The organism is Lentzea sp. NPDC055074, from assembly GCF_053608005.1.
This window is the reverse complement of record NZ_JBSGUQ010000023.1, coordinates 1-56749: the sequence shown is the minus strand read 5'-3', so window position 1 is coordinate 56749 and position 56749 is coordinate 1. Positions and strand designations below refer to the sequence as shown.

Below are 56749 nucleotides of genomic sequence, written 5' to 3'. Positions count from 1 at the left end.
CGTCAGGTGGTCGCCGATCCGGTAGCGCAGCACGATCGGCCGCACCGGCACACCGGCGTCGAGCGCGGCCTGGAACAGCGCCGGCTTGTAGTGCCCGGACGCGAGCCCGCACCACGTCGTGCCCTCGGCGTGGATGCCGACCGCGCTGCCGTTGCGCAACGTCGTGGCGAGCTCGTTCACCGTCCGCGGCAGCGCGCGGAGGTTCTCGCGGTCGAGGTAGACGGTGCCCGCCGCGGTGATGATCGGGCCGAGCACCGGCCAGCTCTTGATGTCCTTCTTGGCGACGAGCTTGATCGGCTGCACCGAGTCGATCGCGAGCTCGTCGAGCCACGACACGTGGTTGCTCGCGACGAGCACCCCGCGCTTCGGGATCTCCTGAAACCTCCTTGCGCCGTGGACCTCCAGCTTCACCCCGAACGCCCGCAGAACGGCGTGGAACCACAGGCGCACAACGCTTTCGCGCTGCTTGCCCGGCAGCAGCAGCGCGAGCGCGATCCACGCGCCGCACAGGATCGCCGTGACGGCCGTGAAGGCCCGCCAGGCCTGCCGGAACCCGCTCACCTGCTGCGGTGTGCTGCCGACGCACCCGTCACCGCAGGGCGAGGCGGGCATCCAGGCGTGACTCATGGTGTCTCCCCCAGGAAGAACTTCAGGTACCGCTGGTCCATGTGGTCCATGCCGAGCAGGATGAAGAGGTCCGCGACGCCGAAGTCCGCGTCGAGCGCCGGCCGGCCGCAGATCTTGGCGCCGAGCCGCAGATATCCCTTGAGCAGCGGCGGCAGCACGGTCTTGTCCGGCCGCGCGACGGCATCGACGTCCCACGGGTTGTGCGGCGTGACGCGGTACCGCTCGGGTGCGTAGTGCTTGGCGTGCACGGTGTCCCACACACCGGCCGCGAGGCTCCCGCCGTCCTGCAACGGGATCGAGGCGCACCCGACGAGCCACTTGTGGCCGCTCAGCAACATGTACCGCGCGATACCGGCCCACACGAGGCTGACGACGGCACCGTTGCGGTGGTCGGGGTGCACGCACGAGCGCCCGGTCTCGACCGTCGAGCTCCGGATCTCGTCGAGGTTGGAGAGGTCGAACTCGCCGTCGCCGTAAAGCCTTCCGGCTTCCCTGGCCCGCTCCGGCGGCAGCATCCGGTAGCCGCCGACGATCTCGCCGGTCCGGTCGTCGCGCACCACGAGGTGGTCGCAGTACTGGTCGAACTCGTCGACGTCGTGGCCGGGCACGCCGGTGTGCAGCGTCGCCCCCATCTCACCGGCGAACACCTCGTACCGCAGTCTCTGAGCGGCGACGACCTCCGCGCTGTCACGGGCGACGAGGAGGGAGTAGCGGGGTGCGTTCCCGTCCTGCTGGGCGGGGGTGCTGACAAGCAGTTCCGGCTGCGTCATGCGAACCAGGGTGAAGCCGGGTCGGCGAATCGCAGCAGGTCGGAACGATGACGCCTCAGTGGCAGGTGGGTGAACCCCCGGAGACGCGAAAAGCCCCTCCTCGCGGAGGGGCTTCGCGGGTCGTGGGACTCAGCACCACTTCGGCTGGTTGTACTCCGCGATGCCCTTGAGCCGGTTGTACTCGAAGGACCGCGTCTCGCCGAACGGGATGCTCTTGCAGTCCGGGTCGAAGCCGCGCGAGACGTCGATGCTCGCCTTGCGCTTGGTCGCGTGGCAGTTCAGCAGCGTGACGATGCCGCTGCCGCCGAAGTTCGCGTCCTTCTCGCCCATGAAGTAGAGCTTCTGCTGCCGTCCGGTGCACGGGCGGTCGGCACTGGCCGGCGCGGCGGCGAGGGTCATGAAACCGGCGGCCATCGTCAGGCCGAGCACCACGGACGCCACTCGCTTGATCTGTCGCATGCGAACTCCTCACTAGGTCGAATGAGGACAGACTTCGCCAAAGCCCTGACAAATCACTGACGACACTTAGCATCGCGAAAAGGACAAAGCGACTTCACCGGACGAACACCTGCAACTCACCGCGCCGCGCCATGCGATCAAGGTGCCGCACCAGGTGGAGTTCCTTGCGCACCAACCGTTCGCGGACATCTGCGTCGAGGACGGCCAACGGGTCGTCGAGGACCCTGTCACGCTCCACGTGCACCGTGTCGGTGGAGTAGGTCCGGCAGTCCGGGCACCACCTGAGCAGGAAGGTCCGCTCGTAGCGGCTGGAGCCGGGAGGGTAGAACCGGCGGAGGAAGTCGCGGATCTCTCCGGGGCAGCCGCTCTGCTCGCCGCCGTCAGGCGAGGTGTGCAGCCGCTGGACTTTCCTTCACTGGTGCTGAAGCCAGAAACGTTCTTCGGTCATGGCAACGACTCCACGGCTACAGGGGCGCGTTCGGGTTGTGGATGTAGGCGGAGAGCCGCTTCAGGGTCACCGGCCGCCCGCAACGGAACGAGATGCTCGTGGTGTCGCCGTGCACCTGGACTTCGAGTGCGTCCTCGGCGACGGGCGTCATCCGCAGGTTCGCGACGTTGGTCCAGCCGAAGTCGTGCACCACCAGTTCGCGCACACCAACGAAGGCGAGTTCGACCTGCACCCGGTTGCAGTTCTGCGACCACTCGGGTTTCGGGCGGTCCGCGTAGGTGGCGAAGTTGAACCTCAGATGGATCCGCGGTCCCTCGCGGTCCAGGCGGACGTCGAAGAGGTCGATGTCGTCGAGCGTCGGCGGAGCCGAGTACACCTCGTCGACGATCCGCCGGTGCCACACGTGGTCGAGCCAGCTGGTCATGCTTCCCCCAGACGAACGGCAGTGGGGCCGCCTCGCGAACGAGACGGCCCCACTGTCAGAACTGAACGCTCAGCCCTTGCGCTTCTTGACGTCCTCGGTCAGCTGCGGCGCGACGTTGAACAGGTCGCCCACCACACCGAAGTCGGCGATCTCGAAGATCGGCGCCTCGGGGTCCTTGTTGACCGCGACGATCGTCTTCGAGGTCTGCATTCCCGCCCGGTGCTGGATGGCACCGGAGATGCCCAGCGCCACGTACAGCTGCGGCGAGACCGTCTTGCCGGTCTGGCCCACCTGGAACTGGTGCGGGTAGTAGCCGGAGTCGACGGCGGCGCGCGAGGCACCGACGGCGGCACCGAGCGAGTCGGCGAGCTCCTCGACGACGGAGAACTTCTCGGCCGAGCCGACGCCGCGGCCACCGGAGACGACGACCGAGGCCTCGGTCAGCTCCGGGCGGTCGCCGCCGACGACGGCCTCACGCGAGGTGATGCGGGCGGACTTGGCGGTGTCCACGGAGATGGAGACCGACTCGTCCAGGGTGGCGTCCGCGGCGGACTCCTCGGCCTCGACGCCGCCGGGGCGGACGGTGATGACCGGGGTGCCCTTGCTGACCTTCGCCTTGACGACGAACGCGCCACCGAAGATGGACTGCACGCCGGTGCCGTCGGCTTCGACGTCCACGACGTCGACGAGCCAGCCGGAGTCGATGCGCACGGCGAGACGACCCGCGACCTCCTTGCCCTCGATCGTCGCGGAGACGAGCACCGCGGACGCGTTCGGGACGAGCGCGGCCAGCGCGTCGACCTTCGGGGTCGTGAGGAAGCCGGCGGCGTCGTCGGACTCGACCGCGTAGACCTTCGCGGCGCCGTACTTGCCGAGCGACTCGCGGATCTTCGACGCGGTGCCGGGTGCGCCCACGACCACTGCGGCCGGGGTGCCCAGACGGCGCGCGGCCGTCAGCAGCTCGTAGCTGACCTTCTTGACCTCGCCGTCGACGTGGTCGACCAGTACCAGTACTTCAGACATGATTTCCCCTCCCTCAGATGAGCTTCTGGCCGACGAGGAACTCGGCGATCTTGGACCCGCCGTCGCCACCGTCCTCGACGCGCTGACCCGCGCTGCGCGGCGGCTTCGGGGAAGCCTCCAGCACCTGGGTCCACGCACCGGACAGGCCGACCTCGGACGCGTCGATGCCCAGGTCCGCCACGGTGAGCGTGGAAACGGGCTTCTTCTTCGCGGCCATGATGCCCTTGAAGGACGGGTAACGCGGCTCGTTGATCTTCTCGGTCACGGAGACCACGGCCGGCAGCGACGCCTCGAGGAACGCGACGCCCTCGTCGGTCTCGCGCTCACCCTTGATCGTCGTGCCCTCGACCGTGACCTTGCGCAGCTGAGTGACCTGCGGAAGGCCGAGCAGCTCGGCGAGGATGGCCGGAACAGCGCCCGCGCGGCCGTCGGTGGCCTCGTTGCCCGCGATGACCAGGTCGACGTTCTCGACCGTGCCGATCGCCTTCGCGAGGACCTTCGCCGTCGCCAGCGAGTCCGAACCGTGCAGCGCCTCGTCGTTGACGTGGATCGCCTTGTCCGCACCCATCGACAGCGCCTTGCGAATGGCGTCGGTGGCGCGGTCGGGACCCATCGCGATCACGGTGACCTCGCCACCGTGGGCTTCCTGCAGCTGCAGGGCCTCTTCGACGGCGCGCTCGTTGATCTCGTCGAGCACGGCATCCGCGGACTCGCGGTCAAGGGTGTGGTCGGCGTCGGTGAGCTTGCGCTCGGACCAGGTGTCAGGCACCTGCTTGACCAGGACAACAATGTTCATAGGTCCTCTTCGACCTCCTGCGGACGGGCGGCGACGCTTACGCAGAGGACTGTAGAACTGCGCCGCCGGGTGTTCACGACCCTGCCATCACCCGGATGTTACCCGCCAGTAGCACCCCTGCAAACAGGAGCAAGCACCCCGCTAGCGTGACAGTTATCACCCGTTAACGCCACCATTTGAGACCTACCCCATTCGAGGTACTAGGCTGCGCTGACATGTACCGGCGAGTAGCGATCGTGACAGACTCCACCGCTTGTCTCCCGGCTCAGCTGACTGATCAACTCGGTATCGAAGTGGTGCAGATCCAGGTCCGGATCGGCGACCACACCGACGACGAGTCCCGCATCCCGGTTCCCGAGCTGGTCTCGGCCATGCGTTCCAACGTGCCCGTGGCGACGATCCCACCCGATCCCGGCGCGTTCTTCTGGACGTACAACGAGCTGGCCGCGCAGGGCGTCCGCTCGATCGTGTCCGTGCACGTGTCGAGCCGCCAGTCCGCGACCGTGGAGGCGGCCCGCGAGGCCGCCGCGAAGGTCCGGGTTCCGGTGCACGTCGTCGACACGCACACCTGCGGGATGAGCATCGGCTACGCCGTCCAGGCCGCCGCCAAGGTGGCCGAGGCGGGCGGCAGCGTGGAGAAGGTGCTCGCGACCGCGCAGCGTCGTTTCGACAGGTCCACCGAGCTGATCTACGTCGACACCCTCGAGTACCTGCGCCGCGGCGGCCGCATCGGTGCCGCCGCCGCACTGGTCGGCGGTGTGCTGTCGATGAAGCCGCTGCTGACCATGGCCGACGGCCAGATCACGCCGCTGGACAAGGTGATCGGCGCCGACCGCGCGCTCAACCGGATGATCGACATCGCGATCAGGCGCGCGGGCACCGACACCGTGGACGTCGCCGTCGAGCACTTCGACGCCGAGGAGAAGGCCTCACGGCTCCTGCGCACGTTGCGGCGCAAGGTCCCGAACGTCCGCCAGTTCATGTTGACGCAGGTGAGCTCGGCCATCGGGGCCCACGTCGGACCAGGTGCGCTGGGCATCACCGTTTCGCCGGTCTGATGTCCGGGAACTCTGGGAACGGTTTCGTCCGTTGAACTGGACGTAACGGACACCTGGAGGACCGATGCCCGGTTTCATGGACAAGATCACCAGGTTCCTGCGCAGCCCGCAGGGCCACAAGCTGCAGATGAAGGCAAGGCAGATGGCGCAGGACCCGCGCAAGCGCGCGCAGGCTGAGCAGCTCCTGCGCAAGTTCCGCGGCAAGAAGCACTAGTCCTTGCTGAACAACGCGTTGAGGTCGCCGTAAGCGATGCCGCCCTCGACGCTGTCGTACGTCCCCTTGGTCAGCATCTCCTCCGCTGCCCGCCTGGCGACGGCATAGGCGGCCTCGGCGACCGCAGAACCGAGGCTGACCCGTGCCACGCCCGCCTTCGCGAACTCGGCGACGGCGGGCGCGCCGGGCCCCACCAGAACGTTCAGCGGCGCGGCGATGTTCTTCGCCAGCTCCGCGACCGTGCCGATGTCGGTCACGCCCGGCACGAAGATGCCGCTGGCACCGGCTTCGACGAACTTCGCGGCCCGCGCCACAGTGCGCTCGAGCCGAGTCTCCGGATCACCAACGCCCCGCAGGAACGTGTCGATGCGCGCGTTGATGTACAGCTCCGGCGCAGCCTCATGAGCCGCCGCGTACCGCTCGGCCTGCTCGGCGACGTCGCGCTGCCCGGCTCCCAGCCCGTCCTCGATGTTGACGCCGGACGCCCCCACCTCCGCGACGGCACGCACCGTCTCGGCCACTTCTCCGGCCGTGGCGCCGAACCCGGTCTCGATGTCCGCGCTCACCGGGATGCCCACGGCCACAACGATCCTGGCGACCAGGTCGACGGCACGGTCCCGCGCGATGTGGTCACCGTCGGCGGCGCCGAGGCTCCACGCCACCCCCGCGCTGGTGGTGGCCACGGCTTTCGCGCCGGCGGCCTCGACGACGAGGGCGGACGCGACGTCCCAGGCGTTGGGGAGGGCCAGCGGGCCGGGGCGGTGGAGGGCGTGGAAGAGCTCGGTGCGGTCCGCGGCGTAAGTCATGATCGATTGATATCAGCAGGTGCCGACAGTTTTCCGGCGGATTTCGGACAGGAACCGATGACTTTCCGACATCGCCCCTCAACCGCTCGTCAGTTGCTGCCCGCCTTGCGGCGCACCTCTTCGAAAGTGCGCAGGTAGCGCTGCCGGAAGTCCTCGCGTTCCACCCACGTCGTGTGCTCGACGGGCTGGGGGGAGGCGGGCGGCGGCAGGACGGGAGTGTCAGTGCTCGCCGCTACGGTTGGTTCGGGGGCTTCGGGTTCCCCCAAGGGGGGATCGAGGTCCCCATCCCAATCGTATCCCGCAGCACCGACAGTGCCAGGTTCCGAAGCGGCTTCGGGTTCGACGACGGGCTCGGGCTCGGCGAGTGCCGTCGGCTCGGCAACCGGCTCAGGCTTCGCGACCGGCTCGGGCATCGCGACCGGCTCAGGCATCGCCTTTGACTTCGCGACCGGCTCGGCCTTCGCGACCGGTTCAGGCTTCGAAACCGGCTCCGGCTTCGCGACCAGCTCAGGCTTCGCCCTTGGCTTCGCGACCGCAGGCTGCGCCAGCACCGCCAGCGCCGGCTCCAGCTGCCGCAGTCCCATCACCGGGTTGCGGTGGATCGGCCTCGTGTCGTAGTCGTCGTCCACCGGCTCGACCGCCAGAGGCTTGGACACCCACGTCCGCGTGTCCGACAGAGCCGGTACCTCGGGCGCGGAAGCGTCGCCCGACGCGGCCTCCTCCTTGCGCCGCACCAGCACGTACATCAGGGCCGCCCCCAACGTGAAGGACAGCATGCACAGCCCGAAGACGATCCCGACTGCCCCTGCCATGGCGAAGGCTCCTAGTTGACGAGGACGTCGATCTGGGGTCCGAAGTCCGAGGGCGGGCCCCAGGTGGGGTCCACGATCACGCGGGTGGCGACGACCTTGTCCACGCCCTGCTCGGCGAGGTACTGGCGCAGCAGGCCCGCTCGTTCCATCGCGAGGACGTCGCAGCGGTGCGACGCCGTCTCGCCGTTCCACGCGTGCGCGATCAGCGTCACCGAGCCGGTGGCGTTGCGCAGCACGCTGGCGAGCGACCGGCGCACCTCCTCGCCGCGGCCCACCAGGGAGGCGGTGCCGGGCGCGAAGGTGATGCCCTTGACGGCGTGCGAGGTGAACAGCTCCCGCACCGCCTGCTGGGCGACGGTCGCCGGCAACAGGACCGGGGCGGGCGGTTCCATGCGCAGCGGTGCCACGAAGTCGGAGACCGGGACCGGGCCCGCGAGCACGGCCGGTACCGCCGGGGACGACGACAACGCCGTCTCCAGTTCGTCGCCGTAGACGGAGAAACCGAAGGCGGTCACCGAGGCAGGGACCATCAACGCGCCTACGAGAAGAGGGACCCAGCGCTTCACGAGGCGGCCACCTGTTCCGGGATGTGCAGCGGCGCGACGCGGTCGGCGGCCGCGGACAGCGCGGCGCGGGCGGCGGACAGTTGCGAGTGGACGACGCGCTTGAGCTCGTGCAGTTCGTCGGTGCGGTCGGCCACCTCGGCCAGACGGCGTTGCGCCTCGCGGCAGGCCATCTTCACGACGAACTCCGACCGCGCCCTGGCAAGCGCCTCCTGCTCCTGCAGGTGTTGGGCGGCCTCGTTGCGGCGGCGGGTCATCGTGAGCTCGAAGAACTGCTGGGCCTTCTCGCGCTTGCGTTCGGAGTCCGCCTCCAGCGAGTTGCACTGGAGAGCGGTCTCGCGCAGCAGCATGTCCGCGTCGGTCTGGGCCTGCTCGACGGCCTCGGCGCACTCGCGCTCCACCTCGTCGGCGCGCTGGCGGTGCTGCGCCTCGAGGTCCGTGCAGCGGCGTTCCATCTCCAGCTCGCGCCGTTCCATCGCGGCGGCGCGGGTGGCGCAGTCCTGACGGGACGCGTACAGCTCGGACTCGGCCTCCGCGCGCATGGCGGCGGACTCGCGTTCGGCACCGGCGCGCAGCGCGGCCATCTCGACCTCGGTGCGCTCGCGCAGATCAGTGCACTCGCGTTCGGTCTGCAGGCGCATCTCCGCCGTCTCGTCCTCGGCGAGGCGGAGCATGCGGTGCATCCGTTCGGTGGCGCTGGCGTGCGAACCGGACGTCGTCTCGAGGCGCTCGATCCTGGCTCGCGCCTCCTCCAGGTCCTGGCGCGTCATTTCCAGCAGCTTGCGCAAATCGGCCGCCTGCGCCAGTGCCTCGGCCCGGTCGAGACTCGTGAAGCGCAGCTGCTCCTCGAGATTCTCGATGTGCTCGATGACCTGACGTCGATGAAAACCTCGGTACACAACGTCGAAACCGGCGTGCAGCGGAACTAGTTCCTGCTCTTTTGCACCCATGGTCACCTACTCACTCAACCGGGCTGAAGATTGTGCGAGCTTACCCACGGCAGGTGGGGGCAACCAGCGTCGAAAGTGGACGGACGGCCATGATGGAACGGATGGAATAATGCCTCCTTGCTGCACAAACAGGCCGTCCCTAGATCAACACCAAACAACGTCCAGTCACCCGATTGTGTCAACTGGGGTGCCATTCCGGGGTGTTCACTCCGTGCGTTCGCCGTGCACGGAAAGCAACCACCCGGGCCTAGATCACACGAATTGCCTTCCATCGGTCGTGGCTACTTCGATCACCCTTCGTTAACCTTCTCGTTCGTGTCCTCACGAGTAGCCGTCGTCACCGACTCGACCGCGTCACTCCCGGCCCGTCTGGCGGACCGGTTCAACATCATCACGGTCCCGATGCAGCTCAAGATCGGGTCGGAGCTGATCGACGAGGCGTACGTGCCGACCGACAGGCTGCTGCAGGCGATGGAGGCGCAGATCCCCATCACGACGCAGCCGCCGGCGCCGGACGCGTTCTTCTGGGCCTACCAGGACGCGTGGGCCAAGGGCGCCGAGACGATCATCTCGGTGCACGTGACGCCGAAGCTCTCCCCCGCGACGGACGCGGCCAAGGTGGCCGCGGCGAAATCGCGCGTGCCGGTGTTCATCGTGGACTCGCACTCGTCGGGCATGACGCTCGGCTTCGCGGCGCTCGCGGCGGCGCGGATCGTGCAGAGCGGCGGCAACGTCCAGAACGCGCGCGGTGTCGCCGAGCAGCGCGGCCGGGACGCGAACGTGCTCATCTACGTCGACACCCTGCACTACCTGCGCCAGGCCGGACGGGTCAGCGCGGCGGCGAAGCTCTTCGGCGACGCGCTCTCGGTGAAGCCGCTGCTCACGGTCGTGAACGGCGAGGTGGAGCCGTTCGACAAGGTCGTCGGCCGCGACCGGGCACTGGCGAAGCTCGCGGACAAGGCCGTGGCGCTCGCCTACGGCCGCAACGTGGACCTCGCGGTCGAGCACTTCGCGGCCGAGAAGGACGGCCACGAGCTGCTCCAGATGCTGCAGAAGCGGATCCCGCACGCCCGCGACGTCGTCCTGACGCAGGTCAGCGCGGCGATCGGCGCGAACGTGGGACCGGGCGCGCTGGCCGTCACGATCTCGCCGTTCCAGTAACCGTTCCGGCGGGAGGTCGCGGCCTCAGAGGTCAGCGACCTCCTCGGCGAGGAGCAGCCCGGGATCGAACCCCATGGGCGTGAGGTGCCCGGCGAGCTCGAGCGAGAGCACGCCCTGCAGGCGCGTCCAGAACGAGAGCGCGCGGTGGATCGTCGGCGACGACGCCGGGATCGAACCCGCCCACCCGCGGTCCATGCCCAGGAAGACCTCGAACGGGGTCTGCGGCTGGTCGTCCGGCGAGCCGCCGCAGACCTCCAGCAGCACCGTCAGGATCTCGTCCGAGATCGCGGTGATGTCGTCGGGCGCGTGGTAGCCGGGCACGGGCGTGCCGTAGATCAACAGGTACCGGTGCGGGTCGCTGAGCGCCCACTCCCTGATCACCGCGGCGAGCGCCACGACGGTGGTGCCGGCCTCGTGGGCGGCGCGGACGGTGTCGGCGAGGCTGCGGTAGGCGTCCCGGATGAGAGCGGTGATCAGCTCGTCGCGCCCGGCGAAGTACCGGTAGAGCGCGGGCCCGCTCATGCCCATCTCCTTGGCGATGGCGTTGAGCGACAACGCTGTCACGCCGTTGGCCGCGATCTGCTGCCACGCGTGCTTCTTGACCTCGTCACGCACCTGGGCGCGGTAGCGCTCACGAGGGTTCCGCACCGGATCCGCGTCCGTCGTCGTCATGGTTAGACCCTCTCACATTCGTTATTGACAGTCACGCCTGCTTCGGCTTAGCTTCTGCATGTCACCGAAGTTATAGCCTCTAACCAAAGCTACTGCCACTAACAAACCGAAGGGGAAGTCCCATGACCCGCACGCGCACCGCCCTCGCCGCCCTCTCGCTCGGCGCCGGCCTGCTCGCCGTCTCCGCGTGCCAGAGCACGCCGTCCGGCGCTCCCGCCCCGAGCAGCGGCACCGCCGCGCCGGACTCGGTGACCTGCGAGGGCCAGGGCATCAACCCCGCGGCCCAGCTGCACCACCGGACCGAGACGCGGATCAACGCGCCGCTGAGCACGGTCTGGGAGGTGCAGACCGACGTGGAGGGCTGGCCCGCCTGGCAGAAGGCCGTCACCGGCGTGAAGAAGCTGGACCAGGGCGAGCTGCGGGCCGGTTCGCGGTTCGAGTGGACCACCCCCGCGCCCGCGACCGCGGCCACGCCCGCCACCACGTTGACCATCACCTCGACCGTCCTCGGCGTGAAGACGGGCGAGTGCGTGCGCTGGAGCGGGCCCGCCGTCGGTCAGGGCCTGGGCATCGACGAGGGCGTCCACGTCTGGACCTTCACCGAGGTCGACGGCGGTGTCCTGGTCCGCACCGAGGAGAGCTGGACCGGCGGCCAGCTGGAGGCCGACCCCGCCACCGCGATCAAGGTCCTCGCCCCCGGCCTCGACTTCTGGCTGGCCGACCTCAAGGCCGCCGCCGAGGCCCGCCCGGCCAAGAACTGACTTTCAGCACTGATCTTCAGCGCTGATCTTCGGCACTGATCTTCGGCACTGCCAAGAGAACCCACGTCCGAGCAGAAACCAAGAGGAGAAGACCATGTCCACGACCACCACGAAGAACACCGCGCACCCGTCGAAGCCCGTCCTGGCCGCGGCCTGGGCCGTGCCCGTCATGGTGATCGGCAAGTTCGGCCTGCTGTCCGGGATCCCGATCGCCGTCGTGCTCGTCGCGAGTCTGCGCAAGGGCAGGTCCAGGGCGTTGCGCTGGTGGTCGGGAGCGCTGACGCTGGCCTACGCGACGCCGTTGACGATGTGGCTGGCCGGGCCGAGCGAGGCGCCGAGCCTGTCCAAGTACATGGACTCGACGACGACCGCGGTCCTCGCCGCGGCCGGGGTCGCCACCGCCATCGCGCACCAGGTAGTTCGCAGGCGGACTACTCACAAGTAACCTGGCGGGCGTGACCCTCCCCCTGACCGGCGAACGCACGGTGCCCGGTATCGCGGAAGAGAACTACTGGTTCCGGCGGCACGAGGCGGCGTATCTGCACCTCATCGGCCACTGCGCGGACGCCGTCGTGCTGGAGGCGGGCTGCGGCGAGGGCTACGGCGCGCAGCTGATCCGCACGGTGGCGCGCCGGGTGATCGCCCTCGACTACGACGAGCTGACCTCGCGGCACGTGGCGCGCGCGTACCCGCAGCTCGACGTGCTGCGCGGGAACCTGGCCACCCTGCCGTTGCGCGACGCCAGTGTCGACGTGGTGGCGAACCTGCAGGTCATCGAGCACCTGTGGGACCAGGAGGGGTTCCTCGCGGAGTGCCTGCGGGTGCTGCGTCCCGGTGGGAAGCTCATCGTGACGACGCCCAACCGGATCACGTTCTCGCCCGGCCAGGACACCCCGCTGAACCCGTTCCACACCAGGGAACTCGCACCGTCCGAACTGGACGAGATGCTGCGCGGCGCTGGTTTCCGCGTTGACGAACTGACGGGACTGCGTCACGGACGGAGACTTGACACGATCCTGAACGGACAGATCATCAACGCACAGGTCGAAGTCGCCCTGTCCGGTGCGCCGTGGCCGGCCGAGCTCAAGGAGGCTGTGGAGTCGGTGATGGTGGAGGACTTCGACATCACCCCTGACGACATGGACGCCTGCCTCGACCTCGTGGCCGTGGCGGTGCGCCCGTGACCCGGAGCAAGTCGCCGAAGGCGTCCGAGGGCACGTTCTGCCTGGTCCTGCACAGCCATCTGCCCTGGCTCGCGCACCACGGCGCGTGGCCGGTCGGCGAGGAGTGGCTCTACCAGGCGTGGGCGCACTCGTACCTGCCCCTCGTGGACATGCTGCGCCGGTTCGCCGACGAGGGCCGTGAGGACGTCCTGACGCTCGGCGTCACCCCGGTCCTGGCCGCACAGCTGGACGACCCGTACTGCCTGCGGGGCATGCACGACTGGCTCGGCAACTGGCACCTGCGCTCGCACTTCGCCGGGGAACGGCTGCCCGAGCTGTCCACCTACGAGCACCGCGCGTCCTCCTGGGCTCTCGACAGGTTCGAAAGCCAGTGGCGGCACGGGTTCTCGCCGGTCCTGAGGTCCCTTGTGGACTCCTCGACGATCGAACTGCTCGGCGGTCCGGCCACGCACCCGTTCCAGCCGTTGCTGGACCCGAAGGTGCGGGCCTTCTCGCTGCGGGCCGGACTGGACGACACCGCGTTGCGCCTCGGCCGTGCGCCGGAGGGGATCTGGGCGCCGGAGTGCGGCTACTCCCCCGGCATGGAGGCGGGGTACGCGGCGGCGGGCGTGCGACGGTTCATGGTCGACGGGCCCGCGCTGCACGGCGACACGTCGTCCGCGCACCCAGTCGGATCGTCGGACGTGCTGGCGTTCGGGCGTGATCTCGAGGTCTCGTACCGCGTGTGGTCGCCGAAGGTCGGCTATCCGGGCGATGCCGCGTACCGGGATTTTCACACCTACGACCACCCGACGGGCCTCAAACCGTCGCGTGTGACGGGCAAGAACGTGGCGCCGGAGGACAAGCGGCCGTACGACCCGTTGCTGGCGCGCGAGGCTCTCGACCGGCACGTGGCCGATTTCGTGGAGACGGTCGTGCGGCGGTTGCGCGCGATCGACGGCGGGCTCGTCGTGGCGGCCTACGACACCGAGCTGTACGGGCATTGGTGGCACGAGGGTCCGTTGTGGCTGGAGGCGGTGCTGCGCGCGTTGCCGGAGGCGGGCGTGCGCGTGACGACGTTGCGCGGCGCCGTCGAGGCGGGGCACGTGGGTGCGCCGGTCGAGCTGCCGGCGTCGTCGTGGGGCAGCGGCAAGGACTGGCGCGTGTGGGACGGCGCGCAGGTGTCGGACATCGTCTCGTTGAACGAGTCGGTGCAGAAAGAGCTGCTGGGACTGGACTTCTCCGCCGAGACGCGGAACCCGGTGCTGGACCAGGCGGTGCGCGAGGCGCTGCTGGCGTTGTCGAGCGACTGGGCCTTCATGGTCACGAAGGACTCGGCCGCCGACTACGCCCGCTACCGCGCGAAGATTCACAGCGACCGCTTCAGCGAGCTCGCGGCGTTGGCACGGAACGGTCGTGGACAGGCGAGGGCGGCGGAGCTCCGCGCGGCGGACGGCCCGTTCGGGCATCTGGACGCGCGAGGAATGGGGTAACGGGATGCGCGTGCTGATGTTGTCGTGGGAGTACCCGCCGGTGGTCGTCGGCGGGCTGGGCAGGCACGTCCACGCGCTCGCGACACAGCTGGCCGCGCAGGGGCACGAGGTCGTCGTGCTGTGCCGGCAGCCCTCCGGCACCGACGCGATCACGCACCCGACCACCGATCTGGTGAGCGAGGGCGTGCGGCTGGTCCGCGTGGCCGAGGACCCCGCGCACTTCGTGTTCGAGAAGGACCTCCTGGCCTGGACGCTCGCGATGGGCCACGCGATGACGCGTGCCGGGCTGGCGTTGGGCCCGTGGCGTCCGGACGTCGTGCACGCGCACGACTGGCTCGTCACGCATCCGGCCGTGGCGCTCGCCGAAGCGTTCGGCGTGCCGCTGGTCGCCACGATCCACGCGACCGAGGCCGGTCGGCACTCCGGCTGGCTGTCGCACCCGCTGAACCAGCAGGTGCACTCGGTCGAGTGGTGGCTGGCGAACCGCGCCGACTCGCTGATCACCTGCTCGTCGGCGATGCGCGGCGAGGTCGGGCATCTGTTCGAAGTGGACACCGCCGACGTCTCCGTGCTGCACAACGGCATCGAGCCCGGCGGCTGGAAGGTGCGCGCCAAGGACGTCGGCGCGGCCCGGCGCACCTACTCGCCGCACGGTGACCCGCTGCTGCTGTTCTTCGGCCGGATCGAGTGGGAGAAGGGCATCCAGGACCTGATCGCCGCGCTCCCCCGGATCCGCCGCTTCCACCGCGGCACGCGCGTCGTCGTGGCCGGTGGCGGTTCGCAGACCGAGTGGCTGCAGGACCAGGCGCGCAAACACCGCGTGCTGCGGGCCGTGGAGTTCGTCGGCCACCTCTCCGACCGTTCTCTGGCGGCGTTGCTCACCGCGGCCGACGCCGTCGTGCTCCCGTCCCGCTACGAGCCTTTCGGCATCGTGGCCCTGGAAGCCGCCGCCGCCGGAACGCCCCTGGTCGCGTCGACCGCGGGCGGACTCGGCGAGGTCGTGCTGGACGGCGTCACCGGACTGTCGTTCGCCCCCGGTGACGTGGACGGCCTCACCCGCGCGGTGCGGGACGTGCTGTCGGACCCGACGTCGGCCGCCACCCGTGCGCGCGCCGCCAAGGCCCGTCTGGTCTCCGACTTCAACTGGGCCACGATCGCCGCCGACACGGCTTCGGTCTACGCCCGGGCTTCGGTGCGCGAGCCACGGGTCCTGGGCCGCCCCAAGATCGCGACGGGAAATCTGTTCACCTAGGTCCGCTACAGTCCCGGTCCCGTTAACAACAGGTGACCGAGGACTGAATGACTTACCAACGCTTCGTGGCTCTCGGGGACAGCTGCACCGAGGGCCTGGACGACCTGCTCCCCGACGGCCGGTACCGGGGCTGGGCGGACCGCGTCGCGTCCGCACTGGACGCGCCGGGCTTCCGCTACGCCAACCTCGGCGTGCGCGGCCGCCGCCTCGACCAGATGCTCGTGGAGCAGGTCCCGTCCGCCCGTGCGCTGGAACCGGACCTCGTCGTGCTCTTCGGCGGTGGCAACGACGTGATGTCCAACGCCACCCTGGAACAGATCGCTTCACGAGCAGACGCGATGGTGCGCGCCGTGACGTCGTTCGCGCCGACCGTCGCCGTCTTCACGTTGAGCGACATCTCGCACCGCATGCCGTTCGGCTGGCGCATGCGCCCTCGCATCGATGCCCTGAACACGGCCGTTCGTGGTGCTGCTGCTCGTTATGGCGCGGTACTGGTCGACGTGGAGGCCGACGAGTGCGTGCACGACTCGCGCTACTTCGGGCCGGACCGCCTGCACCTGTCCTCGTTGGGGCACAGGCGGTTGGCCGGGCACGTGCTGTCGACGCTGGGCATCCCGTCCGATCCGGCGTGGCTGATGCCGCTGGAGGGTGCGGCCGCCTCCGCCTCGATGCTGGACCATTGGCGGTGGTTGCGGGACCAGGTGTTGCCGGTCGCCTACACGCGGACGCGCAACAAGCTGATCGGGCGGCAGCCGGGTGACGGGTTCGTGCCTAAGCGCCCGCAGCTCGCGCCGCTGACCTGGCCGCAGCACGCATCTCGCTGACTCAGGCGGATGCGTCTTCCGCCCGTTTGGTCAAGGCCTCCTTGGCCTTGCGGGCCATGTCCGCGATGTCCGCCCGCCGCTGCGCGTCCGCCTCGTAGTCGGCCCGCCGGTCCCGCACGACCCGGGCCGGCATCCCGACCGCGATCTTGAAGTCCGGGATGTCCCCGCGCACGATCGCGTGCGCACCGAGCACGCACCCCCGTCCGACGCGGGTCCCGCGCAGCACCGTCACCTTGGCGCCGAGCCAGCAGTCCGGCCCGATGCGCACCGGCGACTTCACGATGCCCTGGTCCTTGATCGGCAGCGTGATGTCCTCGACCTTGTGGTCGAAGTCGCAGATGTACACCCAGTCCGCGACCAGCGACGACGCGCCGAGCTCGATGTCGAGGTAGCAGTTGACCGTGTTGTCCTTGCCGAACACGACCTTGTCGCCGATGCGCAGCGACCCCTCGTGGCAGCGGATGGCGTTGCCGTCGCCGATGTGGACCCAGCGGCCGATCTCGAGGCGGCCGAAGCCGGGGCGGGCCATCACCTCGACGCGCTTGCCGAAGAAGACCATGCCGCGCAGCACGACGTGCGGGTTGAGCAGGCGGAACTTCAGCAGCCGCCAGTACCGCACGAGGTACCACGGGGTGTAGGCGCGGTGGCGGAGCATCCAGCGCAGGGAGGCCATCGTGAGGAACCGCGCCTGCATCGGGTCACGGCGTGACCTGCGCCAGCGCGTCCAGACGGGTGCTCCCCACATCGAAGTCATGGACGGCACCTTAACTTCAGGCGGCCGGCCCAGCCGAAACGGTTCTACAGTGGCCCCATGTGGGCGGTCATCGGCGTCTGGGACATCAGTCCCGAAGCGCTCGACGCGCTGCGGGCGCAGGTGCCGCTGATGGCGTCGAGCAAGGTCGGGCGGCCTGGGTTCGTGCACGGCACGTGGACGCTCGACGGGCACATGATCCAGGTCTACGACAACGAGGCGGACGCGCGGCGCTACCACCAGGACATGCTCGACCAGGGCGCGACGGAGCCGCCCGGCGTGCGTTGTGTGGTGTGGGACGTGGCCGAGGTCGGCGCTGAGGCACCCTAGGGGCATGGCGACTTCTCTCTTCATCGACACCGACCCCGGTGTCGACGACGCGTTCGCGATCGCGCTCGCGGCCCGCAGCCCCGAGGTGAAGCTCGAAGGCCTGACCACGGTCTTCGGCAACGTCGGACTGGAGCACACCACGACCAACGCACTGCGGTTGCTCGCGCACCTCGGGCGCACCGACGTGCCGGTGGTCAAGGGCAACGAGGGGCCCGGCGGCGCTGCTGACGTGCACGGGGCCGACGGGCTCGGCGGGCAGGCGCACACGTTGCCGGAGAACGAGAAGGGGCTCTACGGCGACGACATCATCCGGTTCTTCTCCGACGAGCTCATGCCCGACTCGGTCGTCGTGGCGATCGGGCCGCTCACCAACATCGCCGAGGCGCTGGACTGCGGAATCCAGATCCCGAAGCTGATCGTCATGGGCGGTGGGCTGGGGCTCGGCAACATGACCGCGCGCGCCGAGTTCAACTTCTGGGCCGACGCCGAGGCCGCGCAGACGGTGATCAGACGAGGCAACCCGCTGATCGTGCCGCTCAACCTGACGCAGCGGTGCATCGCGGACGTCGAGTTCCTCACGAACATCGACCCGGTGCTCAGCAACCTCACCGGCACCTACCGCGAGTACCTCAAGGCGAACCCGGACCAGAACCACTCGGACCGGCCCGAGGGCATCCTGGTGCACGACGCGGTCGCGGTGGCCGAGGCGATCGTGCCCGGCACGCTCAAGACACGCGCGTACGGACTCGACGTCGACGACGAGGGTGCGCTCGTCGAGGGAAAGCACCAGGTAGAGGTCGCGGAAGACTGCGATTGGCCCGCGCTGAGGGCCTTCATGGAGCAGCGCTTGTCCGTTTGACGACAGGTTCGCGTCGCTCTCTGGGGTTGTGCGGGCACGGTAAGTAGGGTCCGCGACCATGCAGCGAAGAGTCCTCACGACAGCTGCGGTGGCGGTGGCCATGACGTTCGGAGTAGTGGTCCCTGCCTCCGCTCAGCCCCAGGTTCAGGTGGTGCCGGATCCGGCGGCACACGTGAACCCGTTCATCGGCACGACCAACCTCGGGAACACCTTTCCCGGCGCGGTCGTGCCGTTCGGCATGTTCTCCTTCAGCCCGGAGGCCAGTCGCGGCAACACCCTGCGCGCCGCGGCTCCGGGCGGTTACCGGTACGACGCCACGAAGATCCGCGGCTTCAGCCTCACCCACATGTCGGGCACGGGCTGCGCGGGCGGCAGCGGTGACATCCCGATCTTCCCGCACGTTGGGACCGTCACCACGTCGCCGACGACGGACGCGACCGACGCGATCTACGCCAGCGACTTCGCGCACACCGACGAGGTGGCCAAGCCCGGCCGCTACGACGTGACGCTCAAGTCCGGTGCTAAGGCCGAGCTGTCCGCCACCGAACGCACCGGTGCGGCGCGGTTCAGCTTCCCCGCCGACAAGCCGGCGACGGTGCTGATCAACACCTCCAAGTCGCAGGTCGGCAGCAGCGACGCCCAGACCGTGGTCGACAAGGCCAAGCGGACCATCACCGGCTCGGTGACCAGCGGCAACTTCTGCGGGTACATCAACCAGGTCGGCCGCCGCAGCTACTACACGCTGCACTTCGTGGCGGAGTTCGACCAGGACTTCACCGACGTCGGCACGTACCAGGACAACGTTGTCACACCCGGAAGCACGTCCTCCCAGGGCGGCACGACGTACGGGACGAACGGCTGGCCGGTGCTCGGCAAGGGTTCCGGCGCCTACCTCGGGTTCGCGCCCGGCAGCCAGGTCGGCGTCAAGGTCGGCATCTCGTACGTGAGCCTCGACAACGCGAAGGCAAACCTCGAGGCCGAGAACAAGGGTCAGTCCATCGAGGACATGAGGGACAACGCGTACATCGCGTGGCAGAAGCAGCTCAAGCGCATCGAAGTCGGCGGCGGCTCCGATGACGAGCGGACGAAGTTCTACACCGCGCTGTACCACTCGCTGTTGCACCCCAACCTGTTCAGCGACGTCAACGGCGAGTACGCCGGGTTCGACGGCAAGACCCACAAGATCGACAAGAGGCGGCAGAAGGCCCAGTACGGCACGTTCTCCGGCTGGGACATCTACCGCTCGCAACTGCAGCTGCTCACCATGCTCGAACCGCAGATCGGCTCGGACATCGCGCAGTCGCTGCTCAACCAGGCCGAACAGAACAACGGCGTGTGGGACCGCTGGACGCACAACGGCGGTGGCACGCACGTCATGAACGGTGACCCGGCGCCGATCGCGCTCGCGGCCATCTCGGCGTTCGGCGGCGACAAGTACGACCTCAAGTCGTCCCTGAAGTCCTTGGTGAAGGCCGCGACCGTGCCCACGGCGCTGGACCTGAGCAAGGACGGCTGGGCCGTCATGTCGGTCGGGCAGCGGCCGTCGCTCGACAAGTACCTGCAGAACAAGTACATGCCCGCTGTCTCGAACGCCTGGGGTGGCGCCGCGGAGACCCTGGAGATCTCGGCGGCCGACTTCGCGATCAGCCAGCTCGCCGAACGCGCGGGCGAGAAGAAGACCGCGAAGACGTTCGCCGAACGCGCGCAGTGGTGGCAGAACAACTTCGACCCCGTCGCGGACTCCACCGGCGGCTACATCCGCAACCGCAACGCCGACGGCACGTGGGTCAAGGACTTCACGCCCGACACCGGCAACGGGTTCGTCGAGGGCAGCAGCGCCCAGTACACGTGGATGGTCACGCACAACGTCGCCGGGCTCGTCGACTCGCTGGGTGGCCGTGAGCGCGCCACCAAGCGGCTGGACGACTTCTTCCACAACGCCGACGGCAGCTGGGCGTTGACGGGACGCGGTGGCGCGAAGTCCGAACTGGACAACGAGCCGTCGGTGAACGTGCCGTGGCTGTACAACTACACCGGCCAGCCCGCCAAGGCGCAGGAGACGTTGCGGGAGACCATCAACACGCTGTGGAAGAACGCTCCCGGCGGCATTCCCGGCAACGACGACCTCGGCGCCATGTCGTCGTGGTTCGTGTTCACCTCGATGGGCATCTACCCGCAGGTGCCCTCGCGCGCCGAGCTGGTGCTGAGCAGCCCGCTGTTCACCTCGGTGAAGATCAACCGCGGTGGCGGCAAGGACATCACGATCAACGCCCCGCAGGCCAACACGGCCACGAAGTACGTGCAGTCGCTGAAGGTGAACGGCAGGTCCGCCACCAAGACCTGGCTGCCGGAGTCGTTCGTGGAACGCGGCGGCAAGCTGGACTTCGTGCTGGGCAAGACGGCGTCCACGTGGGGCACGGGCGCGAACGACGCCCCGCCGTCGTTCCGCGACGGCGAGAAGCCGATCAAGCACGACCAGCCGTACTTCTTGACGGTCGAACCGCGCCAGCTCGTGGTGGAGCCGGGCAAGACGGTCACGGCGAAGGTCAACTCCGTCAAGCTCTACGACGGCGACCCGAAGGCGACCTACACGATCACCGGACCTGACGCGCTCACGTTCACACCGACGACCGGTGCCGTGCCCTCGGAGTTCACGGTCACGGCCAAACCCGATACACCGCAAGGCTTCTACGACATCACCGTGACGGTGAACGTCGAGGGGGCGAGCAAGCCGGTCGTGCTGCCGCAGATCGTGAAGGTCGCGCCGGCGGGCAGCCTGCTCGCCGCCGTGAACAACGTCGGCGCGTCGGCCGACGCCACCGGCGAGGGCGACTTCGACGGCGGCGGCTACAGCTACTCGCGGGAAGCGCTGGCCACGGCCGGTCTCCCGCCGGGTGGCACGAGCACCGTCGACGGCCTCACGTTCACCTGGCCGTCGTCGCCTCCCAGCCGGCCCGACAACGCGACCGCCGCGAAGCAGACGCTGGCCCTGTCCGGGACCAAGCTCTCCTTCATCGGCTCCGCGGCCAACGGTGCCCGGACGAAGCAGGCGACGGTGACGTTCACGGACGGCACGACGGCGTTGGTGGACATCGGGTTCAGCGACTGGACGCTGGGCGGCGGCGGGGCGGCACCGAGCTTCGGCAACGTGATCGTCGCGAACACGCCGTACCGCAACCAGCTGGGCGGCGGCAACGAGAAGGTCGCCACGCACATCTTCGCGACGAAGACGTACGTGGCTCCGGAGGGCAAGACGCTGGCGAGCGTCGTGCTGCCGGACGACGTCAACATGCACGTCTTCGCTGTGGCACTCGGGTAGTTCTCGCCGGGAGCGGCTCCGTTTCACCAACGGAGCCGCCCCCGCGCGGGGATGATCCCGGAGTGACCGACATCGAGCAGCGACTCGTCGAGGCGGCCCGCGACGGCGAGTGGCTGATGTGCGAAGAGCCCGACAACGTGGTGCGCGCCGGGCTGATCAGGGAGTTGCTGCTCGGCCGCCACGGCGAGCTGGACCCCCTCGGGGTGCGGCTCGACGGTGCGCGTGTCCGAGGCGGTCTGAACCTCGTCCGCGTGAAGTCCTCCGCGGGTCTGGCCTTCAGCGACTGCGTGTTCGACGAGCCGATCGAGGCGCGTTCGGCGAGCCTGCCCCACCTGGCCTTCCACGGAGGTCGCTGCACCGGGATCTCGGCGGACGGCCTCCAGATCAGCGGAAACCTGTTCCTGCGCCGGGGCGTCCAGATCTCCGGGGACCACCCACGCGGCACGGTCCGGCTGCTCGGGGCCCACGTCACGGGTGACCTCGACCTCGAGGGCGCGCAGATCACGAACACGGCCGCCGACGCGCTGAACGCGGCCGGCATCGAGGTCGGCGGTCAGCTCCTGCTGCGCGACGGCGTCCGGATCTCCGGTCGCGGTGCCGACGGCGCGCTCGGCCTCGTGGGAGCCCACGTGGCGTGGAACTTCGACGTGTCGGACACCGAGATCAGCAACGACTCCGGCCCAGCGATGATCATGGACAACGCGGTGGTCGACGGTGACGTCTCGCTGGCGGGCGGCAACCGCCTGTCCGGGCACGGCCGCAGGGGCACGCTCTGCCTCTCCAGCACCAGGATCTCCGGTCACGCCGAGCTGACGGGCACGCGGATCACCAACCCCGCCGGCATCGCGGTCGACGCGCGCGGGCTCCAGGTCGGCGGAAACCTGCTGCTGCGCAACGCTCTCTCCATCACCGGGGACACCGAACACGGCGCGGTCGAACTGGCCAACGCGCAGATCGGCAACGTCCTCGAGCTCACCGACGCGGACATCACGAACACCTCCGGTTCCGCGCTCAACGCGAGCCGCTCCCGCATCGACGCCTTCGCGGTGCTCGGGCACACCGTGCTCACCGCGGGTGGGGACAGCGCCCCGCTCACCCTGTCCGGTGCCCACGTCGCAGGCAGGTTCGGCTGCGCGGACGCGGTCGACCTGAAGGTGGCGGCGGAAACGGCCCCTCTGCTGGACCTGCGCGACATGACGGTCGCGGTGGCCGTGAGGTTGCCGGCGATGTGCCCGGACCGCGGCCGTGGCGCCACGTGTGAGCACAAAGGACTCGTACGCCTGGACAACTTCACGTACGGGCACCTCGCGACGGTGTGGGACTGGGAGCAGTGGCTGCACGTCATCCGTTGCCACACCCCCGCCTACCACGCGTCGGCCTATCAACGGCTGGCTGCGGTCGAACGGGCCGCCGGGCACGACGGCACCGTGCGCCGGATCCTCATGGCCCAGCAGACAGATCTGCGCCGGCGCAGCCCGCAGTCACTGGGCGGTCCGCTGACCCGGTGGTTCCACTGGTTGTGGGGAGTGCTGGCCGGGTACGGCTACCGCGCTCGCCGCACCGCCGCCGCGCTCCTGCTGGTGCTCGTCGTCGCCGGAGCGATCGGCTGGTGTGCCGGGCAGGTGTCCACGCGGCCCGGGCACCTGGTCGCGGAGAGGGTCACCACCGCCGCGGTCGGGGCCGGGACTCCCTGCTCCACGGTGGAACTGGTCGGGCTCGGGCTGGATCGCGGGCTGCCGCTGGCGATGACCGGGATGCGGGCCCGCTGCGACCTCGACACCGCTTCGCGCAAGGGGCAGGCGTTCACGGCGGCGATCTGGCTCGTGCAGCTCGCGGTGTGGGGGCTGGCGACGCTGGCGCTGGCCGGGTACACGAACCTGGTGCGCAAGCCGGGCTGAAGTCGCGACCCATAGGGTTGTGAGGTGTTCACGGTCTCCGAACGCGACCAGTTGCGCCGCGACCTCGTCAACGCCGCCGACGTCGACCCCCGCGTGGTCGGGGCCGCCCTGACCGGGTCCGCCTCGGTCGGCAGGGAGGATCGCTGGTCCGACATCGACTTCGCGCTGTCGGTCGAGCGGGACGTCGACGCGGTGGTAGTCGACTGGACCGCGTTGATGTACGCCTGCGGGGCGGTCGGTCATCTCGACGTGCGGCAGGGGAAGACCCTGTTCCGGGTGTTCCTGATGCGGTCCACGTTGCAGGTGGACATCGCGTTCTGGCACTCGGACGAGTTCGGGGCCACCGGGCCGACGTTCAAGTTGCTGTTCGGAGAGACCAACGAGCTGCCGCAGTCGCAGCAGCCCGACCGCGACCAGCTCGTCGGGCTCGCCTGGCTGCACGCGCTGCACGCGCGATCGTCGATCGCGCGCGGGCGGGTGTGGCAGGCCGTCTACATGATCAACGGGATGCGCGACCACGTGATGTCGTTGTGGTGCCTGCGCGAGGGCGTGAACGCGGTGCAGGGACGAGGGCTCGACGACCTGCCCGGGGCCGGCGCGTTCGCCGGGACGCTGGTGTTGTCCACGCACCCCGACGAGCTGCGGCGGGCGTTCCAGGCGCTGACCGCGCTGCTGCTCGGGGAGATCACCGAGCCGGAACTGCGTGAGGCCGTTCGGGCGCTGTCTCACGGAGCAGCAGGAACGCCGTGAACAGCACGAGCACGGCAGCCGAGCCGTGCACCATGAGCGCGTAGCCCACCGTGCCGCCGTGCGTGATCACGGCGAGGCAGTCGCCGATCGGGATGATCGAGTCCGCCAGGACCACCCAGCCGAGGGCCCGGCGCTGCTTCATGAGAAGCAGGATCAGCGCTGTTAAGGCGTACGCGAGATCCCGGACGCCCTTCACGACGTAGTAGCCGGCCGGGTCGACGATGCCGAACCCGGCCGCGGCACCGTCCCCGTTGAGCAGGTAGCCCAGGCCGAAGTAGAAGCCTGCCGCGACGACGAGCCAACCCATGATCGTGGCCAACCGCATTACGTCCTCCAGTGAAATCTAGCAGTGCTAGCGACAAGAGCGACGCTAACACTAGAGGCGCTCGGATGTCTAGCAGTGCTAGATTCACTGGCGTGACCATCCAGAACCGGCGTGAGCGGGAACGGGCCGAACGCCATCAGCTGATCATCGACACCGCCCGCGACCTGGCCGAGGCGGAGGGCTGGGACGCGGTCACCACGCGCAGGCTCGCCGAGAAGGTCGAGTACAGCCAGCCGGTGCTGTACAGCCACTTCAAGGGCAAGGACGCGATCGTGCGCGCGGTCGCGGTCCAGGGCAGCGGCGAACTGGCCAGGCTGCTGCGCAAAGCCCGCCCCTCGCGTGGGGAGTCACGGCTGCGGGCGACAGCGGAGGCGTACCTGAAGTTCGCGAGGGAGAGGCCCGCGCTCTACGACGCTATGTTCGTGCAGCAGGTCGACCTGCCGTGGGGCACGAGCGAGGTACCGCAGGAGCTGCTCGACGCGTTCGGCGAACTGGTCGCCGCGGTCGAACCCGTCCACGGCGAACGAGACCTGGACGCGCTGACAGAGGTGTTCTGGAGCTCGCTGCACGGCATCGCGACGCTCGTGCAGGGCGGAAGGCTGCGGCCGGACCTCGCCGAGACGCGTCTCGACCTGTTGCTAGGTGCGCTCAGCCTCACACAGGACGAAGACCGGCTTTGAGCCGATCCGCGTCAGCACGACCGTGGCCGAACCGGGCCCGGAGAGCTTGAGGCGTTTGCGCATCGTGTTCGGGTCGACGTCCAGGCCGCGCACCAGGATCTCCAGCCGCCCGATCGAGCGCGTCCTCAGCAACGACTTCAGCGACTTCTCCGTGTAGTGCCCGTGTTCGAGCACGCGGAACGCCCGGATGCCGGGAGGAGGTTCGGAGCCGCTCAGGTACGCGATGCGCTCGTCGAGCTGCCACAACCCGTGGCGCGCCGCGTAATGACGCACCAGGCCGGCCCGCACGACCGCGCCGTCCGGGTCGATGAGCCACTCACCGGGCGCGGCGACGGGACAGTCGTCGGGTTCGGCGTCCGTCAGGGTCCACGACGACGACCCGTGCAGCACCGAGGCCCGGCGCGACACCCCGGGCGTGGCGAGGCCTCGCGTCCACAGACAGGCTTCGCGGACGGCACCGTCCAGCGACACGACCTCGATCTCGTCGGCCCACGGCGCGACGGCGAAGTCGATGCCGGGAGCGCACTTCACCGCGAGGTCCACGCCCGCGTACACCTCGGACAGCTCGTCCAGCGGCGGCACGAAGTCCGAGGGGTTCCACTTGCGACGGCCCGACGAGTCACGACGAGCCGGGTCCGCGGTCACGGCCGAAGCGCGCGACACCGGACGCAGGGCATCGGCCTGGACGACCTGCCCGCCCGGAACGTTGTTGCGCGCCATGGCGAGGCGCACCGGGTCGAGGTCCGAGCCGAGGCAGACCGAGGCCACCTCGCTCAGCGCGAAGAGGTCCGCACCGACCGAACACGTGACGTCGTGGACCGAGCGGCCGGCGAACCGCAGCGCGCGATGCCGGGCCACCGCGGACGCCGTGGCCTGCTGCAGCGCGTCGTCGGTGAAGAGCCAGGACGAAGCGGAGTCCAGTTTGGACACGGCACGACGCCGCAGCAGCACGGTCTCCACGACCGGGGCGAACGACGGGCCGAGGGACCTGCGGGCCGTCTCGACGTCACGCAGCCGTGAGGCGTCCGAAAAAGGCAACGCGTCCACCGAGGCCAGCGCGGCGGTTCCGGCGGCGGAGCGCAGGAACGCCACGTCGGCCGTGGTGAACGCGTACCCCACTTACGAAGACTTCCTACCGGTGATCGACACGTTGTAGAACACCTCGCGCGGCAGCACCTTCGACAGCACGTTCTGGTCGACCCACGAGAGGTTCTGCCAGGTGCGGTAGGCGAACATCGCCCACCCGAAGCCCAGCTTCTCGCGCGGCACGGCGGCCTCGAACGTGCGCACCGGCCAGCCGAACAGGGCCGCGGACAGCTCGTCGGTCACCGCGTGGACGCCGACGGCACCGGCGCGGCGAGCCGTCGCCTCCAGCTGGTCCGGGTCGAACGTGTGCAGGTCGACGACGGCTTCGAGAGCGGCCGCGCGGGAGGACTCGTCGAGCTCCTCCTGCGGACGGCGCCAGTCGCCGAGCACCGGCACGGCCTTGGTGATGTTGGTGGTGAGCCACCACGTCGCCTGGCCGAGCTTGCGGGCGTAGAAGTTGCCGATGTTCGTCGGGTCGCCCGCGAACACGAACTTGCCGCCGGGCTTGAGCACCCGCAGCACCTCGCGCATCGCCGCCTCCACATCGGGGATGTGGTGCAGCACCGCGTGACCGACGACCAGGTCGAACGTGTTGTCGTCGTACGGGATCCGCTCGGCGTCGGCGACGCGGCCGTCGACGTCCAGGCCGAGGTGCTCGGCGTTGCGCAGCGCGACCTCGACCATGCCGGGCGACAGGTCGGTGACCGAGCCCTTCTTGATCACCTCGCCCTGCATGAGGTTCAGCAGGAAGAAACCGGTGCCGCAACCCAGTTCCAGCGCGTGCTCGTACGGGCCGACGTCCCCCGCGGCGGCGCGGAAGCGGTCCGTCGCGTAGGTGATGCAGCGGTCGTCGTAGGAGATCGACCACTTCTCGTCGTACGTGCCCGCTTCCCAGTCGTGGTAGAGCACCTGGGCGAGCTTGGTGTCCTTGTACGCGGCCTCGACCTCTTCGGCCGTCGCGTGCGGGTTCGGTGCCGGATCAGTTGCCACTGAACTTCGCCTTTCCGGGACCGTTCGCGATGAACGACTCCACGCCGTTCTTCTTGTCCTCCGTCGCGAACAGGGCCGCGAAGAGGTGGCTTTCGAGCTTCAGGCCCGACTCCAGGTCGGTGTCGAGGCCACCGTCGACGGCGGCCTTCGTCGCGGCCAGCGCGAGCACGGGCCCGTTGACGAACTGCTTGGCCCACCGCACGGCAGCGGCGTACACGTCGTCGGGCGCGACGACCTCGTCGACCATGCCGATCTCGAGCGCCTCCTGGGCGCCGACGAACCGGCCGGTGTAGAGCAGGTCCTTGGTCTTCGACGGTCCGATCAACCGGGCGAGGCGCTGCGTGCCGCCACCGCCGGGGATCAGGCCGAGCAGGATCTCGGGCTGGCCGACCTTCGCGTTGTCGCCGGCGATGCGGCGGTCGCAGCCGAGCGCGACCTCGAACCCGCCACCGAGCGCGTACCCGGTGATCGCGGCAACGGTCGGCTTGGGCACCGAGGCCAGCGCGCCGAGAGCGTCCGACAGGCCCTTGGCCCGCAGCGTCATCTCGGCGTGGGAGATCTGCGCGAACTCCTTGACGTCCGCGCCGGCCGCGAAGACCTTCTCGCCGCCGTAGACGATGACCGCGTAGACGTCCGAACGCTCCGAGGCCTCCTTCGCGGCGGCCTGGAGCTCGGTCTGCACCTGCCGGTTCAGGGCGTTCATCGGCGGCCGCTCCAGGCGGATCGTCCCGATCCCGTCCGAGACTTCAAGCCTCACGAACTCAGCCACTACAACGCCTCCATCAGTTGTCGCGACGACGGTGTCACGTTACCCGGCAGTAGCCGCGAGTTCGCGCCGGTCGTCCGGTCAACCGCCGGTGCCGGACTCGGCGGAGCCCAATTCGGTGCCGGCGATTGGCCGGACGACCGGCTTCCCGGCGAACTCGCCGCCGTCTGCGGAGCAGCGGCCAAAGACTCAGATCTTCCTGCGGGCGAAGAAGCGGTCTCCCGACTTCTGCAGCTCCAGGTCCTGGCCGAAGGTCTTCGAGAGGTTCTCCTCGGTGAGGGTGTCCTCCAGCAGGCCCTGCGCCACGATCGAGCCCTCGCGCAGCAGCAGCGCGTGCGTGAAACCGGGCGGGATCTCCTCGACGTGGTGCGTGACCAGCACCATCGCGGGCGCGTCCGGGTCGAGGGCCAGCTCCGAGAGCTTCGCGACCAGGTCCTCGCGGCCGCCGAGGTCGAGGCCCGCGGCGGGCTCGTCGAGCAGCAGCATCTCGGGGTCGGTCATCAACGCGCGGGCGATCAGCGTGCGCTTGCGCTCACCCTCGCTCAGGGTGCCGTAGAGGCGGTCGGCGAGGTGCTCCATGCCGAGGGTGCCCAGCAGCTCGCGCGCACGGTCGGTGTCCTGCTCGCCGTACTCCTCGCGCCACCGGCCGAGCACCGCGTACCCGGCGGAGACGACCAGGTCGACGACGGTCTCGTCGGGCGGGATGCGGCCGCCGAGGGCCGCCGAGCAGAGGCCGATCCGGGGCTTGAGCTCCTGGACGTCCGTCTTGCCCAGACGTTCACCCAGGAGGTGGACCTTGCCCTTGGTCGGGTGCAGGTCGGCGCTGGAGAGCCGTAGCAGGGTGGTCTTGCCGGCACCGTTCGGGCCCAGCACCACCCAGCGCTCATCCAGTTCCACGCTCCAGTCGATGTTTCCGACCAGCGTGTTCTTGCCGCGGCGGACCGACACGCCCGCCATGTGCACGACCAGATCTGTCACGTCGACGTCCGCCACGGCTCCATTCTTCCGAACGGCCCCCCACCTACCACTCATCGGGGTGTCCCTCGCGCCGGGTGACGCCGCTGCGCCGCCTGTGTGAACTCTCAAGTTTTATGTCGGTGTCAGATGCCAAGATCGGGGACATGGCTACTCGACCCGAGTCCGAGGTGCTGGCAGGCCGACCGTTCCCACTGGGGGCACACGCCGAGGCAGGCGGTGTCCGCTTCGCGGTGACGTCCCACGTCGCCGACGCGGTCGAGGTCTGCCTCGTCGGCGACGACGGCACCGAGAAACGGGTCGAGCTGACCGAACGGACGTTCGGCGTCTGGCACGGCCTCGTGCCCGGCGTCACGCTCGGCCAGCGCTACGGGTTCCGGGTGCACGGCCCGTACGACGCGGGCCGCGGCCTGCGCTGCAACCCGGCGAAGCTGCTGGTCGACCCGTACGCGCGGCAGATCGAGGGCGGCATCACGAACCTGGAGGCCTCCCTCGGGTACGTCGGCGACCCGATGCACGGGCCGCCGTCCGCGATCGACTCGCTCGGCAGCGTGCCCTTGAGCGTCGTGGCCTCACCGGGCGGCGTGGACACGGGCGTGAAGCCGGACGTGCCGTTCGAGGAGGCCGTCATCTACGAGATGCACGTCAAGGGCTTCACGAAGAACCACCCGGAGATCCCGGAGAAGCTGCGCGGCACGTACCTGGGCCTCGCGCACCCGGCGGCGATCGAGCACCTGACGAGGCTCGGTGTCACCAGCGTCGAACTGCTCCCGGTGCAGGCGTTCCAGGACGAGCCCTCGCTGCTGAGCCGGGGTTCGGGCAACTACTGGGGCTACTCGCCGCTGGGCTACTGCGCGCCGCACGCCGCGTACGCGAGCGAACCGGGCAACGAGATCCAGGAGTTCCGCACGATGGTCGCGGCGCTGCACGCGGCGAACATCGAGGTGCTGATCGACGTCGTCTACAACCACACCTGCGAGGGCGGGCCGGGCGGGCCGACGCTCTGCTTCCGCGGCTACGACGCGCCGGGCTACTACCTGCACGCGGGCGGCGGCAGCACCGTCGACATCACGGGCTGCGGCAACACGCTCGACGCCGGGTCGCCGCAGGTCGTGCGCCTGGTCACGGACTCGCTGCGGTACTGGGCGGACGAGATGGGCGTCGACGGGTTCCGGTTCGACCTCGCCTCGACCATGGGCAGGCCGGGCGGCGGGTTCTTCGACCGGGACAGCGCGCTGCTCACCGCCATCACGACGGACCCGGTGCTGTGCCGCGCCAAGCTGATCGCCGAGCCGTGGGACGCGACGGGCGACGGCTACCGGGTCGGCGACTTCGGCATGCAGTGGGCCGAGTGGAACGGCCGCTACCGCGACACGGTCCGGGACTTCTGGCGCGGCCACACGTCCGTGCGCGACCTCGCGTACCGGCTGTCCGGGTCGAGCGACCTGTACGCGGACGACCTGCGCCGGCCGTGGCAGTCGATCAACTTCATCACCGCGCACGACGGCTTCACGCTGCGGGACATGGTGTCGTACAACGACAAGCACAACGAGGAGAACGGCGAGGACAACCGCGACGGCACGAACGACAACCGGTCGTGGAACTGCGGCGCCGAGGGTGAGACGTCCGACCCGGAGATCCTCGCGCTGCGGGCGAAGCAGGCGCGGAACCTGCTCGCGACGCTGCTGCTGTCGACCGGCACGCCGATGATGACGGCGGGCGACGAGATGTGGCGCACGCAGGGCGGCAACAACAACGCGTACTGCCTCGACAACGAGGTGTCGTGGGTCGACTGGAAGACGAGCGACGCGAGCGAGGCGCTGCTGGGGTTCACGCAGCGGCTGATCGACCTGCGCGCGTCGTCGCCCGCGTTGCGGCAGCCCGAGTTCTTCGAGGGCCGCACGACGCGCAGCGGCAACCCGGACCTGGTGTGGTTCCGGCCGGACGGGCTGGAGATGGCCGAGACGGACTGGTTCGACGAGGGCCGCCGCACGCTCGGCATGTTCATCGACGGTTCGAACTGCCTCTCGCGCACACGCGAGGGTGAGCTCGTGTCCGACGACTCGTGGCTGATGCTGATGCACGCGGGTGCGGAGGCCATCAGCGTCACGCTGCCGCACGAGCGCTACGGGCCGTCGTACGAGCCGTACCTCGACACGACGACGGCCGACGGCTCCCCCGCGAATCCCGGCTCTCTCCCACCGCGCGGGGCGCTCGTCGTGGCGGCTCGCTCGTTGTTGCTGCTCCGCATCCCGCGCTGAGAACTCTTGCTGCCATTTGGCTCTGTGTCAGACGTTCTTCCGCCAAATGGACGCTCTAGCCACACTCAGAGTGCGTCTGGCACCATCACGCTCGTGGTCGTCTACTGCTGGACGGACCGCACGATCGACCTCGTGCTCGTGGCGTCGTGCGGGTGTAGCTCGACGCGACGCACGCGCTGACACAAGCGCCCTGCGTCGCGTCTTGATCGCTACCCCCGTACCGACGCGGCCCTTGGAGCGAGTGCGTGACTTCGACGTATGCACAGCAAGATCAATTCGACCTCCACCCGGCGCTGGACAGCCAGCTGCTGCGTGACGTGATCCACCCGTCGCGCGACCTGTGGACCCCGCGAGAGCTGCGCGACCTCACCTCGTTCGTGGCGAGCGAGCTGACCACGGGGCTGCTCCAGATCCTCGACTACTCGACCGAACACCGCTGGTGGGCGCGGCTGGGGCTGACCGAGGGCGTCGAGCTGTGGCTGCTGTCGTGGCTGCCCGGCCAGGGCACCGAGCCGCACGACCACGGCGGTTCGGCCGGCTCGTTCACCGTGCTGACCGGCAAGCTGCAGGAGGACTACCGCTACCCCGCCGGGCCGATCCGGTCCGCGGTGCGCGACACCGGTGACGCGCTGGGCTTCGGGTCCGGGCGCGCGCACCAGGTGCTGAACCCGTTCGAGGCGCCGGCCGCGACCGTGCACGCCTACTCGCCGCCGCTCGTGCCGACCCGTGAGTACGCGTCGCTGAACGACATCCCCGACTCGATCCCGCCACTGCCCGCGCAACGCCTGCCGCTCGCGCAACTGCGTCAGCTGGCCGACCTGGAGGGCCCGTGAGCAAGCTCGACACCATCCTCGAAGACGCGCGGTCGCACCTGAAGCGGTTGGAACCGCACGAGGTGCTCGCGTTGGAGGACGTCCTCGTCGTGGACATCCGGCCGGCCCACAACCGGCTGGCCGAGGGCGAGATCGAGAACTCCGTCGTGGTCGAGCGGATCGTGCTGGAGTGGCGGCTCGACCCGGCCGGCGACTGGCGGCTGCCGGGCTTCACCGCCGACACGACCGTCGTCGTGGTGTGCAACGAGGGCTACTCGTCGTCGCTCGCGGCCAGGGACCTGCAACGCGTCGGGCTCCCCCACGCGACGGACCTCGTCGGCGGGTACCGGGGCTGGCGCGCCGCCGGGCTGCCGATCCGCGAGGGCGGCTCACAGCCCGTCGTCTGAGGAACCGGTGACACGCCGGTAGCGTCTGTTGACCGTGACTGTTGTGCGCCGTGTCGTGACGGCACTCGTGGTGGCCGGCGCGATCGCCTGGACGTTCCCGGAGGTCCACCTCGGCCTGGCGGGCGCGCTGGCCGGCCTGCTCGTGGAACTGACCTCGGTCCAGGCGGGCCTCGCGCTCGGCGCCGTCCTCTTCGGACTCCGGATCACCCACCTGATCATCGGCATCGGCGGTGAGCTCAAGTCGTGGACGCGGCCGCACCGGCGGATCGTGCTCCGGACCATCCCGGTGCTCGCCACGATCGGGATCACCGGGCGGAAGCCGGGTGTGCGGCGGCGGACCGTCCTCACCGGAGTGTTCGCGATCGCCTTCTGCGCGGCGGTCGCAGCCCTGATCTGGCTCACCGCCGGGTCGTCGTTCGGCAAGGGCATGGTGCTCGCCGCCACCGGCTGCTTCCTGCTGCAGCTCCTGCCGGTCGAGAAGGCCGGCCACACGAGCCTCGGCTGGTACCTCTTCAAGCTGCCGAAGCTGACCGGCAGGCCGCTCAGCGAACTGGAGGCACGGCCACGCGTGATCGCCGGCATGGACGCCTACCAGCGCGGTGACCTGGACGAGGCCGAGCGCATCCACGCCGGGCTGGCACTCGACCACCCCGACCTGCTCGTCGTGGCCGGGCTGAAGGTGGCCACGTCGTGTGCCCGCGAGCAGCACCTCGACGCGCTGCGGACGGCGATCGGGCTGACGAACCGCGAGGACCTGACCACCCGCGAACTGGCGTTCGTCATGGCCACCACCGCCGGGGTCGCCGTGCTGGCGGTCGAGGCGGGCCAGTTCCCGGCGGAGGTCGGGCTGGAGACCGCGCGCAGCATGTTCGACAACGCCTACGAGGCCGGGTACCCGAAGACTCGCGCGAACGGGTCGCTCGCGATCATGGCGTTGCTCGAGGGCGACACCGCCGAAGCCCGCAGGCTCGCGGGCCACTCGGCCGCGTCGAGCGAGGACGCGCACGGCCGGGCGGACGACCTGGTCACGATCGCGCGGGCCTGGATGGCGGACGGTGACAACGCGAAGGCCCGCGAGCTCGTGGCCGAAGCGCACGAGCTCGCGGGCTGGAGTCCGCGGGTGGCGGCGACCCGCGCCCGTCTGGAGATCAGCTGACCTGGGGAAGGTGACCGCGGTCGTTCAGCGGTCGGAGATCGGCCGAGCCAGACGAATCCTCCGCTGCGGATCAGCCGGGGAAACCGGGCGAATCGTTTCCGTTCCCGCCCGAGTTGCCCGCGCCGACGTTGTTACCGCTACCGCCGTTGCTGTTGCCGTTACCGCCGTTGTTGTTGTTCCCGACGTTGTTGCCGTTGCCTCCGATGTTGCCCGATCCGGTGACGTTCCCGTTGCCGGGCGTCCACGGGTTGTGCGACAGCGCGGTGATGGAGATCGGACCCACCAGCTGCGTGTCCAGCACGTCCCGGCTCTGGGTGGGAGCGGCGTGCGCGGTGGACGCGAACAGTCCCATGCCCGCGATAGCGGCACCGAGGACGATTGCTTTCTTGATCATCTGCAGTTTTCCGTTCTTCGAGCAGCGGATCGAGCAATTGCAGGTTAACCACATATCCGGCCCGATAACGAATCGGTCGCACCATTGTGTGCAATTCCGAAAAACGCTAGGACTACGACGAACGGGTGACTGTGCAGCTCATCCCGCTATTCCGCACCGAACGGAATACTACGGAGCGCGCACGGCAAAGGGCCCGTCACCGAGACCGGTGACGGGCCCTTTCCCACCCCGCGAACGGATCAGCTCTGCTGGACCGGCAACGGCAGGCCGGGCAGCGCGGGCAGGCCACCGGGAGGTGCCGGGAGGCCGCACTTGCTCAACAGGTCGGTGACGGTCTTGAGCAACGTCGTCAGCAAACCGGTGAGTTTGCCGACGTCAGGAAGGGCACCACCGGCGGCCCCCAGGACCGTGCCGCCCAGCCCGGCGACGGTCGAGATCAGGTTCATCACCACCGGCAGGCACTGGTCGACCGGGCCGGTGTACTCCACGGCCTTCACCGGGATCGGTACGCCCGGCACGCTCACCGGGGGTGTCGGCAGACAGCCGGAGCTCTGCATCGCTGTCACGAGGCCGAGCATGTCACCGATCAACGGTGTCACGGCACCCACGTTGGGCAGGGGCAGGAGACTGCTGACGGTTTTCGTGAGTTTTCCGGCGAGGTCCGTGACGAGACCTGTGCACGCGGCTGGGAGTTCTGGCGCGGCGGGCGACGCACTGGCAGCCGGGATGGTCGAGGCGGTGAACAGAGCTGCAACGAGCGAGAGTGCGGTAATCGTTTTCTTCACGGCTACCTTCTTCCTCAATGCGCAATTCACTTGGAGCCACCCCGAGAAAAGCATCAGCGAATTCCGGAGCGGTTCATTCCATGCCATGGAGCGTATGCCCGCACACGTACCCCTACCAGCGGAGATCACGAATTCACCCGCTCGAAAAAGTGGTCATTCGTTTGAGGGAAGGGACTGAAGGGGTACACGCCTGGCGCTCACTACGAGCAGTGAACAGGCAACAAGGAAGACGAACACATCAGGGCATCCAGCCCGCCCTTCGAAGGCGAACCGGATGCCCTGAGTCCATCTCGTAAAGCGATCAACTAGCCAGAACGACCCTGCCGAGTTCCGCGGAGGTCGCCAGCAGGCCGTGCCGCGGCAGCACGCGCACCGTGTAGCCGAGCGCTCCGGCGTGCGGTAGCGGCACCTCGGCCTCGTAGTTGCCGTTACCCGCGTAGTTCATGGGCGCGGACACGATGTCCTTGAGCTCGTCGGAGTCGTGCGACACCTTGCCCAGCACGACCTGGACGTCCACTTCGGACGGCTCCAGCCCGGCCAGCTCGACGCGCGCCCGCACGATGACCGGCGCTCCGAGCACCGGCACCGAGGAACCGCTGATCACCAGGTCGCTGTCAAGCACTCGCACCCGCGTCCACGACGCGCGCAGCCGGTGCCGGTACGAGGAGAGCTCCTTGGCGCCCCGGTAGCCCTCGCCGATGACGTTCTGCGCGGACGCGGCGGCCGGCGCGTAGTACGTCTCGACGTACTCGCGGACCATGCGCGAGGCCTGCACGACCGGGCCGAGCGAGGCCAGGGTGTGCCGGACCATCGACATCCAGCGGGTCGGCACGCCGTCCTCGCCGCGGTCGTAGAACAGCGGCGCGACCTGCTGGCCGAGCAGCTCGTACAGCGCGTTGGCCTCCAGGTCGTCCCGGCGGACCGGGTCGTTGACGCCGTCCGCGGTCGGGATGGCCCAGCCGTTGGAGCCGTCGTACAGCTCGTCCCACCAACCGTCGCGAATGGACAGGTTGAGGCCGCCGTTGAGCGCCGCCTTCATGCCGGACGTGCCGCACGCTTCGAGGGGGCGCATCGGGTTGTTCAACCACACGTCGCAGCCCCAGTACAGGTACCGGGCCATGGACATGTCGTAGTCCGGCAGGAACACGATCCGGTGCCGCACGCCCGCCTCGTCGGCGTAGCGCACGATCTGCTGGATCAGCGCCTTGCCTCCGTCGTCGGCCGGGTGCGACTTGCCCGCCACGACGAGCTGCACGGGCCGTTCGGGGTGCAGCAGCAGCGAACGCAGCCGCTCCGGGTCGCGCAGCATCAACGTGAGGCGCTTGTACGTCGGCACGCGCCGTGCGAAGCCCACGGTCAGCACGTTCGGGTCGAACACGCTGTCGGTCCAGCCCAGTTCCAGTGCCGAGGCACCGCGCTGCAGCCACGACTCGCGCACCCGGCGGCGCACCTCGTCGACCAGGCGGCCGCGCAACGTCGACCGCAGCTCCCACAGCCCGGCGTCGGTGACCGGCTCGAACGCGCCGATGCCGAGGCCGTTGCCGGTGTGGCTGTCCGCCTCGGACGCGCCGAGCAGCTTGCTCATCTCGGTCGCGGCCCACGTCGGCCCGTGCACGCCGTTGGTGACCGAGCCGATCGGCACCTCGGTGGCGTCGAAGCCCGGCCAGAGGCCGCGGAACATGTCCCGGCTGACCTCACCGTGCAGTTTGGACACACCGTTCGCGCGCTGGGCGAGCCGCAGCCCCATGTGGGCCATGTTGAACATGCCGGGGTTGTCCTCGGCCCCGAGCGCGAGGATGCGCTGGGTGTTCACGCCCGGAACCAGGTTCTCGGCGCCGAAGTAGTGCTGGACCAGGTCGACCGGGAAGCGGTCGATGCCGGCGGGCACCGGCGTGTGCGTCGTGAAGACCGCACCGGCGCGGGAGGCCGTGAGCGCCTGGTCGAAGTCGAGGCCGTCGTTGGTGATGTACTCGCGGATCCGCTCGAGGCCGAGGAACCCGGCGTGGCCCTCGTTGGTGTGGAAGACCTCGGGCTGCGCGTGGCCGGTGAGCTCGCAGAACGTCCGCACGGCGCGCACGCCGCCGATGCCCGCGAGGATCTCCTGGCGGATGCGGTGGTTCTGGTCGCCGCCGTAGAGCCGGTCGGTGACGCCGCGCAGGTCCTCGTCGTTCTGCTCCACGTCGGAGTCGAGCAGCAACAGCGGGACGCGCCCGACCTGCGCCTTCCAGATCTTCGCGCGCAGCATCCGGTCCCCCGGCATGGCCACGTGCACGAGCAGCGGCAGCCCGGACGGCTCGGTCAGCAGCTCGAGCGGCAGGCCGCGCGGGTCGAGCGTCGGGTAGTGCTCGACCTGCCAGCCGTCGAGCGACAGCGACTGCCGGAAGTACCCGGAGCGGTAGAGCAGGCCGACCGCGATCAGCGGAACGCCCAGGTCGGAGGCCGCCTTGAGGTGGTCTCCGGCGAGGATGCCGAGACCTCCCGAGTAGTTCGGCAGCGCCTCGTGCACGCCGAACTCCATCGAGAAGTAGGCGACGCTCGTGGGCAGCGGTGTGTCGGGCGCCCCGTGCTCACGACGCTGGGTGATCTCGTCCTGGCGGCGCTGGTACCAGCGCGGACCCTGGACGTACCGCTCCAGATCACTCGCGAGCGCGTGGAGCTTGAGCAGGAACTGCTCGTCTCTCGCGAGGTGTTCCAGAATCCCCGCGTCGACGACGGAGAGCAGGCGCAACGGATCGCCACCCACCTCGGACCAGACGCGCGGGTCGATCGAGGCGAAGAGGTCCTGCGTGGGCGGGTGCCACGTCCAGCGCAGGTTGGTGGCGAGCGTGCTCAGCGCGGACAAGGGCTCCGGCAGGCTGGCTCGGACGGTGAACCGGCGAAGTGCTCGCATGACGAGCGAACTTACCTGCCACCCCTGAGTGCCTGACAACGTTCCCGGTCAGACCTGCAACGACTTGCAGAACCGGTCAAGACGCTCGAAGGCTCTGAGCAGCCTCAACCGCTCACTTCACGCGAGCTCGTGATGAGCAGCCTGCCGTCGCGGACCATCAGGTCGAGCCGGTGGCGCACGATCGACACGTCGTGCTCGGCCGCCCCCTGCTCGCGCAGCGTCAGGTCGATCTCGACGGCGTGGCGCCGGTCCTGCACGGTGCTGCTGACCACGGGTTCGCCGTAGATCGCGACGACCTCGTACCGCTTCCAGAACCGGTCGTCGTCGCCCGAGGCCGGCCGGAACTCGGCCGCCCAGTCCTCCCTGGCACCGGCCGCGTCGTGCGGCAGCTTGGCGAAGTGCTGCTTGACGAAGGCGTCCACGTCGGTGGCGGTGAGCTCCGCGACCTGTTGCGTCGTGCTCTGCGGCGTCGGGCCGGCGCCGGTGTCGGTGGCGGCCCGGTCGCGGTTCAGCACGAGCGAGGTGGTCACGACGGCCGCGGCGAACACCACCGCGGCGGCCGCGGCGACCAGGCCCCCGGTCCGGCGGCCCCCGGTGCCGGTGAGGGCGGCCAGCTCCCCGGCGGCCTCGGCGGCGGTCGGCCGGTCCGCCGGCTCGATCGCGAGCAGCCTGGTCAGCAGCGGCGTCAGGGGCCCGGACCGGGTGGGCGGCACGACCTGACCGGTCGAGATCTTGTAGAGCAGGCCGTAGTCGTTCTCGGTCCGCCCGAACGGCGGCTGCCCCTCGGTCATCGCGTAGAGCGTCGCCCCGAGCGAGAACATGTCCGCCGCGGGATCGGGTTCCGCGCCGCGGGCCAGCTCGGGCGCGAGGTAGGCGAGCGTGCCCGACAAGGCACCCGTCCGGGTGACCGACACGTCGCCCGCCGACCGGGAGATCCCGAAGTCCGTGATCTTGACGGTGCCGTTGTGCCCGATCAGGACGTTGCCGGGCTTGACGTCCCGGTGAACGATCCCCGCCTCGTGGGCGGCGGCGAGCGCGGCCACGACCTGCGTGCCGACCCGCACGGCCTCCTCGGGTGGCAGCGCGCCCTGCTCCTTGAGCACCGCCGACAGGCTGCGGGACGGCAGGTACTCCATGACCAGGCACGGCCGGCCGGCCTCGATCACGACGTCGAACACCCCGATGGCGTTCGGGTGGTGCAGCCGGGCGGCGATCCTGCCCTCGCGCATCGCCCGCAGGCAGGCCTCCTCGACCTGTCTCGGCGGCACGTCGGGCAGCAGGAGCTGTTTGATGACGACCTCGCGCTCCAGCAGCCCGTCGCGGGCCCGCCACACGACCCCCATCGCGCCGCTGCCGACGCGTTCGAGCAGTGCGTACCGATCGGCGACTGTCTGCACGGCTGCGCAGGCTACTGGCGGCGAGGGCACCGCAGGGCGGTTCCGCGGTTTTCGAAAGCCGCGCGGCGCCCCGTCAGTTCCTCTCCTCGCCGGTGATCAGCAGCTTCTCGCCCTTGCCCGAGACCGTGAGGACGTGTTCCGCGACCTTCGCCTCGTTCGACTCCTTGTCGGTCAGCTCCAGCGCCGTCGTGACGGTGAACGTGCCGTCGTCGTCGGCCTGGGTGAGCGGGCCCTCCTTGATCACGACCTTGGAGTACCTGCCCCAGAACGCCTTCTCGCCGGCCTCGCTGGGCGCCTGCTTCTGGTCCCAGTCGGCACGGGCTCCGGCGACGTTGCCCGGGAGCTTGCCGTAGTGCTGCTTCACGAACTGGGTGACCTGGGCCGGGGTGAACTTGGTGGCCGGCGGCTTCGAGGTCGTCGTCGGGGTCGGCTTCGACGACGGCGTCTGCTTCTCGGTCGTCTGCGTCGGGGCGTTGGTCGTCGGCTGCTCGTAGGTCTGCTCTTGGGTCTGCGAGGTGGTCTTCTGCGACGACGGGCCGGGGCTCCCCGTCTTGTCCTTGTCGCCGCCCATGTTGGCGATCGCGTAGATGACGCCGCCGACCAGGAGCACGCCGAGGATCGCGGCCGCGATCACGAGACCCCGGTTCTTCTTCTGCTCCGGTTCGGGCGCGTAGTCGTCGTAGTCGTCGTCGTAGGTCGCGGGCAACGGCGCGGGCGGACGGGTGCGGGGTGCCTGCTGGGTCGGCATCGGGCGCGGGGTCTGCGTGCCCGGACCCGCCGCCCCCATCACGGCGGTGCCGGCGGGCGGCGTCATCGGGCGCGGCGGGATCACGCGGGTGACCGGGACCGGGGCGCCGGACGCGATCGCCTTCAGCTCCTCGGCGGCCTGGGCGGCGGTCGGGCGCTGCGACGGCTCGTTCGCCAGCAGCCTCGTCAGCAGGCCCGTGAGCGGGCCCGAGCGCATCGGCGGGCGGGTCTCGCCGCGCGCGACCTTGTAGAGCAGGCCCAGGTCGTTCGTGCTCTTGCCGAACGGCGGCTCGCCCTCGGTCATCGCGTAGATCGTCGCGCCGAGCGAGAACACGTCCGAGGGCGGCGCGGGCTCGGCACCGCGGGCCAGCTCCGGCGCCAGGTACGCGGGCGTGCCGGCGAGCATGCCGGTCTTCGTCACGGCCACATCGCCCAAAGCTCGCGAAATGCCGAAGTCGGTGATCTTCACCGTGCCGTCGCGTCCAATGAGGACGTTGCCGGGCTTGATGTCGCGGTGCACGATGCCGGCGCTGTGGGCGGCGGCCAGCGCGGCGGCGGCCAGCGAGCCGATCCGCGCGGCCTCCATCGGCGCCATGGTGCCGCGGTCCGACAGGATCGACGAGAGGTTGCGGGACGGCAAATACTCCATGACGAGACAGGGCTTGCCGTCGTCCTCGACCACGACGTCGTAGACGGCGATCGCGTTCGGGTGCTGCAGACGTGCGGCGATGCGGCCTTCACGCATGGCGCGCTGCACGGCCTCGTGGAACTCGTTCGACTCGACATCGTTGAGAAGCAGCTGCTTGACCGCAACATCACGGTGCAGGAACTCGTCGCGTGCCCGCCACACGACACCCATGGCACCGGCGCCGAGCTGATCGAGCAGGACGTAGCGACCGCCAAGCTTGTTCACGCGCGCACGGTACCCGTAGCGCGTGCGTAACACGGTGAGTTGTACGCGAAGAGTCCAATGAAGAAGACACCGAATGCCGGGAACGTGGACAGAAGCCCCTGGACACGATCCGCGCTCGAGGTGTGCGATCGACGGTGTCGGGGTACGGATCTAGATGGGGTAACCCGCTGTAGGACGGCTTGATCGAGCAAGGCAGGATTTGACGCATCAAAGAGAAGCGATACGGCGGAAGGGCGCTGCCGATGAGCGGACGGCTCGGTATCGACGACGTGACCCCGGTGGTGTCGGCTGGCAGGTATCCAGCCAAAGCCGTTGTGGGAGAACACATTCCGGTCCAAGCGACGGTGTGGCGCGAGGGGCACGACAAACTCGCGGCGACGGTGAGCTGGCGCGGGCCGAACGACCGAGTCGCCCGTCAGACGCGCATGCACGAGGTCGGGATCGGCCTCGACCGGTGGGGCGCGACGGTGGTTCCGGACCTCGAAGGCGCCTGGACCTTCAGAATCGATGCGTGGAGTGACCCCTGGGCCACCTGGAACCACGCCGTTGAGGTGAAGATCGCGGCGGGCCAGGGGGCCGGTGATCTCGCAAATGACCTTGAAATCGGGGCCTCGCTACTCGATCGAGTGGCAAGGCGACCCGATAGGCGACAAGAGCGAGCACTTCTCACGTCTGCCGCCGAGGCCCTGCGCGACACGGACCGGCCGCTGACCGAGCGCGTCGCCCCCGCCCTCGCCGCCGACGTGCAGAAGGTGATGTTCGAGCACCCCGTGCGCGAGCTGATCACCAAGGGCAAGACCCACAAGATCTGGTGCGACCGCAAGAAGGCCGCCTTCGGGTCCTGGTACGAGTTCTTCCCGCGCAGCACCGGCGGGATCGACGAGACCGGCCAGGCCGTGCACGGCACGTTCGCCACGGCGACCAAGGAGCTCGACCGGGTCGCGGCGATGGGCTTCGACGTCGTCTACTTCCCGCCGATCCACCCCATCGGCCGGGTCAACCGCAAGGGCCCCAACAACACGCTCGTCGCGACACCCGAGGACACGGGATCACCGTGGGCCATCGGCGCGGACGAGGGCGGGCACGACGCGATCCACCCGCAGCTCGGCACGATCGAGGACTTCGACGCGCTCGTCGAACGCGCCAAAGACCTCGGCCTGGAGGTCGCTCTCGACTTCGCGCTGCAGTGCGCGCCCGACCACCCGTGGGTGCTCAAGCACCCGGAGTGGTTCACGCAGCTGCCCGACGGCACGATCGCGTACGCCGAGAACCCGCCCAAGAAGTACCAGGACATCTACCCGATCAACTTCGACCTCGACCCGCAGGGCCTCTACCACGAGGTGCTGCGCGTGGTCCTCTTCTGGGCCGAGCACGGGGTGCGCATCTTCCGGGTCGACAACCCGCACACCAAGCCGCCGGACTTCTGGCAGTGGCTGATCTGGAAGGTGAAGGAGGTCTACCCGGACACGCTGTTCCTGGCGGAGGCCTTCACCCGGCCGGCCCGGCTCTACGGCCTCGCCAAGCTCGGCTTCACCCAGTCCTACACGTACTTCACGTGGCGGACGGGCAAGCAGGAGCTGATCGAGTTCGGTGAGGACGTCCGCGACCACTGGGACGAGGCGCGGCCGAACCTCTTCGTGAACACGCCGGACATCCTGCACGAGTCGCTGCAGCACGGCGGTCCCGGCATGTTCGGGCTCCGCGCGGCCCTCGCGGCCACGCTCTCCCCCACCTGGGGCGTGTACAGCGGCTACGAGCTGTTCGAGCACGAGGCCGTCAAGCCCGGCAGCGAGGAGTACCTCAACTCCGAGAAGTACCAGCTGCGGCCGCGCGACTACGCCCGTGCACTGGCGGACGGACGCAGCCTCGAACCGTGGCTGCGCAAGCTGAACCACATCCGCAAGGCGCATCCGGCGCTGCAGCAGATGCGCACGCTGAAGTTCCAGAACATCGAGAACGACGCGTTGGTCGCCTTCTCCAAGCGCGACCCGGAGTCCGGCGACACGGTCGTGGTCGTCGTCAGCCTCGACCCGCACAACGCGCAGGAGGGGACGCTGTACCTCGACCTGCCCGAGCTCGGGTTCGACTGGCACGAGCGCGTGATCGCGCACGACGAGGTCACCGGCGAGACGTGGGACTGGGGTCAGGCGAACTACGTCCGCCTCGAACCGTGGCGTGCCACCGCGCACGTCGTCAGCCTGCAACGACGTTTTTCCTAGGGCACGCTTCAGCCTGCTCAACCGCACAACCCCCGACGAGGTGGGAACCATGGACGACTCCCGTCCCGACGCTGCGCTCGGGCTGGACGGTGTTCCGCACACCGGCGAAGCCATCGACGAAGACGGCATGCTGGTCGAGCCGCAGGCCGAGGACTACAGGTCCGCGAGGCAGGCCAAACCGAACCCGGACTGGTACAAGGGCGCGGTCTTCTACGAGGTCCTGGTCCGGGCCTTCAGCGACTCCAACGGTGACGGCACGGGCGACCTCAGAGGCCTCGCCTCGCGCCTCGACTACCTGGAGTGGCTGGGCGTCGACTGCCTCTGGCTGCCGCCGTTCTACGCCTCGCCGTTGCGCGACGGCGGGTACGACATCAGCGACTTCCGCGCGGTGCTGCCGGAGTTCGGCACCGTCGAGGACTTCGTGTACCTGCTGGAGGAAGCGCACCGGCGCGGCATCCGGGTGATCACGGACCTGGTGCTCAACCACACCAGCGACGCGCACCCGTGGTTCCAGGAGTCGCGGCAGAACCCGGACGGCCCGTACGGCGACTACTACGTGTGGAGCGACGACGACTCGCGCTACAGCGACGCGCGGATCATCTTCGTCGACACGGAGACGTCGAACTGGACGTACGACCCGGTGCGCGGGCAGTTCTTCTGGCACCGCTTCTTCAGCCACCAGCCGGACCTCAACTACGAGAACCCGGACGTGCAGGAGGCGATGCTCGACACGCTGCGGTTCTGGCTCGACCTCGGCATCGACGGCTTCCGCCTCGACGCCGTGCCGTACCTCTTCGAGGAAGAGGGCACGATCTGCGAGAACCTGCCGCGCACGCACGAGTTCCTCAAGCGGTGCCGCAAGGTCGTCGACGACGAGTTCCCCGGCCGGGTCCTGCTCGCCGAGGCGAACCAGTGGCCGTCCGACGTCGTCGAGTACTTCGGTGACCAGGCCGTCGGCGGCGACGAGTGCCACATGGCGTTCCACTTCCCGCTGATGCCGCGGATCTTCATGGCGGTGCGGCGCGAGTCGCGGTTCCCGATCTCGGAGATCCTGGCGCAGACGCCGTCGATCCCGGAGAACGCCCAGTGGGGCATCTTCCTGCGCAACCACGACGAGCTCACGCTCGAGATGGTCAGCGACGAAGAGCGCGACTACATGTACTCCGAGTACGCCAAGGACCCGCGGATGAAGGCGAACATCGGCATCCGCCGACGGCTCGCCCCGCTGCTGGAGAACGACCGCAACCAGCACGAACTGTTCACCGCGCTGTTGCTCTCGCTGCCCGGATCGCCGGTCCTCTACTACGGCGACGAGATCGGCATGGGCGACAACATCTGGCTGCAGGACCGCGACGCCGTCCGAACGCCGATGCAGTGGACCCCGGACCGCAACGCGGGCTTCTCGAGCTGCGACCCCGGCCGGATCTACCTGCCGGTGATCATGGACCCGGTCTACGGCTACCAGGGCCTCAACGTCGAGGCGCAGCTGAACAGCTCGACGTCGTTGCTCAACTGGACGCGGCACATGATCGAGGTGCGCAAGCAGCACCACGCGTTCGCCGAGGGCGACTTCACCGAGCTCGGTGGCTCGAACCCGAGCGTGCTCGCCTTCAAGCGGCAGTGGAAGCGGCCGGACGGGCGCGAGGACATCGTGCTGTGCATCAACAACCTGTCCCGCTTCCCGCAACCCGTCGAGCTGGACCTCTCCGAGCACCGCGACTACACGCCGACGGAGCTCACCGGAGGTGTCAAATTCCCCGCGATCGGGGAACTCCCGTACCTGCTGACCCTCCCGGGTCACGGTTTCTACTGGTTCCAGCTGGTAGAGGCGGGCGACGACAGCGAGATGAGGTGAATCGCGGCGTGACCGATCCCCACGAGCTCGTCGACAAGCTTGTCGCCTCACTGCCCGATCTGCTCCCGGCCGCACGGTGGTTCGGGGGCAAGGACAAGCCGATCACGGCCGTCCGTCCCCTGAGGACGACGGTGGTGGACGGTGACCTGGTGCACGTGGTGTTCGAGGTGGAACAGCCCGGCCGCACCGAGAACTACCAGGGCGCGCTGAGCCTGAGCACCGGTGAGTGGGACGTGCTGCTCGACCCCGAGCACAACGGGGTCCTGCTCGACCGGATCGCGTCCGGGCACGAGGTCGACGGCATCACGTTCGCGCACGAACCCGGCACGGAGCTGCGGTCGGGCCTGCGCGGACGGCCGATCGGCGTCGAGCAGTCCAACACGTCCCTGATCTACGGCCAGCAGTACATCCTCAAGATCTTCCGCAAGCTCGCGAACGGCGAGAACCGCGACCTGACGATGCACCGCGCGTTGCGCTCGGTCGGCTGCGAGCACATCGCGCTGCCGCTGGGCTCGATCTCCACGGTGCTCGACGACCAGCAGGTCACCCTCGCGATGCTGCAGGAGTTCCTGCCGGACGCGGTCGAGGGCTGGGACATGGCCAAGACCTCGGTGCGCGACCTGATGGCCGAGGCCGACCTGCACGCGTTCGAGGTGGGCGGCGACTTCGCCGGCGAGGCGCAACGCCTGGGCCACGCGGTCGCGAAGGTGCACGCCGACCTGGCCGAGGCACTGGGCACCCGCATCGCCGACGACGACGCGATCTCCCGCGCCATCGAGGGCATGCAACGGCGCCTCGGCGTCGTGCTGGAGTCGGTGCCGGAGCTGGGCCGCCACGAGGAGCCGTTGCGCGCCGCGTTCGAGGAGGCGCGCGAGCACATCGGAGCGATCCCGATCCAGCACATCCACGGCGACCTGCACCTCGGTCAGGTGCTGCGGACCGTGCACGGCTGGCTGCTGATCGACTTCGAGGGCGAGCCGGCGGCGAAGGTCGAGGACCGTCTCGCGCTGCGGTCGCCGTTGCGCGACGTGGCGGGGATGCTGAGGTCGTTCGACTACGCGGCACGGCAGCTGCTCGTCGGTCAGCCCGACGACGACCAGCTCGCCTACCGCGCGATGGAGTGGACCAAGCGCAACCGGGCCGCGTTCTGCGACGGGTACGCCGAGGTGGCGGGCGACCCGCGCGACCACGCGCACCTGCTGCGCGCTTTCGAGCTGGACAAGGCGGTCTACGAGGTCGCTTACGAACACGCCAACAGGCCGGAGTGGTTGACGGTTCCGCTGTCGTCGATCGCCCGGATGACTTCTGGAGGAGAGTAAAGCCGTGAAGGCCGACCTGGACCGACTCCTGTCAGGTGCGCACCACGACCCGCACTCGGTGCTGGGTGTGCACTCCGTCGGCGACCAGGTGATCGCGCGGGCCCTGCGCCCCGGCGCGACGTCGGTCGCGGTGGCGTGGGGTGACAAGCAGGTCGAGCTGCCCCGCATCGCCGACGCGCTGTTCGAGGGCGAGCTGCCCGAGGCGCCCGGCGACTACCGGCTGCTGGTCACGTACAACGGCGGGCCGGCGGTCGAGGTCGACGACCCGTACCGGTGGCTGCCGACCGTGGGCGAGCTGGACCTGCACCTGATCGGCGAGGGCCGGCACGAACGGCTCTGGGACGTCCTCGGGGCGCACGTCCGCTCGTACGAGACGGCGTCCGGTGACGTCACCGGTGTCTCGTTCGCGGTGTGGGCGCCGAACGCCCGCGGTGTGCGCGTGACGGGTGACTTCGACGGCTGGGACGGGCGCGCGAACCCGTTGCGCTCCATGGGTTCCAGCGGTGTGTGGGAGGTCTTCCTGCCGAACGTCGTGGCGGGGTCGCGGTACAAGTTCCGCATCCTCGGCCAGGACGGGATCTGGCACGAGAAGGCCGACCCGATGGCGTTCGCCACGGAGGTGCCGCCGCAGACGGCCTCGGTCGTCACGCGGTCCGAGTACCAGTGGCAGGACGCGGAGTGGGAGGCCCGGCGCGAGGCCACGAACTGGGCGAACGCGCCGATGTCGACCTACGAGGTGCACCTCGGCTCGTGGAAGCCGGGGCTCGGGTACCGCGAGCTGGCGACCGAGCTCGCGGACTACTGCGAGGACATGGGCTTCACGCACATCGAGATGCTGCCGGTGGCCGAGCACCCGTTCGGTGGCTCGTGGGGCTACCAGGTGACGTCGTACTACGCGCCGACCTCGCGGTTCGGGTCGCCGGACGACTTCCGGTACTTCGTCGACACGCTGCACCAGCGCGGCATCGGCGTGCTGGTCGACTGGGTGCCCGCGCACTTCCCGAAGGACGCCTGGGCGCTCGCGAAGTTCGACGGCACGCCTCTGTACGAGCACGCCGACCCGCGCCGCGGTGAGCAGCTCGACTGGGGCACGTACGTCTTCGACTTCGGGCGCAACGAGGTCCGGAACTTCCTGGTGGCGAACGCGCTGTACTGGATCGAGGAGTTCCACCTCGACGGTCTGCGCGTGGACGCCGTCGCGTCGATGCTCTACCTCGACTACTCGCGGCCCGAGGGGCAGTGGCTGCCCAACGAGTTCGGTGGCCGGGAGAACCTCGACGCGGTGCGGTTCCTGCAGGAGCTGAACGCGACGGTCTACAAGCGGCACCCCGGCGTGGTCATGATCGCCGAGGAGTCGACGGCGTGGCCGGGTGTCACGCGGCCGACGCACCTGGGCGGCCTCGGGTTCGGCTTCAAGTGGAACATGGGCTGGATGCACGACTCGCTGCACTACCTGTCGCGCGAGCCGATCCACCGCTCGTTCCACCACAACGAGATGACGTTCTCGCTGGTGTACGCGTGGAGTGAGAACTTCGTGCTGCCGCTCTCGCACGACGAGGTGGTGCACGGCAAGGGCTCGCTGTGGCAGCGGATGCCGGGCGACGACTGGAACAAGGCCGCGGGTGTGCGGTCGCTGCTGGCGTTCATGTGGGCGCATCCGGGCAAGCAGCTGCTGTTCATGGGCGGCGAGTTCGGGCAGCGGCAGGAGTGGTCGGAGTCGCGGTCGCTCGACTGGCACCTCGTCGAGCAGGAGCCGCTGCACCAGGGCATCCAGTCGCTGATGCGGGACCTGAACTCGGTGTACAAGACGGCGGCGGCGCTGTTCAGCCACGACGTCACGCCGGAGGGGTTCCAGTGGATCGACGCGAACGACTCCGCGGGCAACGTGCTGTCGTTCCTGCGGGTCGGTGAGGACGGCTCGACGCTCGCCTGCGTGGCGAACTTCTCGGGCTCGCCGCACCACGACTACCGCGTGGGCCTGCCGTCCGCCGGGCGGTGGAAGGAGCTCGTGAACACCGACGCCGCGCACTACGGCGGGTCGGGCGTGGGCAACCTCGGTGGTGTCGAGGCCGAGGCCAGGCCGTGGCACGGGCGGCCGTACTCAGCGCTCCTGCAGCTGCCGCCCTCCGGTGTGCTGTGGCTGGTGCCGGATCCGGCGACCGAGATCGAGACGCTCTGACCTGTCCGGCAGCGCTCCGTTCCAGTAGAGCGCGCCGGACACCGTCACGGTGACGGGGGTGGTGCGGGCACACGTCCGCACCACCGCTTCGTCGTCCAGGTCGAACGGCGCCGGATCGCCGCAGCCGGTGACCTTCAGGCCGGTGAGCGGTTCGCTGCCGGTGTTGGTGACGGTGACCTTCCACGTCTCCGGGCCGGCTTCGAGCTCCATCCCGTAGGCGGACACCCGGAGGAACACGCAGTCCCAGCGGATCTCCGTGGTCGTGGTGGCGAAGAACTGCACAGTGGCGGCGTCACGCGGTGCGACCACGCCGTAACTGTTCTGGCGCCTCGGTTCCCTGGTAGTCGGCCGGAGCGCGTAGGTCCGTCCGGTCTGGACGCCGGCTCGGTCGAGGAACCGCAGCCCGGTGGCCGTCCCGGGTCCCGGCCGGCGGCTCCCCGCCCACACGGACAGGTCGTAGACACCGCCCGGGACCGCGTCCAGCGTCGAGTGCGCGGTGCCAGGCCCGGTGATCATGCCCACGCGCGGCTCCGGGGCGATGCCCCCGGTGCAACCGGGCATGGTCGGATCGGCCCCCGTCGGAGGGCCCAGAAGCAGCAACAGGGCGCAGAACACATCGCGCACGAAGGGAAATGTAAGTCGATCGGGCGACTCCAGCCCGGTGAACCTGATCAGGCCGCCGCACGTTGCCCCTTGTATGCGCCTGACTTGGACGACAAGGACGCCCCCAGAGCCGGCCGGCAGGCACAATGGTTCCATGCGGCACAAGAGCATCGCGCTGATCGTCGTCACCGCCCTGCTTGCCGCAGGGTGCACAGCCCAGATCCCGGGGCGTCCCCGTGCCGCCAAGGTGGTGAAGAAAGAGGCGTCGACCACCACCATCCAGGTGCGCGGGACGGACAACGGGCCGATCGACAAGCTCGCCGCCACCGCGCTGACGGACATCGACGAGTTCTGGAAGGACTCGTCCCAGCAGACCTTCGGCAAGGCCTGGAAGCCGCTGAGCGGCGGTTACTTCTCGGTCGACACGGCCGACGCGGGCGCGAAGCCGCCGCCGTGCACCCAGAAGGCCTCCGACGTGGAGGGCAACGCGTTCTACTGCCCGGCCGCCGACGCCATCGCGTGGGACCGGGCGTCGCTGCTGCCGGTGCTGCAGGACCGCTTCGGCGAGGCGGCCGTGGTCGTCGTCCTCGCGCACGAGGTCGGCCACGCCGTGCAGAACCGCATGGGCATCACGCCCGAGGCCGAGCGCCGCGAGCCGGAGAAGTACCCGACGATCCTCACCGAGGCCCAGGCCGACTGCTTCGCGGGCGCGTTCATCCGCAACGTGGCGGACGGCAAGTCGGAGCGCCTCGACATCAACGCGGACGCCCTGGACAAGGCCCTGGGCGCGCTGATCACGTTCCGCGACCCGGTCGGCACCTCGCCGGAGGACGAGCAGGCGCACGGCAGCGCGTTCGACCGCGTGGCGGCGTTCCAGGACGGCTACGAGCAGGGCACGAAGTTCTGCGCGCAGATGTCGGTGCAGAACCGCCAGTTCACGCAGCGCGCGTTCACCAGCGTCAAGGACCGCGCGAACGGCGGCAACCTGCCGTTCGACGACATGCTCGAGGCCGTCACGCCCGACCTCGACGGCTTCTTCAAGAACCTCGCGACGACCGCGGGCAAGACCTGGCCGTCGCCGCGCGCCGAGGCGTCCCAGACCGAGCCGGACTGCTCCGGTGACCAGGGCCCGGTCGCGTACTGCCCGGCGGACAAGACGATCAAGATCGACACGAAGGACGAGCTTCCCGCCCTGCACAAGGACGAGGGCGACTACGCGACGGGCACGCTGATCGCCACCAGGTACGCGATGGCCGAGCTCGCCGTGCTGGGCAAGCCGATCGAGGGCGAGGGCGCCTCCGCGGCGGCGTTGTGCCTGGCCGGGGCGTACACGGGCGCGGTGTTCCAGCGGCAGGACGGGTTCGGGCTGTCGCCGGGCGACTTCGACGAGGCCGTGACGGTGTTGCTGAAGTACGACTACGCGGCGCGGGACTCGAAGGGGAAGAACCCGGTGGATCCCGGGTTCGAGCGAGTGGCCAAGTTCCGCGAGGGCGTGTTCGAGGGCGCGAAGAAGTGCGGCGTCTGACGTCGTAGCGGAACGAGCGGAAGCCCGCACCGGCTCGAGGCCTGGTGCGGGCTTCAGCGTCTTTCGACCGGCGCCTGGTCGGACACCACGGAGATCCGTGCGCCCGGGATCCTCAGCGTTCCGCCGATCAGGTCCGTGTTGCGCACCGTGACCTCGGTGAAGGTCGCGAACGGCACGTTCAGCGGCGGTGGGTGCGCCGCCGTGTAGTCCACCGGGATCTTGATCCCGAGGATGTCCAGGTTGCCCTTGAGCTGGACCGTGAACAGCTCGATGCGCCCCGGTGACACCGTCGACGTGCTGCCCGGCCGCGCCGCGGTGACCAGCCTGACGCCCGGCGAGATCTCGCCCGACTGCACCAGGTCCTTGATCTTCATGTCGTTCGCGGTGAACTTCAGGACCTTGATGACCTGCCCGTTCACCAGCGAGTCGACGATCCCGACGAAGTTGAGGCCGCCCAGGTCGAGGCGGGACGCCGTCAGGGTCCACTCCCTGCCTCCCGACGCCACCGGGGCAGGGGCCGGTGGCGGGGGCGCCGGCGTCGAGGACGGCTGCGAGCCGGTCGGTTCGGCCGGCACGGAGGACGACGACACCGGCGGTGGGGTGGCACTGGTGCTCGACACGGGTGGCGGCTCCGACGTGGTGCTGGTCGGAGCCGGTGAGCTGCTGCCGGGACCGGACGACGGCTCCGGTTCGGTGCTCGACGGCGGTTGCAGCGCCAGCACCGCGACCATCGCCACGGCGGTCAGCGGCTGTGTTCGCATCATGTGGGTTGAACCCTCTGGGTCGTCTCCGGCTCTGGTTCCGCGTTCTCCTCCCGTGCCTTCTTCGACCCCTTCGCCTCCTTCGGCTTCTTCGGCTCGGTCGTCCACGCCACGGCGAGCGCGCCGCCGAGCAGGCTCAGGATGGTGCCGATCAGGAATCCGCCGAGGTTGGTCACGACGATCGCGACCAGCGACAGCAGCACCGTGACGATGCCCGCCGCCAGCCGGAACCTGGGTTGCAGCCACAACGTGACCGCGCTGATCCCCAGCAGCACGCCGATCAGCAGCGCGGACACGCCGCCGAGCGTCTGGATGGAGACCATCATGTCGCCGAACTTCAGGGTGGCGAACGGCGGGAAGATGATGACGAGTGCGCCAAGGGCAACGAAGAGACCGGCCCAGAAGGGCCGGCCACGTCGCCACGCGGTGAAGCCGCGCCAGAACTTCAGAAGCACTCGTTCTTCCCCTGGCGGATGGTCAGGTTCATGCCCTTGAACCAGATGGTGTGGGCCGTGGTTGCCCAGGCCGTCTGCTTGAGGTTGGTGATGTTCGCGTTGTCGGCCTGCAACCCGAACGAGCCCGGCAGACCCCGGAAGTTCTCCGGTCCCTTGCTGACCTTGTTCGCGTCGATCCCGATCTCGGGGGTGATCAGTTCCAGGTCACCGTTGAGGTCGGTGAGGCTGACGACCAGGTCCTTGGCCTTCATGCCCTCCACGCCGTCCGCGGTGATGCGCAACGTCACGTCACCGACGACCGGCATCTTGGCGACGAACACCGACTGGCAGAACTTGTCGAGGCTCGCCGTCCTGAAGGCGCTGAGCGCGACGACGTGCTGCTTGCCCGCACCACCCTCCACGCCGCCGAACTGGACGAATCCCTGACCCGTCAGTTTGTCGGCGGACACCTTGAAGTCGGTGCCGGACACCGCGAACGAGGCGGCCAGCGCTCCCTGGGACATGCCCGTGAGAAGCACACCGGCACCCACGGCACCGATCCCGAGCACCCCGACGAACCGTGCCCAGCGCGTTCTACCCATACCGCCGAACTCCTTCCACACTGAAGGCTTGCGAATCGGACTCTGGCCTCAGAAACCCAGACGGGACAACGGAAAGGAGACCGGTCAGTCTTGAAATCACCCCTGAGGGTGAGAGGTTTTCACGTTTGGCCGAAGGTACGTGCCGAACGGCCCAGAACCGCGCTTAGTAGGGTCTGACCTCATGGGATTCGGACGAATCGCCGTCGCGCTGGCCGTGACCGCTGCGTTGACCGCGTGCGCCACCGTGGTCGAGGGAGAGCCGAAGGGCGAGCGCCCCGACCCCACCAAGGTCGCGGGCCTGGAGATCTCCAACGGCCCGTCCGGCCCCAAGAAGGGCGTGCCCGACGCGGACCTGGGCGTCGAGAACGGCGACGGCGGCGAGATGGACCGACTGGCCATCAACACCCTCGCCGACGTGCAGGAGTTCTGGAAGGCCGAGTTCCCCACCTCGTTCAAGGGCAAGACGTTCGAGCCGGTGAAGCGCTTCATCTCCTACGACTCCAACGGCAAGGGCGTCGAGGTCTGCAAGCTCAACACCACCGGCATCGCGAACGCGTTCTACTGCGCCCTCGACGACAGCATCACGTGGGACCGGGGCGAGCTCCTCCCGATGCTCAAGGACTCCTTCGGCCCGATGGCCGTCGTCACCGTCCTGGCGCACGAGATGGGCCACGCGGTCCAGTACAAGCTCGGCCCGGCCTCGAACATCGGCGCGAACACCCCGTCGATCGTCAAGGAGCAGCAGGCCGACTGCTACACCGGCGTCTTCATGCGCTGGGTCGCCGAGAACAAGTCGAAGCACTTCGAGCTCTCCACCGGCGAGGGCCTGAACCAGGTGCTGCAGACGATGTTCTTCATCCGCGACAGCGCCGGCACCTCGTTCGAGAAGCAGGGCGCCCACGGCAGCGCGTTCGACCGCGTCTCGGCCTTCCAGTTCGGCTTCACCCGAGGCGCGGCCCGCTGCGCCGAGATCAACGAGGCCGAGATCGCCAAGCGGATCACCGAACGCCCCTTCGCCCTCGACGACGTCGACGAGGGCCAGGGCCGCGGCAACGCCAAGATCGACGAGGACAAGTACCAGCGGGCCCTCGAGGAGTCCCTGCGCGACGCCTACAAGTCGAGCGGCGCCGCGTTCCCCGCCTTCGACAGGTCGGGCATCAAGCCCTGCACCGACGCCCAGGCGACGTCACCGGCCTCCTACTGCCCCGCCCTGAACCAGATCCACCTGGACCTCCCGTCGCTGGTGAAGATCGGCACGCCCCCGAAGAAGGGCAGCAAGGGCGGCATCGGCGACTTCGCGGCGTTCGCCGTGATCGCGTCCCGCTTCTCCCTCTCCATCCAGCACGCGACGGGCTTCAAGCTGGACGACGACGCGGCGGGCCAGCGCACCGCGTGCCTGACCGGGGCCTGGGCGGGCCTGACGAACCGCCCCAACGCGGCGGCGGGCCTGCGCCTGTCCCCCGGAGACCTGGACGAGGCGGTGGCGGAGCTGCTGGTGGACGACAGCCTCATCGCGGCGGACGTCAACGGCAAGGCGGTCCCCTCGGGCTTCGCCCGCGTGGAGGCGTTCGGCGACGGCTTCTTCCGCGGCCTCTCGTTCTGCGTCAAGAAGTACTCGGTTTGATTCCTCCATCGACCCACGTCGATACTCAACCCGTGCTCACCGATGAAGCCGCGACCTACGCCTCGTGGTTCTCGACGCTGTCCGACCCGACCCGAGTCCGCCTGCTGCACCACGTGGCGTCGGCTTCGGGTCCCGTCACCGTCGGAGAACTGACGACCCTGCTGGGGGTGAGCCAGTCGACCTGCTCCCACCACGTCCGCAAACTGGCGGAGGTCGGCTTCCTCCACGTCCAGCGCGAGGGCACCACGACCCTCGTCACGGTCAACCCTGCCTGCTGCACGGGCCTCCCGCACGCGGCGGACGCGGTGATGGGCGCCCTCTCGAGCGGCACCGTGAACCCGGTCCCCGGCGTGACGATCCGCCCGATGACGGCGGCCGACTGGCCGGAGGTCCGCCGCATCTACGGCGAGGGCATCGCCTCGGGCAACGCCACGTTCGAGACGGAGGTCCCGGCCCGCAGGACCCTCGAGTCCAAGTGGCTACCGGACCACCGCTGGATCGCGCAGGTGGACGGCGCGATCGCGGGCTGGGCGGCGGCCGCACCGGTCTCGGCCCGCGAGTGCTACGCCGGCGTGGTCGAGACCTCGATCTACGTGGCCGACGCCTCCCAGGGCAGGGGCGTGGGCAAAACCCTGCTGCACCACCAGGTCTCGGCCGCGGACGCCGACGACCTGTGGACCCTGCAGGCCGTGATCTTCCCGGAGAACCGGGCCAGCATCGCGTTGCACCACAAGGCGGGCTTCCGCACGGTGGGCCTGCGCGAGCGCATCGCGCGGCACCACGGCGAGTGGCGCGACACCGTCCTTTTGGAACGACGCCGCGCCGGCTGACCGCACGGTCACCAGGGATCGTCCTTGAGCCAGCTGTCCGGAGGGCCTTCCTCGGCGCTGTCCCGGGCCCGCTTCACGGGTGCGCCGCCGCGCACGGGCAGCGCCAGCGTCACCGCCCCGACCTCGGGCGCGGGCAACAGGAACGGCGGCAGTGACCGGATCACGCCTTCGTTCTGCAGCCGCACGTAGACCTCGCGCACCTGGTTGCGCGCGTCGGCGGTGGCCTGGCGCACGACAGCGGTGATCGCGTGCGCCAGGTCCTCGTGCTTGGCCTGCCTCGTGAGGGGCGACAGGTCGAGCCGCAGCAGCAGCCCGGAGTGGTCGACGGTGGCGGCCACGTCACCGTGCTGGCTCCGCGCGGTGCCCCGGACCGCGGCGACCTGCTTCTCGGCCCACTCCTTCGCCTGGCCACGGCGATCGACCGCCGTGGCCCCCTCCTCGGACTGGGCGCGCAGCCGGGCCGCGCGCGCCTCCGCGTCCTCCGTCACAGCCCGGGCCTGGAAGGTCCGCTCTCCGGTTCCTTCGGCTCCTTCACCAGGTCGTCGTGGCTGATCGCGCCCGAGGGCTTGCGGCCGTCCTGGTGGAAGTCGTCGGGGTTGAAGCTGTCGTCGGTGACCAGGCTCGGCCGGGGCGGGTTGACCTCGGGCATCCCGGCGCCCGCCATGGTCGCGGCCACCGCCCGGAAGCCCATGGTGACCTTCTCCATCTGCCGGCGACCGGTCTCGAGGATGTCCTCGCCCTTCCCCGGCAACTTGCCGATGACCTCCTCCACGCTGCCCGCCTCGAGCACGGTCGCGTTGACGCCGGCCGCACCGGTCTGCAGCGCGTCACCGACCGCGAGGGTGGCGACGAACGCCGCGCCGGTCCCGGCGGTCACGGCCGCGACACCGATCGACGCCGCCGCGGACGCCAGGGTGATCATGATCTTGGCTTCCCTGACCTCGCCGGCCTCGACACCCTTCTGCGCGGTCTCGACCAGGGAGAGCACGTCGTCGCGGAAGCTCGTGATCGCCTTCTCGTAGGCCTGCATCGCGTACTTCGAGGCCCGCACGACGTCCCGCTTGCGGGCGAGCGCCCCCTCGATGCTCGGCTGGCCGCGCAGGTACGACCGGAAGCCGTCGGCGGCGTCGCCCTCCCAGTTCTCGAGGTAGAGGTCCATGTCGTTGAGGACGCCCTCGCAGAAGTCCTGGTCGATGTCGTCCGCGGCCTGGGACAGCAGCGAGATCTCCTCGTGCACGCCCGCGAGCGCCACCTCGACGTCGATGAAGCTGCCGAGCTTGGCGAAGAGCGCCTGGACGTCCTCCTTCGCCGTGGGGTAGCTCGCGTTCTCCTCCAGGTGGTCGGGGAGGAACCAGTCGTCCTGCTCGTCGAACTTCTTGCAGAAGTAGTCGGCGTGCTTGCGCATGTCACCGGCCCAGCTCACGAGAGGAACCCTCCGAACATCCGCTGCTGGTCGGAGTCCACCGCGATGTAGCGCTCGGCGACCTCGACCAGGGCCTCCTGGGCCAGGTGCAGGTTCTCCTCGTTCTTGGCGAACACGCCCAGCAGCATCGCGCGGGCGCCGGACCACTCGCGGTGCGCCTCGTAGACCTCCGCGTCCCCCGCGAACGCCCGGCCGTCGAGGTTCTCGGTCTGGGCCAGCTTGGTCCTGGCGGTGTGCGTGTGGTCGATGAGCTTGCCCATGTCGTGCGTCGCCGTGTGCTTCAAGCCCTCTGGTTCAGCGTGGAACCCCGCGCCCATCTCTCTCCCCTGGCGAGTTTCGGATGAATTCGAGGCGCCAGGCTATGTCAGCCGTTCGGGTGAAGATCGCGCGGTGTGGATGTCAGCGAAGTGTCAGCGGACGCTGCCAAACTGAGCTGTTCCGAGCCTCCTGACATGCGAAAACAACGCCTGACAACCGCGATGCCGAAGGCGAGCCGTCTTTAGCAAAAGCTAGGGGCGGTGGGGTCCCATCACGAGTCGCGCCATAGCTCTTGCTGCATGCCTGAGGGGGTGTCAAGCGGACACGCTTTTCGTCCGCTTGACACCCCC

Annotated in this window: 56 protein-coding genes (1 of these 56 cut by a window edge); 26 read left to right on the top strand and 30 right to left on the bottom strand. The window is 69.3% G+C overall.

The window, feature by feature from the left end:
* The 7 genes from ACWF7A_RS37440 to ACWF7A_RS37410 form a co-directional block, all read right to left on the bottom strand.
* Window positions 1-627 carry the 5' portion of a lysophospholipid acyltransferase family protein gene (locus tag ACWF7A_RS37440; RefSeq protein WP_452255240.1) on the bottom strand. 246 nt of this gene lie to the left of the window's left edge, so only the first 627 of its 873 coding nucleotides appear in the window; the start codon lies at window positions 625-627; its stop codon lies beyond the left edge, outside the window.
* Window positions 624-1397, bottom strand: coding sequence for a GNAT family N-acetyltransferase (locus tag ACWF7A_RS37435; protein WP_452255239.1), 774 nt, complete (start codon window positions 1395-1397; stop codon window positions 624-626). The genes ACWF7A_RS37440 and ACWF7A_RS37435 overlap by 4 nt, the downstream gene beginning before the upstream one ends.
* A gap of 129 nt (window positions 1398-1526) precedes the next feature.
* Window positions 1527-1856 (bottom strand): hypothetical protein, encoded by a 330-nt coding sequence (locus ACWF7A_RS37430; protein WP_452255238.1) that lies wholly within the window; start codon window positions 1854-1856, stop codon window positions 1527-1529.
* A 94-nt stretch (window positions 1857-1950) separates the two neighbouring features.
* Window positions 1951-2094 carry a hypothetical protein gene (locus ACWF7A_RS37425; RefSeq protein ID WP_452255237.1) on the bottom strand — a complete coding sequence of 48 codons (144 nt, stop codon included), beginning with the start codon at window positions 2092-2094 and terminating at the stop codon, window positions 1951-1953.
* Window positions 2095-2320: 226 nt separating this feature from the next.
* Complete coding sequence (locus tag ACWF7A_RS37420; RefSeq protein WP_452255236.1) at window positions 2321-2728, bottom strand: Imm50 family immunity protein; 408 nt, start codon at window positions 2726-2728, stop codon at window positions 2321-2323.
* Window positions 2729-2797: 69 nt separating this feature from the next.
* Window positions 2798-3751 (bottom strand): electron transfer flavoprotein subunit alpha/FixB family protein, encoded by a 954-nt coding sequence (locus ACWF7A_RS37415; RefSeq protein WP_452255235.1) that lies wholly within the window; start codon window positions 3749-3751, stop codon window positions 2798-2800.
* 13 nt (window positions 3752-3764) lie between these two features.
* Entirely contained in the window at window positions 3765-4547 is a 783-nt protein-coding gene (locus tag ACWF7A_RS37410; RefSeq protein ID WP_452255234.1) for an electron transfer flavoprotein subunit beta/FixA family protein, read from the bottom strand.
* Window positions 4548-4762: 215 nt separating this feature from the next.
* Between ACWF7A_RS37410 and ACWF7A_RS37405 the strand changes: the two genes are divergently transcribed.
* Both ACWF7A_RS37405 and ACWF7A_RS37400 read left to right on the top strand, forming a co-directional pair.
* Window positions 4763-5605, top strand: a complete 843-nt coding sequence (locus ACWF7A_RS37405) for a DegV family protein (RefSeq protein WP_452255233.1) — start codon at window positions 4763-4765, stop codon at window positions 5603-5605.
* A gap of 64 nt (window positions 5606-5669) precedes the next feature.
* Window positions 5670-5819 carry a hypothetical protein gene (locus ACWF7A_RS37400; RefSeq protein WP_452255232.1) on the top strand — a complete coding sequence of 50 codons (150 nt, stop codon included), beginning with the start codon at window positions 5670-5672 and terminating at the stop codon, window positions 5817-5819.
* Here ACWF7A_RS37400 and ACWF7A_RS37395 read toward each other — a convergent pair.
* The 4 genes from ACWF7A_RS37395 to ACWF7A_RS37380 form a co-directional block, all read right to left on the bottom strand.
* Window positions 5816-6625 (bottom strand): isocitrate lyase/PEP mutase family protein, encoded by an 810-nt coding sequence (locus ACWF7A_RS37395; RefSeq protein ID WP_452255231.1) that lies wholly within the window; start codon window positions 6623-6625, stop codon window positions 5816-5818. The genes ACWF7A_RS37400 and ACWF7A_RS37395 overlap by 4 nt on opposite strands.
* Window positions 6626-6714: 89 nt before the next feature.
* Window positions 6715-7437 (bottom strand): hypothetical protein, encoded by a 723-nt coding sequence (locus ACWF7A_RS37390; protein WP_452255230.1) that lies wholly within the window; start codon window positions 7435-7437, stop codon window positions 6715-6717.
* 11 nt (window positions 7438-7448) lie between these two features.
* Complete coding sequence (locus ACWF7A_RS37385) at window positions 7449-8003, bottom strand: hypothetical protein (protein WP_452255229.1); 555 nt, start codon at window positions 8001-8003, stop codon at window positions 7449-7451.
* The gene (locus tag ACWF7A_RS37380) at window positions 8000-8950 is read right to left on the bottom strand and encodes a hypothetical protein (RefSeq protein WP_452255228.1); all 951 of its coding nucleotides are present in this window, start codon (window positions 8948-8950) and stop codon (window positions 8000-8002) included. The genes ACWF7A_RS37385 and ACWF7A_RS37380 overlap by 4 nt, the downstream gene beginning before the upstream one ends.
* Window positions 8951-9265: 315 nt before the next feature.
* On the opposite strand from ACWF7A_RS37380, the gene ACWF7A_RS37375 reads away from it, so the two are divergent.
* Window positions 9266-10111 (top strand): DegV family protein, encoded by an 846-nt coding sequence (locus tag ACWF7A_RS37375; protein ID WP_452255227.1) that lies wholly within the window; start codon window positions 9266-9268, stop codon window positions 10109-10111.
* Between the two features lie 24 nt (window positions 10112-10135).
* Here the strand turns inward: ACWF7A_RS37375 and ACWF7A_RS37370 are convergent, their stop codons facing one another.
* On the bottom strand, window positions 10136-10783 hold the full coding sequence (locus ACWF7A_RS37370) for a TetR/AcrR family transcriptional regulator (protein ID WP_452255226.1): 648 nt from the start codon (window positions 10781-10783) through the stop codon (window positions 10136-10138).
* 122 nt (window positions 10784-10905) lie between these two features.
* Here ACWF7A_RS37370 and ACWF7A_RS37365 point away from each other — a divergent pair, with 122 nt between their 5' ends.
* The 6 genes from ACWF7A_RS37365 to ACWF7A_RS37340 all read left to right on the top strand — a co-directional run bounded on the left by ACWF7A_RS37365 (window position 10906) and on the right by ACWF7A_RS37340 (window position 16276).
* The gene (locus ACWF7A_RS37365) at window positions 10906-11544 is read left to right on the top strand and encodes an SRPBCC family protein (protein WP_452255225.1); all 639 of its coding nucleotides are present in this window, start codon (window positions 10906-10908) and stop codon (window positions 11542-11544) included.
* A 94-nt stretch (window positions 11545-11638) separates the two neighbouring features.
* Window positions 11639-11989 carry a hypothetical protein gene (locus ACWF7A_RS37360; RefSeq protein ID WP_452255224.1) on the top strand — a complete coding sequence of 117 codons (351 nt, stop codon included), beginning with the start codon at window positions 11639-11641 and terminating at the stop codon, window positions 11987-11989.
* 10 nt (window positions 11990-11999) lie between these two features.
* Complete coding sequence (locus ACWF7A_RS37355; protein ID WP_452255223.1) at window positions 12000-12728, top strand: class I SAM-dependent methyltransferase; 729 nt, start codon at window positions 12000-12002, stop codon at window positions 12726-12728.
* Complete coding sequence (locus ACWF7A_RS37350; RefSeq protein WP_452255222.1) at window positions 12725-14200, top strand: 1,4-alpha-glucan branching protein domain-containing protein; 1476 nt, start codon at window positions 12725-12727, stop codon at window positions 14198-14200. The genes ACWF7A_RS37355 and ACWF7A_RS37350 overlap by 4 nt, the downstream gene beginning before the upstream one ends.
* A 4-nt stretch (window positions 14201-14204) precedes the next feature.
* On the top strand, window positions 14205-15452 hold the full coding sequence (locus tag ACWF7A_RS37345; RefSeq protein ID WP_452255221.1) for a glycosyltransferase family 4 protein: 1248 nt from the start codon (window positions 14205-14207) through the stop codon (window positions 15450-15452).
* Window positions 15453-15499: 47 nt separating this feature from the next.
* Window positions 15500-16276 carry an SGNH/GDSL hydrolase family protein gene (locus ACWF7A_RS37340; protein ID WP_452255220.1) on the top strand — a complete coding sequence of 259 codons (777 nt, stop codon included), beginning with the start codon at window positions 15500-15502 and terminating at the stop codon, window positions 16274-16276.
* Window position 16277: 1 nt separating this feature from the next.
* On the opposite strand, the gene ACWF7A_RS37335 is transcribed toward ACWF7A_RS37340, so the two are convergent.
* Window positions 16278-17030 carry an acyltransferase gene (locus ACWF7A_RS37335; protein WP_452255219.1) on the bottom strand — a complete coding sequence of 251 codons (753 nt, stop codon included), beginning with the start codon at window positions 17028-17030 and terminating at the stop codon, window positions 16278-16280.
* Window positions 17031-17087: 57 nt separating this feature from the next.
* Between ACWF7A_RS37335 and ACWF7A_RS37330 the strand changes: the two genes are divergently transcribed.
* The 5 genes from ACWF7A_RS37330 to ACWF7A_RS37310 all read left to right on the top strand — a co-directional run bounded on the left by ACWF7A_RS37330 (window position 17088) and on the right by ACWF7A_RS37310 (window position 24183).
* The gene (locus ACWF7A_RS37330) at window positions 17088-17357 is read left to right on the top strand and encodes a hypothetical protein (RefSeq protein ID WP_452255218.1); all 270 of its coding nucleotides are present in this window, start codon (window positions 17088-17090) and stop codon (window positions 17355-17357) included.
* 4 nt (window positions 17358-17361) lie between these two features.
* On the top strand, window positions 17362-18216 hold the full coding sequence (locus ACWF7A_RS37325) for a nucleoside hydrolase (RefSeq protein WP_452255217.1): 855 nt from the start codon (window positions 17362-17364) through the stop codon (window positions 18214-18216).
* 58 nt (window positions 18217-18274) lie between these two features.
* Window positions 18275-21535 carry a GH92 family glycosyl hydrolase gene (locus ACWF7A_RS37320; protein WP_452255216.1) on the top strand — a complete coding sequence of 1087 codons (3261 nt, stop codon included), beginning with the start codon at window positions 18275-18277 and terminating at the stop codon, window positions 21533-21535.
* A gap of 62 nt (window positions 21536-21597) precedes the next feature.
* Complete coding sequence (locus ACWF7A_RS37315) at window positions 21598-23433, top strand: hypothetical protein (RefSeq protein ID WP_452255215.1); 1836 nt, start codon at window positions 21598-21600, stop codon at window positions 23431-23433.
* A gap of 24 nt (window positions 23434-23457) precedes the next feature.
* A complete protein-coding gene (locus tag ACWF7A_RS37310; RefSeq protein ID WP_452255214.1) occupies window positions 23458-24183 on the top strand; it encodes a nucleotidyltransferase domain-containing protein in 726 nt (241 codons plus the stop codon).
* Here ACWF7A_RS37310 and ACWF7A_RS37305 read toward each other — a convergent pair.
* The gene (locus ACWF7A_RS37305) at window positions 24119-24508 is read right to left on the bottom strand and encodes a DUF4267 domain-containing protein (RefSeq protein ID WP_452255213.1); all 390 of its coding nucleotides are present in this window, start codon (window positions 24506-24508) and stop codon (window positions 24119-24121) included. The genes ACWF7A_RS37310 and ACWF7A_RS37305 overlap by 65 nt on opposite strands.
* 92 nt (window positions 24509-24600) lie before the next feature.
* Between ACWF7A_RS37305 and ACWF7A_RS37300 the strand changes: the two genes are divergently transcribed.
* On the top strand, window positions 24601-25188 hold the full coding sequence (locus ACWF7A_RS37300) for a TetR/AcrR family transcriptional regulator (RefSeq protein ID WP_452255212.1): 588 nt from the start codon (window positions 24601-24603) through the stop codon (window positions 25186-25188).
* Here the strand turns inward: ACWF7A_RS37300 and ACWF7A_RS37295 are convergent.
* From ACWF7A_RS37295 to ACWF7A_RS37280, 4 genes are all read right to left on the bottom strand, one after another.
* Window positions 25147-26307 carry a THUMP-like domain-containing protein gene (locus tag ACWF7A_RS37295; protein WP_452255211.1) on the bottom strand — a complete coding sequence of 387 codons (1161 nt, stop codon included), beginning with the start codon at window positions 26305-26307 and terminating at the stop codon, window positions 25147-25149. The two genes, ACWF7A_RS37300 and ACWF7A_RS37295, sit on opposite strands and share 42 nt — an antisense overlap.
* On the bottom strand, window positions 26308-27264 hold the full coding sequence (locus ACWF7A_RS37290) for a methyltransferase domain-containing protein (protein ID WP_452255210.1): 957 nt from the start codon (window positions 27262-27264) through the stop codon (window positions 26308-26310).
* Complete coding sequence (locus ACWF7A_RS37285) at window positions 27254-28033, bottom strand: enoyl-CoA hydratase/isomerase family protein (protein ID WP_452255209.1); 780 nt, start codon at window positions 28031-28033, stop codon at window positions 27254-27256. Before ACWF7A_RS37285 ends, ACWF7A_RS37290 begins: the two co-directional genes overlap by 11 nt.
* A gap of 186 nt (window positions 28034-28219) precedes the next feature.
* A complete protein-coding gene (locus ACWF7A_RS37280; protein ID WP_452255208.1) occupies window positions 28220-29062 on the bottom strand; it encodes an ABC transporter ATP-binding protein in 843 nt (280 codons plus the stop codon).
* A gap of 89 nt (window positions 29063-29151) precedes the next feature.
* Between ACWF7A_RS37280 and glgX the strand changes: the two genes are divergently transcribed.
* The 4 genes from glgX to ACWF7A_RS37260 all read left to right on the top strand — a co-directional run bounded on the left by glgX (window position 29152) and on the right by ACWF7A_RS37260 (window position 33641).
* A complete protein-coding gene (glgX, locus tag ACWF7A_RS37275; protein WP_452255207.1) occupies window positions 29152-31266 on the top strand; it encodes a glycogen debranching protein GlgX in 2115 nt (704 codons plus the stop codon).
* Between the two features lie 245 nt (window positions 31267-31511).
* A complete protein-coding gene (locus tag ACWF7A_RS37270) occupies window positions 31512-32099 on the top strand; it encodes a cysteine dioxygenase (RefSeq protein WP_452255206.1) in 588 nt (195 codons plus the stop codon).
* Window positions 32096-32485: a rhodanese-like domain-containing protein gene (locus ACWF7A_RS37265; protein WP_452255205.1), complete on the top strand. Its 390-nt coding sequence runs from the start codon at window positions 32096-32098 to the stop codon at window positions 32483-32485. Before ACWF7A_RS37270 ends, ACWF7A_RS37265 begins: the two co-directional genes overlap by 4 nt.
* Window positions 32486-32519: 34 nt before the next feature.
* On the top strand, window positions 32520-33641 hold the full coding sequence (locus ACWF7A_RS37260; RefSeq protein WP_452255204.1) for a hypothetical protein: 1122 nt from the start codon (window positions 32520-32522) through the stop codon (window positions 33639-33641).
* A gap of 70 nt (window positions 33642-33711) precedes the next feature.
* Here ACWF7A_RS37260 and ACWF7A_RS37255 read toward each other — a convergent pair whose 3' ends face one another.
* From ACWF7A_RS37255 to ACWF7A_RS37235, 5 genes are all read right to left on the bottom strand, one after another.
* Window positions 33712-34035 carry a hypothetical protein gene (locus tag ACWF7A_RS37255; protein WP_452255203.1) on the bottom strand — a complete coding sequence of 108 codons (324 nt, stop codon included), beginning with the start codon at window positions 34033-34035 and terminating at the stop codon, window positions 33712-33714.
* Window positions 34036-34274: 239 nt separating this feature from the next.
* Window positions 34275-34634, bottom strand: a complete 360-nt coding sequence (locus ACWF7A_RS37250; protein WP_452255202.1) for a hypothetical protein — start codon at window positions 34632-34634, stop codon at window positions 34275-34277.
* A gap of 487 nt (window positions 34635-35121) precedes the next feature.
* A complete protein-coding gene (gene glgP / locus ACWF7A_RS37245; RefSeq protein ID WP_452255201.1) occupies window positions 35122-37710 on the bottom strand; it encodes an alpha-glucan family phosphorylase in 2589 nt (862 codons plus the stop codon).
* Window positions 37711-37814: 104 nt separating this feature from the next.
* Complete coding sequence (locus ACWF7A_RS37240; protein ID WP_452255200.1) at window positions 37815-39107, bottom strand: serine/threonine-protein kinase; 1293 nt, start codon at window positions 39105-39107, stop codon at window positions 37815-37817.
* Window positions 39108-39180: 73 nt separating this feature from the next.
* Window positions 39181-40767 carry a protein kinase domain-containing protein gene (locus ACWF7A_RS37235; protein ID WP_452255199.1) on the bottom strand — a complete coding sequence of 529 codons (1587 nt, stop codon included), beginning with the start codon at window positions 40765-40767 and terminating at the stop codon, window positions 39181-39183.
* Between the two features lie 242 nt (window positions 40768-41009).
* On the opposite strand from ACWF7A_RS37235, the gene ACWF7A_RS37230 reads away from it, so the two are divergent.
* Genes ACWF7A_RS37230 through glgB form a run of 4 tightly spaced genes read left to right on the top strand, consistent with a single transcriptional unit; the run spans window position 41010 to window position 48339 of the window.
* Window positions 41010-42986 carry an alpha-1,4-glucan--maltose-1-phosphate maltosyltransferase gene (locus ACWF7A_RS37230; RefSeq protein ID WP_452255198.1) on the top strand — a complete coding sequence of 659 codons (1977 nt, stop codon included), beginning with the start codon at window positions 41010-41012 and terminating at the stop codon, window positions 42984-42986.
* A 49-nt stretch (window positions 42987-43035) separates the two neighbouring features.
* Window positions 43036-44841: a maltose alpha-D-glucosyltransferase gene (treS, locus tag ACWF7A_RS37225; RefSeq protein ID WP_452255197.1), complete on the top strand. Its 1806-nt coding sequence runs from the start codon at window positions 43036-43038 to the stop codon at window positions 44839-44841.
* 8 nt (window positions 44842-44849) lie between these two features.
* Window positions 44850-46160: a maltokinase N-terminal cap-like domain-containing protein gene (locus ACWF7A_RS37220; protein ID WP_452255196.1), complete on the top strand. Its 1311-nt coding sequence runs from the start codon at window positions 44850-44852 to the stop codon at window positions 46158-46160.
* Window positions 46161-46164: 4 nt separating this feature from the next.
* Window positions 46165-48339 (top strand): 1,4-alpha-glucan branching protein GlgB, encoded by a 2175-nt coding sequence (gene glgB / locus ACWF7A_RS37215; RefSeq protein WP_452255195.1) that lies wholly within the window; start codon window positions 46165-46167, stop codon window positions 48337-48339.
* Here glgB and ACWF7A_RS37210 read toward each other — a convergent pair.
* Window positions 48262-48963 (bottom strand): DUF7850 domain-containing protein, encoded by a 702-nt coding sequence (locus tag ACWF7A_RS37210; RefSeq protein WP_452255194.1) that lies wholly within the window; start codon window positions 48961-48963, stop codon window positions 48262-48264. The genes glgB and ACWF7A_RS37210 overlap by 78 nt on opposite strands.
* A 133-nt stretch (window positions 48964-49096) precedes the next feature.
* Between ACWF7A_RS37210 and ACWF7A_RS37205 the strand changes: the two genes are divergently transcribed.
* On the top strand, window positions 49097-50467 hold the full coding sequence (locus ACWF7A_RS37205; RefSeq protein WP_452255193.1) for a neutral zinc metallopeptidase: 1371 nt from the start codon (window positions 49097-49099) through the stop codon (window positions 50465-50467).
* A 53-nt stretch (window positions 50468-50520) separates the two neighbouring features.
* On the opposite strand, the gene ACWF7A_RS37200 is transcribed toward ACWF7A_RS37205, so the two are convergent.
* The 3 genes from ACWF7A_RS37200 to ACWF7A_RS37190 are packed head-to-tail and all read right to left on the bottom strand — an operon-like array spanning window position 50521 to window position 52264.
* Window positions 50521-51231 carry a hypothetical protein gene (locus tag ACWF7A_RS37200; RefSeq protein WP_452255192.1) on the bottom strand — a complete coding sequence of 237 codons (711 nt, stop codon included), beginning with the start codon at window positions 51229-51231 and terminating at the stop codon, window positions 50521-50523.
* Window positions 51228-51683 (bottom strand): DUF6114 domain-containing protein, encoded by a 456-nt coding sequence (locus ACWF7A_RS37195; RefSeq protein WP_452255191.1) that lies wholly within the window; start codon window positions 51681-51683, stop codon window positions 51228-51230. Before ACWF7A_RS37195 ends, ACWF7A_RS37200 begins: the two co-directional genes overlap by 4 nt.
* On the bottom strand, window positions 51674-52264 hold the full coding sequence (locus tag ACWF7A_RS37190) for a DUF6230 family protein (RefSeq protein WP_452255190.1): 591 nt from the start codon (window positions 52262-52264) through the stop codon (window positions 51674-51676). The genes ACWF7A_RS37195 and ACWF7A_RS37190 overlap by 10 nt, the downstream gene beginning before the upstream one ends.
* 181 nt (window positions 52265-52445) lie before the next feature.
* On the opposite strand from ACWF7A_RS37190, the gene ACWF7A_RS37185 reads away from it, so the two are divergent.
* Together ACWF7A_RS37185 and ACWF7A_RS37180 are read left to right on the top strand one after the other, a co-directional pair.
* Window positions 52446-53888 (top strand): neutral zinc metallopeptidase, encoded by a 1443-nt coding sequence (locus ACWF7A_RS37185; protein ID WP_452255189.1) that lies wholly within the window; start codon window positions 52446-52448, stop codon window positions 53886-53888.
* A 32-nt stretch (window positions 53889-53920) separates the two neighbouring features.
* A complete protein-coding gene (locus ACWF7A_RS37180) occupies window positions 53921-54718 on the top strand; it encodes a helix-turn-helix domain-containing GNAT family N-acetyltransferase (protein ID WP_452255188.1) in 798 nt (265 codons plus the stop codon).
* Between the two features lie 8 nt (window positions 54719-54726).
* Here the strand turns inward: ACWF7A_RS37180 and ACWF7A_RS37175 are convergent, their stop codons facing one another.
* Genes ACWF7A_RS37175 through ACWF7A_RS37165 form a run of 3 tightly spaced genes read right to left on the bottom strand, consistent with a single transcriptional unit; the run spans window position 54727 to window position 56425 of the window.
* The gene (locus tag ACWF7A_RS37175; protein ID WP_452255187.1) at window positions 54727-55206 is read right to left on the bottom strand and encodes a YbaB/EbfC family nucleoid-associated protein; all 480 of its coding nucleotides are present in this window, start codon (window positions 55204-55206) and stop codon (window positions 54727-54729) included.
* Complete coding sequence (locus ACWF7A_RS37170) at window positions 55203-56141, bottom strand: hypothetical protein (protein ID WP_452255186.1); 939 nt, start codon at window positions 56139-56141, stop codon at window positions 55203-55205. The genes ACWF7A_RS37175 and ACWF7A_RS37170 overlap by 4 nt, the downstream gene beginning before the upstream one ends.
* A complete protein-coding gene (locus ACWF7A_RS37165) occupies window positions 56138-56425 on the bottom strand; it encodes a hypothetical protein (RefSeq protein WP_452255185.1) in 288 nt (95 codons plus the stop codon). The genes ACWF7A_RS37170 and ACWF7A_RS37165 overlap by 4 nt, the downstream gene beginning before the upstream one ends.
* Window positions 56426-56749: the final 324 nt, after the last annotated feature.

Bases quoted from the DNA above. Each gene is read 5' to 3' on its own strand.
- ACWF7A_RS37380 (WP_452255228.1), bottom strand. From the start codon at position 8,950: ATGGGTGCAAAAGAGCAGGAACTAGTTCCGCTGCACGCCGGTTTCGAC.
- ACWF7A_RS37185 (WP_452255189.1), top strand. From the start codon at position 52,446: ATGGGATTCGGACGAATCGCCGTCGCGCTGGCCGTGACCGCTGCGTTG.
- ACWF7A_RS37430 (WP_452255238.1), bottom strand. From the start codon at position 1,856: ATGCGACAGATCAAGCGAGTGGCGTCCGTGGTGCTCGGCCTGACGATG.
- ACWF7A_RS37325 (WP_452255217.1), top strand. From the start codon at position 17,362: ATGGCGACTTCTCTCTTCATCGACACCGACCCCGGTGTCGACGACGCG.
- ACWF7A_RS37405 (WP_452255233.1), top strand. From the start codon at position 4,763: ATGTACCGGCGAGTAGCGATCGTGACAGACTCCACCGCTTGTCTCCCG.
- ACWF7A_RS37205 (WP_452255193.1), top strand. From the start codon at position 49,097: ATGCGGCACAAGAGCATCGCGCTGATCGTCGTCACCGCCCTGCTTGCC.
- glgX (WP_452255207.1), top strand. From the start codon at position 29,152: ATGGCTACTCGACCCGAGTCCGAGGTGCTGGCAGGCCGACCGTTCCCA.
- ACWF7A_RS37330 (WP_452255218.1), top strand. From the start codon at position 17,088: ATGTGGGCGGTCATCGGCGTCTGGGACATCAGTCCCGAAGCGCTCGAC.
- ACWF7A_RS37390 (WP_452255230.1), bottom strand. From the start codon at position 7,437: ATGGCAGGGGCAGTCGGGATCGTCTTCGGGCTGTGCATGCTGTCCTTC.
- ACWF7A_RS37320 (WP_452255216.1), top strand. From the start codon at position 18,275: ATGCAGCGAAGAGTCCTCACGACAGCTGCGGTGGCGGTGGCCATGACG.
- ACWF7A_RS37200 (WP_452255192.1), bottom strand. From the start codon at position 51,231: ATGATGCGAACACAGCCGCTGACCGCCGTGGCGATGGTCGCGGTGCTG.
- ACWF7A_RS37360 (WP_452255224.1), top strand. From the start codon at position 11,639: ATGTCCACGACCACCACGAAGAACACCGCGCACCCGTCGAAGCCCGTC.
- ACWF7A_RS37280 (WP_452255208.1), bottom strand. From the start codon at position 29,062: ATGAGTGGTAGGTGGGGGGCCGTTCGGAAGAATGGAGCCGTGGCGGAC.
- ACWF7A_RS37400 (WP_452255232.1), top strand. From the start codon at position 5,670: ATGCCCGGTTTCATGGACAAGATCACCAGGTTCCTGCGCAGCCCGCAG.
- ACWF7A_RS37255 (WP_452255203.1), bottom strand. From the start codon at position 34,035: ATGATCAAGAAAGCAATCGTCCTCGGTGCCGCTATCGCGGGCATGGGA.
- treS (WP_452255197.1), top strand. From the start codon at position 43,036: ATGGACGACTCCCGTCCCGACGCTGCGCTCGGGCTGGACGGTGTTCCG.
- ACWF7A_RS37370 (WP_452255226.1), bottom strand. From the start codon at position 10,783: ATGACGACGACGGACGCGGATCCGGTGCGGAACCCTCGTGAGCGCTAC.
- ACWF7A_RS37395 (WP_452255231.1), bottom strand. From the start codon at position 6,625: ATGACTTACGCCGCGGACCGCACCGAGCTCTTCCACGCCCTCCACCGC.
- ACWF7A_RS37435 (WP_452255239.1), bottom strand. From the start codon at position 1,397: ATGACGCAGCCGGAACTGCTTGTCAGCACCCCCGCCCAGCAGGACGGG.
- ACWF7A_RS37190 (WP_452255190.1), bottom strand. From the start codon at position 52,264: ATGGGTAGAACGCGCTGGGCACGGTTCGTCGGGGTGCTCGGGATCGGT.
- ACWF7A_RS37410 (WP_452255234.1), bottom strand. From the start codon at position 4,547: ATGAACATTGTTGTCCTGGTCAAGCAGGTGCCTGACACCTGGTCCGAG.
- ACWF7A_RS37415 (WP_452255235.1), bottom strand. From the start codon at position 3,751: ATGTCTGAAGTACTGGTACTGGTCGACCACGTCGACGGCGAGGTCAAG.
- ACWF7A_RS37335 (WP_452255219.1), bottom strand. From the start codon at position 17,030: ATGACTTCGATGTGGGGAGCACCCGTCTGGACGCGCTGGCGCAGGTCA.
- ACWF7A_RS37345 (WP_452255221.1), top strand. From the start codon at position 14,205: ATGCGCGTGCTGATGTTGTCGTGGGAGTACCCGCCGGTGGTCGTCGGC.
- ACWF7A_RS37340 (WP_452255220.1), top strand. From the start codon at position 15,500: ATGACTTACCAACGCTTCGTGGCTCTCGGGGACAGCTGCACCGAGGGC.
- ACWF7A_RS37230 (WP_452255198.1), top strand. From the start codon at position 41,010: ATGAGCGGACGGCTCGGTATCGACGACGTGACCCCGGTGGTGTCGGCT.
- ACWF7A_RS37305 (WP_452255213.1), bottom strand. From the start codon at position 24,508: ATGCGGTTGGCCACGATCATGGGTTGGCTCGTCGTCGCGGCAGGCTTC.
- ACWF7A_RS37420 (WP_452255236.1), bottom strand. From the start codon at position 2,728: ATGACCAGCTGGCTCGACCACGTGTGGCACCGGCGGATCGTCGACGAG.
- ACWF7A_RS37365 (WP_452255225.1), top strand. From the start codon at position 10,906: ATGACCCGCACGCGCACCGCCCTCGCCGCCCTCTCGCTCGGCGCCGGC.
- glgP (WP_452255201.1), bottom strand. From the start codon at position 37,710: ATGCGAGCACTTCGCCGGTTCACCGTCCGAGCCAGCCTGCCGGAGCCC.